This is a genomic window from Pedococcus sp. P2_E5, assembly GCF_056403895.1.
This window is the reverse complement of record NZ_JBFUEP010000006.1, coordinates 1-56,213: the sequence shown is the minus strand read 5'-3', so window position 1 is coordinate 56,213 and position 56,213 is coordinate 1. Positions and strand designations below refer to the sequence as shown.

The following is a 56,213-nucleotide window of genomic DNA, read 5'->3' as shown; positions in this document are numbered from 1 at the left end:
AGGACGTCGACAAGCCGTCCGGGCCGGCAGTGCTGCAGCCGAGCGATCCCAGCGTTACGTACCGGTTCGCCGTCTCGGAGGTGTTCCGCGGTGAGGCCATGGAGACGACCTACGTGAGCTCCAGTGCCCATGGGGCGTCGTGCGGGCTCGAGGGCCTGCTGCCGGGGCGTGAGTACGTCGTCTTCGCCCAGACCCGCGGCGACACGCTCGTGGCCGGATTGTGCGGTGGGACGGCCGTGGCGGACAGCGAGCTGGTCGCGGACGTGCAGGACGTCACCGGCCCGGGCCATGACCCGGTGCGACCGGGTCTGGTGGACGAGGCGGCGCAGCCCCCTGGCGCGGCCTCGGCAGCCCGCGAGGGCGCCTGGCTGGTGCCCCTGGTCGGCGGTGGCGTGCTCGCCCTCCTGCTCGTCAGTGCGCTCGTGGTGGTGCTGCGCCGGGGTCGCCGACGCGCCTGAGAGGGCGGCAGATCGGCCTGGCGGCGTGTTGTCCGCCCTCAGCGGACAAGGGCGACGAACGGCCGACTCGGCGGTTTCAATGGAGCGAAGGCGGTCCTTCGCGCTGTAGCGTCGGAGCGTTGCCCGTCCGAGGTGGACGGTGCACCGTCAGGCAGATTCGTCAGGCAGATTCGTCAGACAGACCGGAGGACTTCGCGTGGCACGCATGGGAGAGAGCGGCGACCTGCTGAAGTGCTCGTTCTGCGGCAAGAGCCAGAAGCAGGTCAAGAAGCTCATCGCCGGTCCGGGTGTCTACATCTGTGACGAGTGCATCGACCTGTGCAACGAGATCATCGAGGAAGAGCTCGCCGAGTCCTCCGAGCTGGGCCTCGACGAGCTGCCCAAGCCCCGCGAGATCTTCGAGTTCCTCGAGAACTACGTCGTCGGCCAGGACGTGGCCAAGCGGTCCCTGGCGGTCGCGGTCTACAACCACTACAAGCGGATCCAGGCAGGCGAGGCGGGCGGCAAGAAGGACGCCGAGTCGGTCGACATCGCCAAGTCCAACATCCTGCTCATCGGGCCGACGGGGTGTGGCAAGACCTACCTCGCGCAGACGCTGGCCAAGATGCTCAACGTCCCGTTCGCCATCGCGGACGCGACGGCCCTGACCGAGGCCGGCTACGTCGGCGAGGACGTCGAGAACATCCTCCTCAAGCTCATCCAGGCCGCGGACTACGACGTCAAGAAGGCCGAGACGGGCATCATCTACATCGACGAGGTCGACAAGATCGCCCGCAAGAGCGAGAACCCGTCGATCACCCGCGACGTCTCCGGCGAGGGCGTCCAGCAGGCGCTGCTCAAGATCCTCGAGGGCACGACCGCGTCGGTCCCGCCCCAGGGTGGTCGCAAGCACCCGCACCAGGAGTTCATCCAGATCGACACGACCAACGTGCTGTTCATCGTGGGTGGTGCGTTCGCCGGTCTCGAGAAGCTCATCGAGTCGCGGAACGGCAAGAAGGGGCTCGGCTTCGGTTCCGAGCTGCACACGCCCAAGGACCTGGCCGACTCGATCCACGAGGTGATGCCCGAGGACCTGATGAAGTTCGGCCTCATCCCCGAGTTCATCGGCCGTCTCCCGGTCATCACCACGGTCAGCCCGCTGGACCAGGAGTCGCTGGTCACGATCCTGTCCAAGCCGCGCAACGCGCTGGTCAAGCAGTACAAGAAGATGTTCGAGATCGACAACGTCGAGCTCGAGTTCACGGACGACGCCCTCGAGGCCATCGCCGACCAGGCCCTCAAGCGCGGCACCGGCGCCCGTGGCCTGCGCGCGATCATGGAGGAGGTGCTGATGCCGGTGATGTTCGACGTCCCGAGCGACGAGGGCATCTCCCGCGTCGTCGTCAGCCGCGAGGTCGTCCTCGACAACGTGCTGCCGACGATCGTGCGCCGCGACGAGGAGCCCAAGCGCACCAGGAAGCGCTCCGCCTGAGAGCAACACCCCGCACTTCTGGCCATGGGTGCCGGGTGTGGGGCCCTGTGAGGCACCCCGGAGCGGCATGGGTGGCCAGAAGTCGGGAAGAGGGAGCCTCAGGGGCGGGGGCTGTCCTCGCGGCTGAGCAGCCAGACACTGAAGGTGAGCAGCGCGACTGCTGCGATCGCGGCATACGTCAGCGAGACCTCGCCCTCCACCGCCTCCTGGCCGGACAGCATCGCCACGGCCCAGAAGGGGACCGTCGCCGCTGCGACGATGGCGCCGCGACGGGCCCACCGCCGCAGGCTGAGCCCGGGGACGGGTACCGCCCCCGGCAGGCTGGCCGCGAGGCTCGCCGTGAGGTGCAGGACCAGGCCGGCCCAGGCCGCGGCGAGCAGGCCCAGCCAGGCCGCCGTGCTGCCCGGCACGGGTACGGCCGCGAGCCAGTGCAGGGCGTGGCCGGCGAGCAGGACCGTCACGAGTCCGGAGTCCGGCTGGACCGCCGCGTAGACGGTGAGCGCGATGAGGACCACGGCGGCCACGATGATCGGGTGCGGGGACGCCGCCAGAGTCAGGACGAGCAGGGCCAGCGAGGCGACGGCGAGCACACCACGGAGCACGAGCTGGGAGCGCGACATCAGCGACTCACCACCCGGGGCGCGCGGGAGCGGCGGCCGAGGTCGCGCAGCACGAGGTCGAGGGTCCCGGGGCCGGCCCACGGAACGATCGGCACACCCGTCTGACGGGCCCGGCTCATCTCGTGGCTGCGTTCGAGGAGCCGAAGCCGCCAGGCAAGCCGGGTCTCGGTGGGGTGGTCGTCGGCGGTTTGCGACAGCTGCCCGAGCCCGGCCTCCGGGATGTCCGGTCGGGCGAGGTCGGCCGGCAACGTGTCGACGGTGACGACCGAGATCCCGCGCCGCGACAGGGAGACGGCGTGGGCCAGGATCGCGGGGGAGATGGCGGGCGTGAGGATGACCGCGAGGGTCCCGGCTGACACGTGGTGGCGCAGCTGGGAGCGCAGCCGCTTCTCGTCGCTGACCGTGCTGTCGGCGACCCGGACCCGGGCCAGGACGTCGAGGAGGCGGCGCAGGTGGTTGCTCCCGGCGGCGGCCTTGACGTGCGGCAGGTCCTTGGCGCCCAGCACGAGCAACCCGACCCGGTCCCCGGTCCGCAGGTAGTGCTCGGCGATGGCTCCGGCTGCCCGTACGGCGTTGTCCAGGCTGCTGCTCGACCCGCCGATCCCCTCGCTGCGGCCGATGTCGTTCATGGCATCGACGAGCAGCAGGATCTCGCTGTCCTGGTCGGCGTGCGTCGCGGTGACGTGCAGCTCTCCGGTGCGCACCGACACCGGCCAGTGCACCCGGCGCAACCGGTCGCCGAAGCGGAACGGGCGGATCTGGTCGAGCTCGCCGCCCTCGCCCGGGTGGTGCGAGCGGTTCTGGCCGACGAGGCCGTCGGGACGCGGGACGGGCACGCGGGCTGTGAACGTGTCAGGCAGCGGCACCGTGGGGATCGCGGGCAGGGAGACGGCCTCAGGCTCCCACCGGAAGGCGCCGAACGCCCCGCTCACGGCCACGGTCGCCGGCCCCAGCGGACGATGACCCCAGCGAGTGCTCTGGCAGACGATCTCGAGGGACGTCGGTGCGGCGGCCTTCGCCGCGAACGCGGTTGCAGCCGCACGGAATCCGGGGGTGAACGTCGTGTGCGGCGTCGGCAGCAGGACCAGGCCCGCCTCCTCGACGCCGGGGCCGGGCGTGATGGTTGCGACCCACCGGGTCGCCTGGCCCTCGCGCAGCAAGGGATGGGCGACGGCCGCGTGCACCGCTGGTGGCCCTGCCGGTCGCACCGCTGTCGCCCACAGCCCCACGAGGAGCAACGGAGTCCCGAGCACCAGGGCATCGGGTCGGCGCAGCACGACGCCCGTACCGACGAGCAGCAGCCCGAGGAACAGCGCCCGGATGTGCGCCGACGTCACCCGCCAGCGCGCCTCCAGGCGTCGTCCGAGAACCGGCGTCACGGACGCTCTAAACCGGTCCGCGGGCCCACTGCGGTGGCCGTCGGCGTGGGCACGGAGGACAGCACGCTGTCGACCACGCTGGCTGCGGAGACGTCGTTCATCCACAGCTCGGGGCGCACGGTGACGCGGTGGTCGAGGCAGGCGTGGGCCACGGCCTTGACGTCCTCGGGGGTGACGTAGTCGCGGCCGCGCAGCACGGCATACGCCCTCGACGTGAGCAGGAGGGCGAGCGAGGCGCGGGGAGAGGCACCCATCAGGAGGTTCTGGTGGGTGCGCGTGGCGGCGACCAGCCGCACGCAGTACTGGCCGACGCCCTCGTCGACGGTGACCGTCTCGACCGCCCGCTGCATCTCGATCAGCCCGGCCCCGTCGGTGACGGCGGCGACTTCCTGTGCCTCCTGCTGGCGCGCCATCCGTCGCTGCAGCACCTCCCACTCGTCGGCCGCGCTGGGATAGCCGAAGCTCACCCGCAGCAGGAACCGGTCGAGCTGGGCCTCGGGCAGGGGATAGGTCCCTTCGTACTCGACCGGGTTCGCCGTGGCGAGCACGTGGAACGGCTTCGGGAGGGCGAACGTCTCGCCCTCGACGGTCACCTGCCCCTCCTGCATGGCCTCGAGCAGGGCGGACTGCGTCTTCGGGGGCGTCCGGTTGATCTCGTCGGCCAGGAGCAGGCCGGTGAACAGCGGTCCCTTGCGGAACGAGAACTCGTGGCTGCGCTGGTCATAGAGGAAGGACCCGGTCAGGTCGCTGGGGAGCAGGTCGGGGGTGAACTGGGCCCGCGCGAAGTCAAGCCCCAGCGCCTGCGCGAAGGACCGCGCCGCCAGCGTCTTGCCCAGCCCGGGGAAGTCCTCCATGAGCACGTGACCACCGGCCAGGATGCCGGACAGGACGATCTCCAGGCTCTGCCGCTTGCCGACGACGGCGCGTTCGACCTCGGCGAGGATGGCGGTCGCGCGGATGGCGACCTGGTCGAGGGTCAGGGTCACTTAGAGCTCCTCCAGAGTGGTGATGAACGCCGCGAGCTGGGCGGCGGTGACGCGAGTGGTCGGGGACCCGGCGAGGTATGCCGTGAGCTGGGGTCCCAGCGCGGCGGAGGCGTCGTCGGCGGTGCCATCGTCAGCGAAGGGGTGGTCAGCGAGGGTGAGGCCCCGGCGGTCGCGAAGTCGCTCCACGGCGAGGCCGCTCAGGGCGGCATGGAGTCGGCTGGCGGAGGCGGAGTCGCCCGACCCGGCCTCACGGATGTCGGCTGCCAGTCGGCCGATCCGCGAGTCGGCGCCACGGGGCGGGGCTGACTCGGTGAAGGTGTTGTCCCAGTCCGTCGACTGCCGTGACTGCCACAGCCACTGCGCGAGGACGGCGAGGGCCGCGAACAGGCCGAGCGCGGCCAGGAGCATCCCCGCGTTCCCGAGCACCGGCACCGACACCGCGAGGGCACCCACTGCCACGCACACAGCGAGGACCACGAGAAACAGCTGGGCAGGCGCCAGGCTGGACAGGCGGCGGATCACCGTGCGGTCGCCCTGGCTCGGTCAGCCCTGGCCCGCGCGAGCTGGGCGACGGTCCGCTGGAGCTCGGCCTGCACCTGGACGAGGGCCTCGCGCGCCGTCGTGCGCTGGTCCTCGGCGATGGGGTGACGGGAGAACCGCGCCTCGCGGTAGAGCGCGGCCAAGGTGTCGAGGGGCGCTCGGTCGACCCGGTAGGAGCGCAGCACCGTGCTGACGAGCTCGGCCGAGGTGCGCGAGTCGTCGTCCCTCACCCCGGCGCTGCGGACGGCGTCCTCGAGCGCCACCCACGCGGCGACCACCGCGTTGGCGGGGGTGCCTCGCGCGAGGAGCTCCACACCCTCGCGGGCACCCTCGAGCAGCACCTCGGGGAGGACGTCGACCGTGCCCTGCGGGGCCGTGGCGTCGGCACGTGTCGCCCAGCGGTCGCGCAGCGCCCGTCCGACGGCCACCAGCACCACGACCACCACCGCGGCCAGCACCAGTTTCATCGCGAAGCCGACCAGGCTGACCAGCCACGGGTCGCTGGTCCGGACGCTGGCGGACTTCAGGCCCTGGTTGGTGGCCGAGAGGATCGGTCCGGGCCCGTACTCCTCGCCCGGAGCCTTCGAGTCGGGGCCCGAGAAGTCCTGTCGCGCGAAGACCCCGACCGGTCCGGCGGCGGACACCCAGGCCGCCAGCAACAGCGTTGCCACCGTCCCCACGCCCAGGCCGAGTCCACGTCGCGTCACGGTCATCGACCTTAGGCATCTGGGCCTGCCGTGGCGAGCGAACCGCCCCAATCCGTGCACAGTTCGTTACGCAGCGATGAGTTTTCGATCCCTTCCCGGTCTTTCCTCATGTGGCACCGCTGGGCCTGGGCTGGACCAGCCGGTCGGACGATGGTTGGTTGGACGAGGGCTGGTCGGACGATGGCTGGTCGGACGACGGAAGGGGACCCGATGACCGAGGTGCGCGAGCGGCCTGCCGTGGAGGACTTTCCCGAGGCGACCGACGGCTTCAGGCGCGAGCTCACGGCCCACTGCTACCGCATGACGGGGTCGATCCACGACGCGGAGGACCTCGTCCAGGAGACCTACCTGAGGGCGTGGCGGGCCTATGCCGCGTTCGAGGGGCGTTCGTCCGTGCGGACCTGGCTCTACCGGATCGCCACCAACGTCTGCCTCACCGCCCTCGAGGGCAAGGATCGTCGGCCCCTGCCTGCGGGGCTGGGCGCGCCGTCGAGCAACGCCGGTGACCAGCTGGTGGAGTCCACCGAGGTGTCCTGGCTGGAGCCGGCTCCGGACCCCTTGGTCGCGGGGGAGACGTCCGACCCGGCCGCCATCGTCGCGCAGCGCGAAAGCATCCGGTTGGCCTTCGTCGCGGCCCTCCAGCACCTCCCGGCCCGTCAGCGTGCGGTGCTCATCCTGCGCGACGTGCTGCGCTGGAAGGCCTCCGAGGTCGCCGAGGCCCTCGAGACCAGTGAGGTAGCCGTCAACAGTGCGCTGCAGCGCGCCCATGCCCAGCTCGCCAAGGCTCGGGTCACCCAGGACGACGTGCAGCCCGAGCTCGACCCGCAGCAGCAAGAGATGTTGGACCGCTATGTGAAGGCGTTCTGGGACAAGGACATCACAGCGATCGTCGGCATGCTCACGCGCGACGCCGTGTGGGAGATGCCGCCGTTCACGGGCTGGTACCTCGGGGCCGAGAACATCGGTCGCCTGATCGACACGCAGTGCCCCGGTGGTGAGCACGACATGCCCATGGTCGCGACGAGCGCCAACGGCCAGCCCGCCTTCGGTCTCTACATGCGTCAGCCCGATGGCTCGTTCACCCCGTTCCACCTCCAGGTGCTCACCCTCGATCGTGGGGTCAAGGTCAGTCACGTCGCGGCGTTCTTCGACGCCGCGCTGTTCGCGAAGTTCGGCCTGCCCGCGTCGCTACCGTCCGGCTACACCGGTCCGTCGTGAGGTCGCAGGTGCCCACCGCGACCGGTCAGAGCCGGCCGCCCAGCGCAGTGGAGCTGCTCGAACGCGCCGTCGCGTACACGCGTGCCAGCCTGGTCCTGGTGACCGCAGCCGACCTCGACCGGACGACGCCCTGTCACGGGTGGCTGCTGCGAGATCTGCTGGGCCACATGGACGACTCGCTCGAGGCGATGGCAGCCGCAGCCCGGGCCACCTCGCTCAGCCTGGTGCCCTCCGAACCACCGACGGAGGGCGCCGACCTCCTCGACAGCATCTGCCTCCGGGCGCGGGGACTGCTCGGCCACTGGCAGTCGGTGCGCGGCGGCGTGGACTGCGACATCGACCTGGCCGAGCTCAGCCTGCCTCGTGAGCTGCTCGGTGCGGTCGGCGCCCTGGAGATCGCCCTCCACGGGTGGGACGTCGCCGAGGCGATCGCACGGCCGAGGGCGATCCCACCGGACCTGGCCATGGACCTGTGGCCGGTGGCGCGCGACCACATCACCGCCGCCGACCGTCCGTTCCGCTTCGGCGCGCCAGTCGAGGTGTCGGACTGGGCGACGCCCGCGACCAGGCTGCTGGCCCACGCCGGCCGGTCGGCGCGGTGGTGAGCACGTCCCCGTGCCGCAGGCCGTGCCGCAGTCGGTGCTGGTGCCCGTGGTGGGGACGGGACCGGTAGAAGTTTGCGGCCCCACCCGCGAGGATGGGGCCATGACCTCGGGGTTCCGGTTGCGCAGCGGTGACATCGGCCCCATCCAGCAGAGTCCGGTGACGTGCGGTTCGGCCTGCCTCACCGTCGCCAGGATGCTCGTCAACCCGGCCTTCGCCCGCTGGATCACCACCGGCGTGGGTCCTCGCGCCGACGCACCGCCCGGGGCGACCGAGAAGGAGCGCTTCGCGGCCTACGAGCGCGTCGTCATGCGGCGCACCAACCGCCTGTATGCCGGTGGCGGACGACTCAACGTGCCGTGGCCCCGCGCTTTGGGCACGCCGCCCTGGGGCGCCCGCAAGGAGCTCGAGTTCGGCGCCTCCCGCCGGGGCACGGACTACGAGCTGCGAGCGGTGCGGCAGCTCACGCGTGGGGGACTGCGCGAGGCCCACGCCCGGCTCGTCGAGGTCGTGGCCGACGGCGAACCAGCCCTGCTCTACATCGGCAACGGGCTGCTGCCGCGACACGTCACCCTCGTCCTGCCGGGTGACGGTGACCGCGTCCTCGACGTCTATGACCCCGCGACCGGAGAGGTGACCCTTCTCGACGAAGAACGCTTCGCCAGCCGGGAGCTGCGGATCGCCGGGTGGGACGTTCCATGGATCTCGGTGCAGCCCAATGGAACTCGTCGAGCTCAGGCCTTCGGCTTCTCCACCGGGATCAGTTCGGCCTCCCGCACCTCGGGCGTCTCCGCCTCGGCGTAGTCGATCGTCCCGGTGATCCGGCCGGCCGCGCGCAGGTCGGCCTCGGCGAGCCGCACCCGCTCTGCCCACTCGCTCGAGCCGGCCAGCACGATCGAGGCGACCTCGGCGCGCATGCCGACCTTTGCCTCCGACTTGGCCTTGCGCACGCCGGCCAGGGCATGGCCCACCGCCGTCAGGAGGCCCGCGTCGCCGCCGGCTCCGGCCGCGGCGTCCGCGGTCGTCGGCCAGGGGGCGCGGTGGACCGAACCCTCGTGCCACCACGACCACACCTCTTCGGTCACGTAGGGCAGCATCGGCGCGAACAGGCGCAGCAGCACGTCGAGGGCGATGCGCAGGGCGGCCCTGGCCGACGCGGCCTCGGACTCGCCCTGACCGCCGTACGCGCGGTCCTTGACGAGCTCGAGGTAGTCGTCGCAGAAGGTCCAGAAGAACGTCTCGCTCACCTCGAGGGAGCGGGTGTGGTCCCAGCCCTCGAACCCTGCCGTGGCCTTGGCGACCACGTCACCGAGCTGCGAAAGCATGGCCCGGTCCAGCGGGTTGGTGACGGCAGTCGCGAGGTCGGCCCCGACCCCTCCACTGTTCTGGATGTCGACTTCGCCGCTGTGTTGGATCCCGACTTCGGCATCGCGCTCGTGTTGGATGTCGACTTCGCCGAACGACAGCGCGAACTTCGTGGCGTTGAGGATCTTGATCGCCAGGCGACGGCCGACCTTCATCTGGCCGGTGTCGTAGGCCGCGTCGGCACCGAGGCGACCGCTGGCCGCCCAGTAGCGCACGGCGTCGGCGCTGTGCTCCTTGACGACGTCCTCGGGGGTGACGACGTTGCCCTTGGACTTGCTCATCTTCTTGCGGTCGGGGTCGAGGATCCACCCGGAGAGGGCGGCGTTGCGCCACGGGACGGAGCCGAACTCGAAGTGCGACCGCACGACGGTGGAGAACAGCCAGGTGCGGATGATGTCGTGCCCCTGGGGGCGGACATCCATGGGGAAGACACCCGCGAACAGCTCGGGGTCGTCGCGCCAGCGACCGGCGATCTGCGGCGTCAGCGACGACGTCGCCCACGTGTCCATGATGTCGGGGTCGCCGACGAAGCCGCCTGCCTGACCACGCTGGGACTCGTCGTAGCCCTCGGGAGCCTGGGCCGCCGGGTCGACCGGCAGCTGGTCCTCGGCGGGCACCAGCTGCTTGTCGAAGACCGGGTCGCCGTTGTCGTCGAGCGGGTACCAGACGGGGATCGGGACGCCGAAGAACCGCTGGCGCGAGATCAGCCAGTCGCCGTTGAGCCCGCTCACCCAGTTCTCGTAGCGGGCCTGCATGAACGCCGGGTGGAACGAGACCTGGCGTCCGCGCTCGATCATCTCGGCGTTCAGCTCGGCGTCGCGCCCGCCGTTGCGGATGTACCACTGGCGGGAGGTGACGATCTCGAGCGGCTTCTCGCCCCGCTCGTAGAAGTTGGCCTTGCGCTGGGTGGGCTTCGGCTCCCCGTCGAGGTCCCCGGACTCGCGGAGGGCGGCCACGATCGCCTCGCGTGCGCTGAAGGTGGTCTTGGTCGCGACCTGCTCCGCGAACAGCTGCTCGCCCGGACCACCCACCAGCCACTCGGGCACCTCGGCCTGGATCCGGCCCGAGCGGGTGATGACCGACCTCGTCGGCAGCTGCAGCTCCCGCCACCACAAGACGTCGGTGAGGTCGCCGAACGTGCAGCACATCGCGATGCCGGCGCCCTTGTCGGGCTCGGCGCCCGGGTGGGCGACCACGGGGATCTCGACCCCGAACAGCGGTGAGCGGACGGTGGAGCCGAACAGGCCGGCATACCGCTCGTCGTCGGGGTGGGCGATCAGCGCCACGGCGGACGGGATCAGCTCGGGCCGGGTCGTCTCGATGTAGATCGGGCCGTCGGCGCCGTGGAAGGCGACGCGGTGGTAGGCGCCGGGGTAGTCGCGCGCCTCCAGCTCGGCCTGGGCGACCGCGGTCTGGAAGGTGACGTCCCACAGTCCCGGTGCCTCGGACTGGTAGGCCTCGCCGCGCGCGAGGTTGCGCAGGAACGCCTGCTGCGCCGTGGCCCGCGAGTGGTCGTCGATGGTGCGGTAGCTGATGTCCCAGTCGAGGCTGAAGCCCATCCGGCGGAACAGCGACTCGAAGGCCTTCTCGTCCTCGACGGTCAGCTCGTCGCACAGCTCGATGAAGTTCTGCCGCGAGATCGGGAGCGTGTCGGCGGCCTTGAGGCTCTTGGCGTCACCGCGGTGCGGCGGCTCGAAACCCTCGACGTAGGGCAGCGATGCGTCGCCGCGCACGCCGTAGTAGTTCTGCACGCGCTTCTCGGTGGGCAGGCCGTTGTCGTCCCAGCCGATCGGGTAGAACACCTCGAGACCCTGCATCCGCTGGTAGCGAGCCATGCAGTCGGTGTGCGTGTAGGAGAAGACGTGCCCCATGTGCAGGCTGCCGCTCGCGGTGGGGGGCGGGGTGTCGATCGAGAAGACCGCCTCACGGCCCTTCGCGAGCGCCGTCTCCCGGTCGAAGGAGTAGGTGCCCTGGTCCCGCCATACCTGCGTCCACTTGTCCTCGAGCCCGTCGATCGAGGGCTTGTCGGGGATCGTGGTGGCGCCGGACGTGGTGGGTGCATCGGTCATGGCGTGAATCTTCCCATCCCCCCGCACCGGGTGACCAACTGGTTGCGGGTATGCCGGGGTGTGCGACGCGTGCGCGGCCCACGCCCTGCTCGCCCCGCCCGCTCCGCGGGCCCGGTGCACACGCCCCACCTCTAGGGTTGCCCCATGGAACCCGTCTACGCCCCTGTCATCGGGTTCGCCCGCCTGTTGTTCGCCGCCCAGGGCCTCAAGATCACCCTCAAGGGCACCGATCACCTGCCGAGGCACGGGGGAGCGGTGTTGGCGATCAACCACACCGGCTACTTCGACTTCACGTATGCCGGGCTGGTGGGGGTGAAGGTCGGGCGCTACGTGCGGTTCATGGCCAAGAAGTCCATCTGGTCCAACCCCGTGGCCGGCCCGCTGATGAAGGGAATGCACCACATCCCCGTCGACCGCGACGCGGGCCTGGGTTCGTTCGACGCCGCACGCGACGCACTGCGCGCCGGCGAGATCATCGGGGTGTTCCCCGAGGCCACGATCTCGCGCTCCTTCGAGCTCAAGGCCTTCAAGTCCGGCACGGTGCGGCTCGCGCAGGAGGCCGGGGTGCCGGTCCTGCCGACCACGATCTGGGGTTCGCAGCGGGTCTGGACCAAGGGGCAGCCCCGTCGGATGGGCCGGCACGGCATCCCGCTGCTCATCACGGTCGGCGCTCCCATCGTGGTCGGCGCCGACGAGAACGCCGTGGCGGCCACGGCCCGGGTGAGGGCCGTCATGGACGCCCAGCTGCGCGCGGACCAGGAGCTCTATCCCGCGTGGCCCGACTCCGAGCGACACCTGCTGCCGGCCCGGTTGGGCGGCACTGCGCCGACGCCCGAGGAGGCCGACGCCATGGATGTCGCCGACCGACGACGTCGACGCGCGACCTGACTGGAGCGACCGCACCTGACCGCACCCGGTCGGAGCTGACCCTCGGGCACTGGCTGCGCAGGGGTCAGGACTTCTGGTGGCCGACAGCCTTGCCGTTGGCCTTGGCCTTGTCGTGGCCGAGGGCCTTGCCGTGGGCCTTGCCCTTGTCGTGGCCGAGCGCCTTGCCCTTGCCGCGATCCTTGTCGGCCTTGCTGTCGGCCCTGGCAGCGGCTTTGGCAGCCTTGTCGGTGGCCCTGGCGGTTGCCCTGGCTTGGCGGATCGCCCTACGCGCCTCGCGCGCCGAGGCGGTGCCGTTGCCGTGGCCCTTGCCTCCCGACACGCCAGGGTCGCTCCCCGGGGGCGGGGCGACCGGCGGGGTCGTCGGTGGCGAGGTGGGCGGGGTGGTCGTCGGCGGGGTCGGGGCAGGCGGGATCTCGGTAGGCGTCGATGGTGTCGGGCCCTGGGGGACAAACGACGCCAGCACGATCTCGATCCCGGTCGACCGTCCCGGCACGGACACGGACTGGGGTGTGCGGCCAGTGCTCGTTCCCGGTGGCTCGTTCGTGCCGGGCTGCCCCGGTGCGACCGGGGGGTTGCCGGTCGTGACGCCGCCGTCCGAGGGCGTCCCCGGCTGGGCCGGACCCTGCGCCGTGACCTGCGGACCCCGGCGCGGATCGCCGAAGATGCCATCGATGGCCACGGTGACGAGACCGCTCATCGCGGCCGCAAGGCCCACGCCGCCGACGGCGAGCCCCCAGACACCCACTCCCACGCCAACGCGCGCCGGCCGGCTGAGGGCCCCCGTCGCGGACCCGAGAGCAGCCAGGGGGATCGCCGGGGAGGACACGGTGGCGGCTGACTCCAGGCCCAGGAGCTGGGCCAGCGGCGGCTGCGAGGGACCACCCACGGCGGGGGCGGCGGCCGCCCCGATCGCCGCGGGCGCGGCCGCAACGAGGGTCGTGGCGGGAGCGGCGTGGGTCGGGACGTCCGCCGTCGGCGCGGGACCCGTGAGGGCTGCGGTCATGAGCGGGGTGACGAGCCGCACGTCGGCCACCTCGCCGTCGCGGCCCGGCGCGCGGAGAACCTCCGTCAGCTCCCCGAGCGACATCGTCAGGCGCTCCTGTCCGTCCTGCACCAGGGCCAGCACGGCAGTGGGCTCATGGTCGGTCAGGCGGGAGGTGGCATCGCGGTCCAGGTTGGCGACGAGCCCCATTGCCAGCACCTCCGCCTGCTCGGGCGGGCACGCCCGTAGCGCCTCGATGGCGTGGTCGACGTCATCGAGGGTCGCGGAGGGGTTCTCTGGCGGGGTGCTCCCGTCGGCAGTCCTGAGGCTGCCCGCGGCGGCTGCCCGGGCCGAGCCGATGATGAGCTCGAGCCAGGCGTCCTCGTCGGGAGGGCAGGCCATCAGCTGGGGCAGTGCCGCGGTCCAGGCGCCGAGTGCCAGGTCTGCGAGGGCAGCGGGGTCCGCGTCCGTGGTGACACGCAGGTAACGCATGAGCACAGGGTTCGTGGCGGCATAGAGTCGTGAGAAATCGTCCTCGACGCCCCCCTGGGCGCCGAGGAGGTATGTGGCGATTTCCCACGGCACGCGCCCATTCTCCTCCGGTTGACGTTCAAACTGCCTCAGCCGTTCGGCCCGGAGTTGGTCATTTCCCTTGTGGAGCCCTAGGTCATCGTGCTTAGGCGCAGGTCACACGCCTGACGGAGCTGGGTCGGGTCAGACGGCGTGCCCGAGATCGCCTCGCGTCAGACGGCGTGTCCCAGGTGGGCCAGGGCCTGACGCAGCAGCGCCCCGTGGCCGCCGTCCATCTCCTCGAGCAGGGACGGGGCGACGGCCTCCTCGGGAGTGAGCCAGGCCAGGTCGAGCGCGTCCTGCTGCGGCTGGCAGTCGCCCGCCACCGGGACGACGAACGCGAGGGACACCGCGTGCTGCCTCGGGTCGTGGAACGGGGTGACGCCGGGCGTGGGGAAGTACTCGGCGACCGTGAACGGCTGCGGGCTGGCCGGGACCTGCGGCAGCGCCATCGGCCCGAGGTCCTTCTCGATGTGCCGGATCAGGGCGTCGCGCACGCGCTCGTGGTACAGCACGCGGCCCGAGACGAGCTCGCGGTTGATCGCTCCGTCTGAGGCACGCAGCAGCAGTCCGACCGCGCTGAGCGCGCCCCGCTCGTCGACGCGCACGGGGACGGCGTCGACATAGAGGATCGGCAGCCGCTCCCGCGCCGCATCGAGTTCCTCGCGGGTCAACCAGGACTCACTGCGGCCGAGTTCGAGGTGGCTCATGTCCCTGTTTCTACCAGTCGTCCCGTGGTCAGTGGGGAGACGGGTCAGGACCAGTAGACCCGGCCGGGGTTGAGGATCCCGCGCGGGTCGAAGAGGGCCTTGACCGCGCGCTGGCGCTCCAGCTCGCGCTCCCCGAGCTCCTGCGCCAGCCAGGGCGCCTTCAGCGTGCCGACTCCGTGCTCTCCCGTGATGGTGCCGCCCATCTGCAAGGCGGCGGTGATGATCTGGGTGAACGCCTGGTGCGCGCGCTCGCGACTGGTGGGATCGGCGGGGTCGAAGAAGATGCTGGGGTGCAGGTTCCCGTCGCCTGCATGGCCGGCCATCACGATCTCCAGCCCGTGCTGGGCGGCGATCGCCTGCCCGGTCCGGATGAGGTCGGTGAGCCGTCCGACCGGCACGCAGACGTCCTCGAGGTAGCGCGCGCCCTTGGCCTCCAGGGCCGGGCTGAGCGCCCGGCGCCCCGCGAGCAGCAGGTCGGCCTCCACGGGGTCGTCGGCGACGGCGACGTCCACGGCCCCCGCGTCGGTGAGCAGCGCGGCATACCGCTGCACGTCCTCGGTGGTGTGGTCGGGGCGGTCGGACTGGACGAGCAGGACGGCCTCGCAGTCCTGGGGGAAGCCGTAGTCGGCCAGCGACTGCACGGCCGCGACCGCCGCCCGGTCGAGCAGCTCGACGAGCGAGGGCACGTGACGTTCGAGGCGCAGGGCCACGATGGCGCGTCCCGCCGCGTCGAGCGAGTCGAACGTCGCGAGCACCGTGAGCGCGGGGTCAGGCGCCGGCACGAGCCGGGTCGTCACCTCGGTGACGACGCCGAGGGTGCCCTCGGACCCGACGAACAGCCCGGTGAGGTCGAGCCCGGCCACGCCCTTGGCGGTGCGGTGGCCGGTTCGGATGACCTCGCCCCCGGGAAGCACCACCTGCAGGGCGCGCACGTAGTCGGCCGTGACGCCGTACTTCACGCAGCACAGGCCACCCGCGTTGGTCGCGACGTTGCCGCCGATGGTGCAGAACGCCGAGCTCGCCGGATCCGGTGGGTAGAACAGGCCCTGCGCCGCGGCGGCGTCCTTGAGGTCCTTGGTGATGACCCCGGGACCGAGCACCGCCAGGCCCTCGAGCGGGTCGATGGTGCTGATCGAGTCGAGCCCCTCGGTGTTGAGGACCACGCCGCCCTCGATCGCCACCGAGCCGCCCGTGAGGCTGCTGCGGGCACCCTGCGGCACGACCGGCGTGCGCGTCTCGTGGGCCCAGCGCATCACCTCGACGACGTCCTCGAGGTCCCGGGCCCGCACCACCTCGAAGTGGTCGGGCGCCGTGGCACCCACCGACTCGTCCACGGCATACGTGGCCTTGACGTCGGGGTCGGTGACCGTGCGGACGGGCAGCGAGGTGTCCGTGCTCATCCCTGCAGCGTATGCCGCGGGGCCGGCTCCTCGTCGACGCCCACTTCCGCGTCGCCGTGCTCGTCCACGAAGGCCACCTCCGCGTCGAAGGCGGCTCGCCGTGAGGCGCGGCGCAGGGTCCCGAGGACCGCCCGGCCGGTGACCGCGATGAGGACGACGTTGGTCAGGGCGCGCCCGAGGTCCCACCAGAGCGAGGTGGCCAGCGAGAAGACCCCGAACCGGCGCAGGTTCTCCCAGGGCGCGGCACCCGCGACGAACGACAGGTCGCTGGCGAGTCCGCTGGCGAACGGCCAGAACGAGAAGTTGAGGGCCACGCCGTAGAGCAGTCCGGACACGGCGCCGTAGGCGGCCAGCAGGAGCAGCTCCCAGCGCGCCGGTACGCGGGGAAGCAGGCCTGCGCCCAGGCCGACCCAGGCGGCTCCCAGCATCTGGTAGGGCAGCCACGGCCCGACACCACCGGTGATCAGCGCCGACGCGAACAACGTGGTCGACCCCAGAACGAACCCGAAGCCGGGACCGAAGACCCGGCCGCCGAGGACGAGCAGGAAGAAGACCGTCTCCAGGCCGGCCGTACCGGCGCCGAGCGGGCGCAGCGCGGCACCCACGGCCGACAGGACGCCGAGCATCGCCACGGCCTTGACGTCGAGTCCGCCCTCGCTGATCTCGAACAGCACCACCGCCATCAGCAGTGGGAGGAGCAGGGCGAAGAGGAGCGGCGCGTCGGCGCTGTGGCCGAGGCGCGAGTCGGCGGTGGCGAACAGCGGCCACCCGAAGGCGAGCAGTCCCGCCAGCGACACGAGGACGAGCGCCGCGGTGGAGCGGGGACGCAGCGCGATCACCCTGATCGGCGAGGCCATCAGCGCACCCCTCCCGTCGTCGCCGCGACGGCGGCCTGCACCTGGTCGAGCCGGAGCAGCCGCGCTGGCGCGAGGACCTTGGCGACCTGCGGCGCGAACGCGGGGGAGTCGCAGAGGATGTCCGCCGCCGGGCCGTCCGCGACGATCCGCCCCTCCGACAGGACGACCACCCGGTCGGCCACTGTCGCGGCGAACTCCACGTCGTGGGTGGCCACCGCGAGAGCCCGGCCGCTTGCCGCGAGCTCGCGCAGCAGCCTCCCGAGGACCGCCTTGGCCGGGTAGTCCAGACCGCGTGTGGGCTCGTCGAGCAGCAGCGCCCCCGGTGCGGCGGCGAGCTGGATGGCGAGGACGAGGGCGAGCTGCTGCCCCTCGGACAGGTCGCGGGGATGGTGGTCGTCGGGTATGCCGGGTGCGAGCCGGTCGAGGGTGCCGCGCGTCGTGCCCGGCTCGGCTCCGGCCTCGTGGTCGGCCTGACGGCACTCCGCCCGCACCGAGTCGAGGTAGAGCAGGTCGGGCGCGCTCTGCGGCACGAGCCCGATGTGGCTGCGCCGGACCCTGGGGGGCTCGGTGGCCGGGTCGACCCGACCACCGGTCGTGGTCAGGACGGTGACCTCGCCGGAGCTGCGGCTGCCCGTGCCGTGCAGGGCCCACAGGAGCGACGACTTGCCGGAGCCGTTGCGACCCATCAGGACCGCGACCTCACCGTCGTGCAGCGACAGGTCGACCGAGCGCACGGCGGCCACGGCCCCGTGGGTGACGTCCAGGCCCACTGCTGCAACCCGGTCGAGTGGAGGTGCGGGGTCGGGGTCTGGGGCGGTGGCCGGGCCGGTGTGGGGGCCGTCGGGGGCAGTGCCGCCGTCGAGGGCCAGGTCTCGTCGCAGTGCGGAGGCTGCTCGCCGCGCGTCGCGGACGGTCAGCGGCAGCGGCTGCCAGCCGGCCCAGCGGCCGAGGTGGACGACGGGTGGGGCGAGCGGCGCGGTGGCCATGACGTCCCGGGGGAGGCCGTCGCTGACCGTGCCGTCGTCCGCCACCAGGATGACGCGGTCCGCCGTGCCGACGATGCGTTCGAGCCGGTGTTCGGACAGCAGCACCGTGAGGCCGAGGTCGTGCACCAGCCTTGACAGCGTCGCGAGGACCTCCTCGGCACCCGTGGGGTCGAGCGCCGAGGTCGGTTCGTCCAGCACCAGCAACCGTGGGCTCGCGGTGAGGACCGAGCCGATGGCGACGCGTTGCTGCTGGCCACCGGACAGGTCGCGCAGCGGGGCATCGCGCAGGTCCGCGATCCCGAGCAGGTCGAGCACCTCCTCGACGCGGCGTCGCATGGCGGGGGGATCGAGGGCCAGCTGCTCGAGCGTGTAGGCCAGCTCCTCCTCGACCGTGTCGGTCACGAAGCCGGCCAGCGGGTCCTGTCTCACGACTCCCACGACGCCCGCGAGGTCACGGGGCCGGTGGGTCCTGGTGTCCAGGCCGCAGACGGTGGCCCGGCCCGACAGGTGGCCGCCGGTGAAGTGCGGGACGGTGCCGCTGACGGCGCCCAGCAAGGTGGTCTTGCCCGAGCCTGTCCGCCCGGTGACGACGACGAGCTCCCCCTCCTCGAGCACGAACGACGCCTCGCGCAGGGCGGGGCGGGGGCTGTCGGCATACCGGATGGTCACGGCGTCGAAGACGACCGGTGGGGTCAGGCTGGTGTTCATCGTGCACCGCTTCTTCGGGCGACCGGAGGGGTGGGAGCGACGAACGCCGGCAGCGCGGCCAGGAGGATCCCGAGCACGGCGAGCAGAGGCAGCGCCGGCGCCGCCAACGGCTGGATCGGCAGGACGAGGGCGTCGGGCGCCCGACCCGCCTGGACCACCATGAGCGCAGCGGCCGCCACGCCGGCCCCGGCGACGAGCCACTCCGGGAGCGCCCACGGGTCGGGCCGGTAGACGCTGCGCTGCACGCTTCGCCCCCCCACGCGCAGGCCGATGGCGGACAGGACCAGCCCCAGGACGAGCATCGGCATCCCGATGAGGGCCGGTGCGGTGCCGTCGAGCAACCCGTACATGCCGATGCCGGCACCCAGCAGACCGGTCAGGGTCAGCGTTCCGGTGAGGCGGCGGGTGGTGGACGACTGCTCGGTGCGTCGGCCATAGCCGCGCGAGTCCATCGCCGAGGCGAGGGACAAGGACCGGTCGAGGGTGTCCTGCAGCACGGGCAGGGCGACCCGGCCGACCGACCTGATCCCGCCACCACCCTCGCCGCGCAGCACCCTCGCGCGACGCACCCGCTGGACGCTGTCGGCCAGCTGCGGCGCCACGGTCACCGAGATGACGACGGCGGTGCCGATCTCGTGCAGGGCGCTCGGGAGCGCGCGGAGCAGCCTCTTGGGGTTGGCCAGGGCGTTGGCAGCGCCGATGCAGGCGATCAGGCTCGCGAGCCGCAATCCCTCGGCGGCGGCGGCGAGGACCCCTTCGAGGTAGAGCGGGCCGAGCAGGGTGATGCCGGGCAGCTCGACGCTGGGGAGCGAGTAGAGCCGGATGGTGCCGAACTTGAAGCCCACGAGGACGTGCAACACGACCCGCAGCACGATGATGAACGCGCCGAGCACGAGGTAGAGCCGAAACGCCCGCGACCACGGCGAGCTGCCGCGTCTGGCCGCGACGACCAGGCTGGCGACGCTCACGGCCAGCAGGAGCAGGAGCGGGTTGCTCGTGCGCGAGCAGGCCACCGCCAGCCCGATCGCCCACACCCACCAGGCGACAGGGTGCAGGTGACGGGACAGGGGTGTGCCTGCTGCGCGCACGGGCGGCTAGGTGCTCGCTCGGCGACGCACCGCGAGGTATGCCGCGCCGGCGCCGACCAGCCCCACCAGGCCGAGGCCTGCTATCAGGGTCAGGGGCGAACCAGAGTCGGGGGTGGCCGACGCAGCGCTGTCCGACTCACCGCGCCCCGTGGAGCCCGAGGTGGTGCCCGGCGATGTCGTCGAGGTGGTGGTGCCGGGCGCCGTGGTGGTCGACGGCTTGGCGCCGGGAGTCGCGCTGCCCGGTGAGCCCGGCCGGGTGCTTGCGCCGGAGCCGGGTGCCGGGGTCGACCCGGAGGTGCCGGAGCTGCTGGGCCGGGCCGGGGTGGTGCCTGCCGGTTTGGGCGTCGGCGCCGGTGGCCTGCTCGACGAGCTGGACGACGGGCTCGGCTTCGGCGACGGCTTCGGCGTGCTGGAGCTCGGGGCTGGAGGTGGGCTGCTGGGAGCGCCGCCGGACCCGAACGCGAACCCGATGACGGTGCCCGGGGCGGGGTTGTAGTCGGCCACCCCCGTGCTGCTGTAGATCCACGACCCGCCGCGCGAGGCATGGAAGAACGCCCAGTAGGCGCTCCCGGGAGGCATCCGTTGGCACGTCTGGGAGGAGGGGACGTTATTGATCTTGCAGACCACCTTGCCCTCCCCATACATCGGGACCCAGGCCACCTCGGCAACGGAGTCCAAGACAGCCCCCGCCTCCGTGGCGTCGGCCGCACAGAGGGTGCTGGAGCTGGAGCCGTAGTCGATGACGACCGTGACCCCGGACGTGCCCGAGCAGGCCGCCGCCTGGGCGGCCCCACCCGGGAGGGCGAGGCCGCCGGCGACGACGAGTCCGGCGACGGCGACGAGGCGCGTGAGCAGCCGCATCAGGCGTGCACGCCCTTGCGCCGCGCCAGCACGATGGCGCCGACCCCTGCGAGCAGCAGCAGCGCCCCGAGGAGGGTCGCCGCGGCCACGTCGGCGCCGGTGAAGGCCAGGTTGCCCGGGGTGGCCGAGCCAGGGTCGCCGAGGTCGGCCGGGACGGGTGCTGCCGCGGTCGTCGTCGAAGCCGCGGGCCTGGTGGTCGTGGTGGTGGTCGACGGGGTGCTGGGACAGCTGAGGGTCGGCGCGGTGGCCGCAGCGCCCTCGGCAGTGACCGTGAGCAGGGAGCCGCCAGCCAACCCGAGGGTGGCCTGAGGGGTCGCGCGCAGCGCTCGGTCGAGCGCCGCCGTGTTGCCGGGCGTTGCCTGCAGCGTCGCGTAGTCCGCCGCGGTGAACGCTATGCCACCACGAAGCGCGGTGGCGAAGGTGCAGTCGAACTGCAGGCTGGCGAGGAAGCCCTGGGCCCGGGCCAGCTCGGTCGTGTACCGACCAGCCGCGAAGGCCTGGGCTGCGACACCGGCGGTGTTGGCGTTGTACTGGCCGTCCTGGTTGAGGAAGCCGCCGTTCGCGGCCTGGTGGGACTTGAGCCACTCCAGCGCGTCGACGGCCGCCGGGTCGCCCTCGCCCAGCAGACCGATGACTGCCTGCGCAGCGAAGGCGGTGGCATCGGCGTCGCTCGTGCACGCGGCGCCGGCCACGTCGAGGTTGCCCCGGAACCCGCCGTCGGTGCACTGCTGGTCGAGCAGGTAGTCGCCGGCCACCTGCGGCACCGAGGTCGTGGCGCGGCCGATGGCGATGACGTCCAGTGCCTGGCCGATGGTGTTCGAGTAGTCGCCGGTCGGGTTGCTCGGATCGCCGTAGTTCGACTTGTCGGAGAACCGGCCGTCGGCCGTCATCAGGCCCTGGAGGCGGGCAATGAGGTCCTGGCCACCGAAGTCGGTGGGATCGCCGCCCTGCGCGACCACGCCGATGACGAGCTTGCCCAACGGTCCGGCGTAGGTCTCGGCGGTGGGTGAGCCGGCGGGATCCGGGTAGCCCACGTAGTCGTCGACGTGGGCCGCGAGGTAGTCGGTGGACGCGTCGGCCTGGTCGAGGCCGACCCCGGCGCCGTCAAGGCCGAGGATCGCATCGATCGTGTTGCCGCCGTCGAAGAAGGTCGAGGCCGGGTAGTTGTAGTGGTCGCCGCGCGTCGCGAGGGTGCGCACGATGAATCCGGCGGCATAGGCGGCCTGGTCCGAGGAGTCACCCGGCAGCACGGCCGCAGCGCGCAGGGTGGACTCGGCGCCGAACGCAAGCCGCTTGAGCGGGTCCGTGAGCTTCGCCTTCGGGGCGGTCCCGGTCGTGGAGGGGATCGTCGCGGGCGTCGACGAGGTGGTCGTCGGGTCGGTGGTCCCCGTGCCCGGGGCGGGCGTGGTCGTCGAGGTGTCGCCAGGGGGCGGGGTCGTGATGGTGGCCGACGTCGCCGAGCCGCTGGGGTCGGTCGTGGCGGTGCCGGTGCCGGTGCTCGTGGTCCCGGTGCTCGTCGTGCTCGTGGTGACGGGGGTGGGCTCGGTCGTGCCGGCGAACGCCGCGCCGGGCAGGACCAGGGCGACCCCCAGGGTCAGGGCGAGGGCAGCGGCCGGGCGGGCGCTGCGGAGGGTGCGGTGCATGGTGCCTCTTCAATGCGAACGGTGTCGCGACGGGTGCACCGGCACCAGAACGTGAAAGACCCCCGGCGTCGCAACAGCGACATCGGGGGGCGGCCTCGGACCTGGTGTCCGGGCTCCGCCCCGCGTACCTCGACGGAAATGGAGCCGCTTCGCGATCCAGGTGTTCCGGCTCGCCGCGGTTCAGTGCGGCCTACGGTTGCGGGTCAGCGCCGGAGTTGGACCGGCTTCCCCTGGGTGTCGCGTCGTGGTGTTGCCCTGGGGCAACGTGGCTCAGACTACACCGCACGGCCGCCCTCTCCGGCGGCGCGCACGTGCCCTTCGTCACGGCCCGCTAGACTCGGGTGCACAGGCAGTGAACCGGCCATCACCGGGGAGCCTCCGGAAGAACGGTCACGGCACCACACGGCATACGCGTGGGGCGGTGTCCCACTAGAACCGGACGGGTGGGTCCGTCACAACCTTGAGCAAGAGCGGCTGTATGCCGTGGGCCCCTTCGGGCGCGCGGGTGCGGCAAGCGAGGTGGTACCGCGGTGCCGTCGGGAATCCCGGCGACGTCGTCCTCGTGTGAGAACACGAGTGATGTGAGGACCGCCGACACCATGACCTATCCGAAGGTCTCCAGCGACACCGTTCCGAGCGACGTCCAGGGCGACGTGCAAGGCGCTGCCTCCGGCGTGCCCGCGTCCCCCCGCTTCCCCGAGATCGAGGAGCGGATCCTCAGGTACTGGGACGAGGACGGCACCTTCGTCGCGTCGGTGGAGAACCGGTCGGCCGGCACGAACGGCGACAACGAGTTCGTCTTCTACGACGGGCCGCCGTTCGCCAACGGGCTGCCGCACTACGGCCACCTGCTGACCGGCTACGTCAAGGACCTCATCCCGCGCTACCAGACGATGCGCGGACGCAGGGTCGAGCGCCGGTTCGGCTGGGACACCCACGGGCTGCCCGCCGAGCTCGAGGCGATGAGCCAGCTCGGGATCAAGACCAAGGACGAGATCCTCGAGCTGGGGCTGGAGAAGTTCAACGCCAAGTGCCGCGAGTCGGTGCTGAAGTACACGGGGGAGTGGCGCGACTACGTCACCCGCCAGGCGCGCTGGGTGGACTTCGACAACGACTACAAGACCCTCAACCCCGACTACATGGAGTCGGTCATCTGGGCCTTCAAGGCGTTGTACGACAAGGGGTACGTCTACGAGGGCTTCCGCGTGCTGCCCTACTGCTGGAACGACCAGACGCCGCTGTCCAACCACGAGCTGCGCATGGACGACGACGTCTACCAGAACCGCCAGGACCCGGCCGTCACCGTGGGCCTGCGCCTGGAGACGGGTGAGCTCGCCCTCGTCTGGACGACGACTCCGTGGACGCTTCCGGCGAACCTCGGCATCATGGTCGGCCCCGACATCGACTACGTCGTCGTCGAGTCCGACGTCACTGGCACCACCGAGCGCTACCTCATCGGCGAGGCGCGCCTCGCGGCCTACGCCAAGGACCTGTTCGGCGCCGACACCTCCGACGGCGTCGACCCCGTCGACCCGCAGTCGCGGATCGTGGAGCGGCTCAAGGGCAGCGACCTCGTGGGCAGGTCCTTCACCCCGCCCTTCTCCTACTACCTCGGCCACGAGCGGGCGCACCGGGTGTTCCCGGCGGAGTTCGTCACCACCGAGGACGGCACCGGGCTGGTCCACACCGCGGGCGCCTTCGGTGAGGAGGACAAGATCGTCACCGATGCCGCAGGCATCGAGCCGGTCATCCCCGTCGGTCCCGACGGCTGCTTCACCTACCCCGTCACCGACTACGAGGGTGTCCAGGTCTTCGACGCCAACGCGATGATCATCGACCACCTGAAGGCCCGGACGCGCGGCGAGGGCGAGACCGGTTCGGTCACCGAGGGCACCGTGCTGCTGCGCCGGGAGACCTACGACCACTCCTACCCGCACTGCTGGCGCTGCCGTCAGCCGCTGATCTACATGGCCGTCTCGAGCTGGTTCGTCGAGGTCACCAAGTTCAAGGACCGGATGCTCGAGCTCAACGAGCAGATCACGTGGGTGCCCGAGCACGTCAAGCACGGCCAGTTCGGCAAGTGGCTCGAGAACGCCCGCGACTGGTCGATCTCCCGGAATCGCTTCTGGGGCAGCCCGATCCCGGTGTGGAAGTCGGACAACCCGGAGTACCCGCGCCTCGATGTCTACGGCTCGTTCGCCGAGCTGGAGGCGGACTTCGGGATCGAGGTCACCGACCTGCACCGGCCGTTCATCGACAACCTCACCCGACCCAACCCCGACGACCCGACGGGGCAGTCCACGATGCGCCGGGTCGAGGACGTCCTCGACGTCTGGTTCGACTCCGGCTCGATGTCCTTCGCGCAGGTGCACTACCCGTTCGAGAACGCCGAGTGGTTCGAGCACCACTTCCCGGGCGACTTCATCGTCGAGTACATCGGCCAGACGCGGGGCTGGTTCTACACCCTGCACGTCCTGGCGACGGCGTTGTTCGACCGACCTGCCTTCTCCTCCTGCGTGAGCCACGGGATCGTGCTCGGCTCGGACGGCCAGAAGATGTCGAAGTCGCTGCGCAACTACCCCGACGTGCGTGAGGTGTTCGACCGCGACGGCGCCGACGCGATGCGCTGGTTCCTCATGTCCAGCCCGATCCTGCGGGGCGGCAACCTCGTCGTCACCGAGCAAGGCATCCGCGACGGCGTGCGCCAGGTGCTCATCCCGCTGTGGAACACCTGGTACTTCTTCTCGCTGTACGCCAACGCTGCTGGTGGCGGACAGGGCTACGAGGCGAAGTGGTCGACGGCCTCCACGGACCCCCTCGACCGCTACCTGCTGGCCAAGCTGGGTGAGTACGTCCGCACCATGCAGGAGCAGCTGGACGGCTACGAGGTGGCCAACGCCTGCGAGACGACCCGTGGCTTCCTCGACGTGGTGACCAACTGGTACGTCCGCCGCTCGCGGGAGCGGTTCTGGGACACCGGCGCGGGCACCATTGCGGGATCCGGGCGGGGCGGCGCCGAGCAGGCGTTCGACACGCTCTACACCGCCCTCGAGGTGGTGTGCCGCGTCGCTGCGCCCCTGCTTCCCCTCACCACCGAGGAGATCTGGCGGGGACTCACAGGCGGTCGTTCGGTGCACCTCACCGACTGGCCGGACCACACCGACCTGCCGGCCGACCACGACCTGGTCTCGGCCATGGACCGCGCTCGCGAGGTCTGCTCCGTGGCGTCTTCTCTGCGCAAGGCCGGAGGACTGCGCGTGCGACTGCCCCTCCAGGACCTCACGGTCGTGACGTCAGATGCGTTGTCGCTCAAGGACTTCGGCGGGATCATCGCCGACGAGGTCAACGTGCGCACGGTCACCCTCCGCGACCTCGGCGACGCCAGCGAGGCCGACTTCGGCATCACGCAGCGGCTCACCGTCAATGCCCGGGCAGCCGGTCCGCGGCTCGGGCGCGACGTCCAGCAGGCCATCAAGGGCAGCAAGTCCGGCGACTGGTCCGTGGCGGCCGACGGCACGGTGACCGCGGGTGGCCTGGACCTCGTCGAGGGGGAGTACACCCTCGAGATGGTCGTCGACTCGGAGCAGCAGGGCGCGGCCAAGGCCACGGCGATGCTGCCCGGTGGCGGCTTCGTGGTGCTCGACACCGAGGTCACGGCCGAGCTGGCGCAGGAAGGCCTCGCGCGCGACGTCGTTCGGGCCGTCCAGCAGGCCCGCCGCGATGCCGGACTCGACGTGTCGGACCGGATCTCGCTGACCGTCACCGGGTCCCCGGCCGTCTGGGAGGCGACCGTGGCCCACCAGGCGCTCATCGTCGAGGAGACCCTGGCCACCCAGTTCGGCAGCGCCCCCCAGCTCGACGCGCTGCCCCAGCGTGATGACGTGGCAGAAGCCACGGTCGGCGACGGTGAGCCGGTGCGCATCAAGGTCATGAAGCTCTGACGGAATGGAAGACGAAACAATGCCTGCTCCCGATGCCGCCCAGCGCGAAGCCGCCCACAACCTCGCGCTCATCAAGGCGATGAGGGAGGCCGAGGAGGCGATCCTCGCCCGCGCCCCCGAGCACGACCTGCAACCGAGCCTGGACCGGATCGCCGCGGTCATGGAGCTCCTCGGCGACCCCCAGCGCACCTACCCGGTCATCCACCTCACGGGGACCAACGGCAAGACGTCCACGACCCGCATCATCGACTCACTGCTGCGCGAGATGGGCCTGAAGACGGGCCGGTTCACCTCGCCGCACCTGCACAGCGTGCGCGAGCGGATCGCCTTCTCCGGCGAGCCGATCAGTGCCGAGAAGTTCCTCGAGGCCTACCACGACGTGCTGCCCGTCATCGAGATCGTCGATGCCCGCTCGGTCGCCGACGGTGGTCCGCGGATGACCTACTTCGAGGTCCTCGTGGCCGTGGCGTACGCCGCGTTCGCCGATGCCCCCGTCGACGTCGCCATCGTCGAGGTGGGGCTCGGCGGCAGCTGGGACGCCACCAACGTGGCTGACGGTTCGGTCGCCGTCGTCACGCCCATCGCGCTGGACCACCAGCACTTCCTCGGCAACGACGTGGTCGACATCGCCACCGAGAAGTCCGGCATCATCAAGGCCGACTCCGTCGCGGTGATCGGGGTCCAGGAGACGGACGTCGCACAGATCCTCGCCGACCGTGCAGCCGAGGTCGGCGCCCGGATCGCGTTCGAGGGCAACGACTTCGGCTTGCTGACGCGGGACGTGGGGGTCGGCGGACAGCAGATCGCCATCCGCGGCCTGGGTGGCGACTACGAGGACCTGTTCCTGCCCCTGCACGGGGCGCACCAGGCCCACAACGCCGCGCAGGCACTGGTCGCGGTGGAGGCGTTCTTCGGTGGGGGAGAGCAGCGGCTGGACCCTGACATCGTCCGGGCCGGCCTGGCCCGGGTCGCCTCGCCGGGTCGCCTGGAGATCGTGCGGCGATCCCCGACCGTCATCGTGGACGCAGCGCACAACCCCGCGGGCGCGATGGCCCTGCGCGACGCCATGGAGGACTCGTTCAACTTCGCGAAGATCGTCGGGGTCATCGCGATCCTCAAGGACAAGGACGCCACCGAGATGCTCGAGATCCTCGAGCCCGTGCTCGACCACGTGGTGGTCTCGCGCACGACCTCGCCGCGCGCCATGCGGCCTGACGACCTGGGTGAGCTGGCCATCGACATCTTCGGCGAGGACAGGGTCACGGTGGTCCAGGACCTGCCTGACGCCCTGGACGTCGCGGCTGGGCTTGCCGACGAGGGCGGAGTCGGGGGCGGGGTGCTGGCGACGGGCTCGGTCACCACCGCCGCCGAGGTGCGCATGCTGCTCGGCGCGACCGACGTCTGACCCGGTCGCGCCGACAGCGTGTGGCTGCGGCTACTTCTTGCCGAGGTTTCCCACGTCGAGGTGGCCCTTGGTTTCGGCCTTGGCGTGCTTCTCGGCGCGCTTCTCCTTGATGGACTTGCCCGCCTTCTTGGCCAGGTGTTGTCGAGGTGACTTGTCGGCCATGGCTGTGCTCCCAGCGCTAGGAAGCCTGAATGACTCCGTACCTCGACACTACGCCTCCTCGGCCGACGGGAACGCCCGAGATCCGCGCCCTGTGGGACCGGTCCGGCTGGAAGCCAGGCACACGGCATACCCTCGGAGCATGTTCGGGAAGCTGATCGTCCTCGTCATCGTGGTCGCCGTGGCCTTCTGGCTGCTCACGAAGTTCCGCGACTCCAACCGGGGCGGTCGATGAAGGGCATCGTCTTCTACGGCGCGCTCGGCAAGTTTACCTGGCGGATGCTCGCGACCGTCCTCGGCAGCCAGGGGGTCGTGGTGTTCCTCGGTGCGCTGGTGGCCCGTGGCCTGGCGAGCGCCGAGGGTGACGACCGCAGCCATGCCTGGTTGTGGACCGGTGTCGGTCTCGCCGTGCTGTGCTGGCTCGCCGCCGGGATGATGCGTCGGCCCTGGGGCGTGACACTGGGGTGGGTCATCCAGGTGCTGACCTTCGCCAGCGCGGTGGTGGTGCCCGCGATGCTCGGCGTCGGGTTCATCTTCCTGGCGCTGTGGGTGGGCTCGCTGGTCCTGTGCCGCCGGGTGGAGGACCAGGTGGCGGCGCGTCAGCAGACCGACGTCGCCCAGCAGCAGTAGGAGCAGCAGCCGTCAGGAGGGCCAGGGGGAGCCACAGCTTGGCCGGCCAGATGGCCGCGCGCTCGGCGAGTCCTGACCAGTGCTCGGCACCGAGCCGTACCGCGAACACGACTACGCCGCCGATGGCCACGGCGGCCAGGGCCAGACCGACGTGCCGGAGCCGGCCGGGGGCGAGCAGCCTGGCGTGCAGCAGGAGGGCGAGCGGCTGGGCCACGAAGACCGGGAGCGCGACGAGGGAGTGCGCGAGCGGGTGGGAGTCGACGGGCAGCAGGCCGACGCCGACCGAACCCAACCCGGCCACGACCCACAGCCAGCCGACCAGAGCGGTCCGTCCACGCACGCTCAGCAGCGGTACTGCCCCCAGCGCCTGGAGGAGGCCGAAGGCGATGAACGCGATGTTCATGACCACTGGGGCGGATGAGCAGCCTCCTCCCCGTCCGTCGCTCGCCGGGTAGGTGCAGACGGTCCCGAGGGCGCTGATCGTGTCGTCGGCCAGCGAGTAGTGCACGCCCGCGAGGAGGGCCAGTGCGACCTCGGCGGCGAGGTAGGCAGGCTGGACCAGCCACGCGGCATACGTGAGGCCGCTCCTCGGGCCGCTGCTCGTCCCCGCCACCTGTCGCACACCGCGACGCTAGTGCCTGGGGTTGGTCGGTAGGCTGGCGCGCGTGACGACGCAGACCGAACGCTCCCTTGTCCTGGTCAAGCCCGACGGGTTCGCCCGTGGCCTCAGCGGTGAGGTCCTTCGCCGGATCGAGGCGAAGGGCTACACCCTCGCCGCGCTCGCGGTGACCACCCCGACCCGCGAGCAGCTGGCCGAGCACTACGCCGAGCACGAGGGCAAGCCGTTCTACGAGCCGCTGGTCGAGTTCATGTCCAGCGGCCAGGTGACGGCGGTCGTCATCGAGGGCAACCGCTGCATCGAGGGTTTTCGCGCGCTCGCCGGTGCCACCGACCCGACGGCCGCACTGCCCGGCACCATCCGGGGTGACCTCGGCCGTGACTGGGGCAAGAAGGTGCAGGAGAACATCGTGCACGGCTCGGACTCCCCGGAGTCGGCCGCCCGCGAGATCGCGATCTGGTTCCCGAACCTCTAGTTCCAGTCGCTGGAAACTGTGACCACTAGGACGTCTCGAGGTCGTCGAGACCGCTGATCACCACTTCGAGGAGCGCGGCCAGCTGGTCGCGCTCCTCGCGTGTCAGGCCGGCGAGGGTGTCGGACTCGACGACGTTGGCCTCGCGCACCGCCGCCTCGAACAGCTCCCAGCCCTGGTCGGTGAGCTCGACGAGGACGCGGGTGCGGTTCTCCGGATCGGGGGAGCGCCGCACCACGCCGCGCTCGGTCATCCGGTCCAGCCGGTGCGTCATCGAGGACGCGGCCACGTTCGTCGCGTCGGCCAGCCGGCTCGGCGTCAGCGGCTTGCCGTCCGCGGTGGCGAGCTGGGCCACCACCGACCACTCGCCGTGGGAGAGGTCGAGGTCCACGAGCTGGCGCGTGTACCACTGCTCGAGCTTGCGGCTCAGGGAGTTCACGGCGGTGATGACGCGCTGCACGGACTCGTCGCCGCCCGCCGCGACGTAGGTCGCGACGGCTTCCCGGTACTGCTCTTGGGCGCTCTGGGCGCGCTCGGCGCTCTTCGACCTCGGGGGCATGCCGTCATCTTCGCATGCTAAATCTTCACATGCTAAGATTTCGATATCGAAATATTCGAACTCGAAGAACTGTTGAAGTGACCATGCGCGCCCGTCTGTTGATCCTCGCCTCCGCCGTTGCCATGCTCGGCTGGGGCACCGTCCTGCCCTACCAGTACGCCTACGCCGCGTCGACGCGCGGCTGGGGCTCGCTCGTTGCGGCGGCGGCATCCAGCCTGTTCTCGGTCGGTGCGCTCCTGGCCGCTCCCGTGGGTGGCCGCCTCGCCGACCGCATGTCGCCCGTCATGGTCGCGGTGGGCGCCAAGGTCGTGGCCGCCGCTGGTGCTGCGTCCCTCATCTGGGCGAACGGGCCGGTGTCGTTCCTCGTCGGCATGTTCGTCTTCGGCCTCGGGATCACGGCCGCAGGTCCGGCCCAGTCCGTCCTCGTGCTGCGCTGGGTCGGCGGCTCCGACCGGCGCCGGGTGTTCGCGTGGCAGTTCACCGGCCAGGCCCTCGGCATGGCCGTCGGGGCGTTCGGCGCCGGCTACGTCGTCGACCTCGACCGCGCCTCCGGCATGTGGCCGGCCTTCGCCGCAGCCGCTGCCGGCTTCCTCGTCTCGGCTCTGCTCCTGCTCGCCGCAGGTGCCCGGCGATGGGGTATGCCGGTCGCCTCGGCGCAGGACGAGTCCCTCACCTCCCAGGGCATCGGGGCCGCCAGCCCTCGCGAGGCGCTGCGCGCCATCTGGGCCATCCCGGCCCTGCGCTGGACGGCGCTCGTCACGGTCACCCTGGCGCTGGGCTTCTACGCCCAGTTCGAGTCGGGGCTGCCTGCCTATGCGCTCACGGTCCTGCACGTGCACGAGACCACCATCGGCCTCGCTGCCGCCGTCAACTGCGTCGTCATCATCGCGCTGCAGATGCTGGTCGTCCGGCTGACGGCCCAGCGCAGCGGCGCGACCCTGCTGATGGGCGTCGGCGCCATCTGGACGCTGTCCTGGCTCGTGCTCTCCGTTGCCTCGCTCGCCCCAGAGCTGTCGGCGGCCCTGTTCGTCACGACGTTCGGGATCTTCGCGGTCGGCGAGACGATGTATGCCCCGGTGCTCAACCCGTTGACCGCGAGCCTGGCTCCGTCCGGGCTGGTCGGCACCACGCTCGGGTTGTTCACCGCCCTGCAGACCGGCTTCTCGGCCGCCGGTCCGCTGGTGGCAGGGGTGGTGCTCGGGGCGGGTTTCGGCGGCCTGTTCATCGGGCTGCACATCGCGATCAGCCTGCTGGCAGTCTTCGGTGCGTGGCGGCTGCGCGCCGCGATGCGACGGCCTCGCGAGGTGGCCAGGCCGGTCCGGGAGGCAGCGCTCGCCGCCTGACCATGCGGCATACCCGAGCCCCCTGGCCGTTCGATGTAAACCCGCCGGTGATCCCCGGCGGGTTTACATCGATCGGGCGGGAGGAGTCGTCACATCTGTCACACGGGCCCCAGTATCGGGACGGCTCGGGCGCGGCTCCCGGATCGCGGTGGCGAGCCGACCTAGCATCGCGGGCGTGAGAGGCGGTGCGGGCGGCTGGATGACGCTGGGTCGAGACCTGGCGATCGACCTCGGCACCGCCAACACCCTGGTCTACGAGCGGGGTCGCGGCGTGGTCCTCGACGAACCGTCCGTCGTGGCGGTCGAGGCCGCCACGGGCCGGCTCATCGCCGCCGGCACGAGGGCCAAGGAGATGCTCGGTCGCACGCCGGGCCACGTCCGGGCCGTACGGCCGCTGGCCGACGGGGTCATCTCCGACGCCGACGTGGCCGAACAGATGCTGCGCTACTTCGTCGACCAGGTGCGTCCCTCGCGCCTGGTCCGTCCGCGGATGATCGTCTGCGTCCCGAGCGAGGTCACCGGAGTCGAGCGACGTGCCCTCGAGGACGCCGCCGTGCGCTCGGGCGCGCGTCGGGTCTACGTCATCGAGGAACCCATGGCTGCGGCCATCGGCGCCGACCTGCCGGTGAACGAGACGTCGGCGTCCATGGTGGTCGACATCGGTGGCGGCACGACCGACGTCGCCGTGATCAGCCTCGGCGGCATCGTGACCGCCCGCTCCGTCAGGGTCGGTGGCGACGAGATCGACGAGGCGGTGATCGCCCACGTCAAGAGCGAGTACTCCTTGCTGCTGGGCGAGCGCAGTGCCGAGGACATCAAGGTGGCTGCCGGATCGGCTTTCCCCCTGAGCGAGGAGACGAGCACCCGCGTCCGAGGCCGCGACCTGGTGAGCGGCCTGCCCAAGACCGTCACCATCTCCAGCCAGGAGGTGCGCCGGGCGATCGAGGGGCCGGTGCTGCAGATCGTCGAGCTGGTGCGCGCAACGCTCGACGTCTGCCCGCCGGAGCTGGCCGGCGACATCCTCGACAACGGGATCACGCTGACCGGTGGGGGAGCGCTGCTCCGCGGCCTCGACGAGCGGCTCCGGCACGAGCTCGGCGTCCCGGTGCGCGTGGCCGACGACCCGTTGCGGGCCGTGGTTCGCGGCTCGGGGAGATGCATCGAGGAGTTCTCCACCCTCGAGCGGGTCCTCATCGACACCCGCCGTTTTTGACAGGCGCTTCTGACCGATGCGTGCCACCTCCAGACGTCGGCTCCTCGTGGTGCTGCTGGTCCTGACCGTCGTCGCCCTCGCCGTCGACGTGTCCGGCGGTCCGGGTGTGGGGTCGCTGCGGTCGGCGGGTGGAGCCGTGCTCGGACCTCTCGAACGCCTCCTGTCGCCCAACGACCCCCTCGACATCGCCGATGCCCAGGGCGCGCGAGACGAGGTCCTGCGCAACCAGGCATCGCAGCAATCCGTTGCAGGGCAACAACTACAGCAGCTCATTGCCTCACCCGACCTGTCCGGGCGCGAGTTCGTCCCCGCGCGGGTCGTCGCCATCGGCCGCGAGGGGGCAGCGGGACCCGAGCGGGTGACGCTCGACGCCGGGTCGCGCGACGGTGTGCGCACCGACCTGTCCGTTGTCGGCGTCGACGGTCTGGTCGGACGGGTCGTGGCGGTCTCTCCCTGGACCTGCGACGTGCTGCTCGTCGGCAGTGCGGACCTGGTCGTGGGCGTCCGGGTCGGTTCCCCCGGCACGCTGGGTGCGGTGGGCAGTGGGGCCCAAGGCGTGCACCGTCGCGCGGCCGGGGAGCTCAACCTCACCGTCGTCGAGCGCGGCGTGGTGCGGACAGGCGACGTGGTGACCACCCTGGGCAGCGTGGGGGAATCGCCCTTTCCCCCGGGACTGAGGGTGGGAACGGTGGAGCGCGTCGACGACGCCCCCGGCGACCTCACCCCCACAGCCTCAGTCCGTCCCGCGACTGACGTCACCACGCTCGGAGTGGTCGGCATCCTGCGCACGGGCCCTCGCTCCACCCCCAGGCCGGCCGTCACGGGCGGTGGCTGACCATGCTCCTGCCCAACCTGGCCCTCACGGTTCGTGGCCTCCTGCTGCTGGCCGCCGCCGTGGCATCGGTGACCCTGGCTGCCCGCTCACAGCTGGTCCTGCCCGACCTGGTGCTCCCCGTCGTGGTGGCCGGCGCCCTGCGCACCGGCGCGTCCCGCGGTGCCCTGCTCGGCCTCGCGGGTGGCTGGCTCGTCGACCTGATGCCGCCCGGTTCGTCCGCGCTCGGCACCGCAGCCCTGGTGTATGCCGGGGCCGGACTCCTCGCCGGGGCCGGCAGGCGCGAGGGGGAGACGCCGTTCGGCTGGGTCGCCGTCGTGGGACTGGGCGGCGCGGTGTTCGTGGCGGCCGGACGACTCGTGGTCGCGGTGCTGTCCGGGGCTGCTGTGGAGTGGCACGTCCTCGGGCTGCGCCTGCTGCTCTCCGCCCTCCTCTGCGCGATGCTCGTACCCGTACTCGTCAGCGTCGAGCAGCGCCTTGCCCGAGGACGACGATGAAGGGCGGGCGTCGACCGTGAAGCGTTCGCGGGTCGTCCGGGACCACTCGCCCCGCGTGTGGGTGCTCGGGCTGGTGGTCCTGTGCTTCATGGGCACGCTCTTCGGTCGGCTGGGGCAGGTCCAGATCGTGGGCCACGAGGACTACCAACGCGCGGCGGACACCCTCAACACCCGCACGGTCACCGAGCCGGCCGTCAGGGGCCGCATCCTCGACCGCACCGGTCTGCCGCTCGTGGACAACACGACGGAGACCGTGGTGACCGTCGACCGGGCGGTGCTCGTCGAGTCGGAGGACGGCGGGCGCGACCTCATCCATCGAGTGGCCCGTGTGGTGGGGGCCGGATTCGACCAGCTGTGGGGGCGCACCCAGCTCTGCGGTGTGCAGGGGGCGCCCCCGGCGCCGGTCTGCTGGGCCGGGTCCGCCTACGTGCCGATCCCGTTGGCCAGCGGCGTCGATCCCCGCAAGGCCCTGAGTCTCCTCGAACGTCCGGACCTCTATCCAGGGGTGGGGGTTTCGGCCCAGCCGGTGCGCGACTACCCAGCCCAGCGAACCGTCAACGCGGCCCACCTGCTCGGCTACCTCGCCCGATCGAACGCCGAGGACGTGGCGGGTTCGAGGGGGGCGATCGGCGACCTCGACCTGGTGGGTCGCTCAGGTCTGGAGGAGCAGTACGACGCCCAGCTCCGCGGCACGCCCGGGACGAGCACGGTGGCAGTCGACCCCCGCGGCATCGTCACCCGGCGGCTCGGGCAGACCGACCCGGTTCCGGGTCGGGACGTCGTCACCAACCTCGATGCCAGGGTGCAGTCGGCGGCGGAGGCTGCCCTGGCGTCGGCCGTCACCTCCGCGCGCACACACGGTCACCGGGCCGACTCCGCCGCGGCGGTCGTCCTGGACGTCACCAACGGTGGCGTCGTCGCGGCAGCGAGCTACCCGTCCTACGACCCGGATGTCTGGACGGGCGGTGTGACCCCGGCCGAGCTCGCCCGCCTCACCGACGCGGCAGCCGGGACGCCGCTGGTCTCCCGGGTGACCTCTGCCGCGTTCTCGCCCGCCTCGACCTTCAAGGTGGTCAGCCTGCCTGCCGCGGTCAGGGCCGGGAACCCGCTCGACGGCACGTACAACTGCACGTCCGGCTACACGATCGGGAACCGCAGGTTCGCCAACTTCGAGTCCCGTGCCTACGGCCCGATCTCGCTACGCAGGGCCGTGGAGGTCTCCTGCGACACGATCTTCTACGACTTCGCCTACCGGTCCTGGCTGGCGCAGGGCGGACTTGCCGCCAGGTCCGATGCCAGGGACCCCTTCGTCGCGATGGCCGAGGCGTTCGGACTGGGCCGGACCACCGGGATCGACCTGCCCGGGGAGCAGGCTGGGCGCATCCCCGACCGGACGTGGAAGCAGCGACAGTGGGACCAGACCCACGCCGAGACCTGCAAGCGCGCCAGGTCCGGCTACCCGGAGCTGGCCGGCGCCGACCCCAGCCGCGCGGCATACCTCAAGGCACTTGCCGTCGAGAACTGTCAGAGCGGCTTCCAGTTCCGTGCCGGCGACGCGGCCAACTTCGCGATCGGCCAGGGCGACATCACGGTGACGCCCCTGCAGATGGCCCAGGTCTACGCGGCCATCGCCAACGGCGGGACGCTCTGGAAGCCGGAGGTCGCGCGCGCCTTCGTGGCCCCCGGCGGGGCCACGGACCCGGTGGCTCCCGTCAGGGCGGGAAGCGTGCGCTTTCCCGCCGGCACGCTGTCCTTCCTGCGGGGGGCGCTCGTGGGGGTCGTGACGTCGGGCACGGCGAAGGGGGCCTTCGCCGGCTTCCCGCTCGACCAGTGGCCGGTGGCGGGCAAGACGGGCACCGCAGAGGCGTTCGGCAAGCAGGACACGGCCTGGTTCGTGTCCTATGCACCGGCCACCAAGCCGCGGTATGCCGTGGCGGTGGTGGTCTCCCAGGGCGGCACCGGAGGCGAGGGTGCCGCACCCGCTGCCCGACGGATCCACGAGGTCCTGCGCACCCTGAGGTAGCGACGGGCGAAGTGGGGCGATGGGGGGACAGTCAGTAGGCTGACCGCCATGGCTGACTTCGATGTCGTAGTTCTCGGTGCTGGTCCTGGCGGGTACGTCGCGGCGATCCGCGCCTCCCAGCTCGGTCTCAAGGCCGCCGTGGTCGAGTCCAAGTACTGGGGTGGGGTCTGCCTCAACGTTGGGTGCATCCCGTCCAAGGCGCTGCTGCGCAACGCCGAGCTGTCCCACATCCTGACGCACGAGAAGGACAAGTTCGGGATCGAGGGCGACGCGACGATGGCGTTCGGCCCGGCCCACGCCCGATCGCGCGCGGTGTCGGCGGGGATCGTCAAGGGCGTCCACTTCCTGATGAAGAAGAACAAGATCACCGAGATCGACGGGTGGGGCACGCTGACCAGCCCGACCTCGATGGATGTCGCGCTCAGCTCCGGCGAGAAGCAGACGGTCACCTTCGACAAGCTGATCATCGCCACCGGCGCCACGACCCGGCTCATCCCGGGGACGTCGCTGTCGGACCGCGTCGTCACCTACGAGGAGCAGATCCTCACCGACCAGCTGCCCGGCTCGATCGTCATCGCGGGGTCCGGTGCGATCGGCGTGGAGTTCGCCTACGTCATGAAGAACTTCGGGGTCGACGTGACCATCGTGGAGTTCCTCGACCGGATGGTGCCGACCGAGGACGCCGAGGTGTCCAAGGAGCTGCTCAGGCACTACAAGAAGCTCGGGGTCACGGTCCTGCTCTCGACCAAGGTCGAGTCGATCGACGACAGCGGCGAGAAGGTGAAGGTGACGGTGTCGCCCGCCGCCGGTGGTGAGTCGACGGTCATCGAGACCGACAAGGTGCTCCAGGCCATCGGCTTCGCCCCGCGGCTCGAGGGCTACGGCCTCGAGTCCCTCGCCGTGGCCACCGAACGCGGCGCCATCGCCATCGACGACCACTGCCGCACGAACGTCGACAACGTCTATGCGATCGGCGACGTGACCGGCAAGCTCATGCTGGCCCACACGGCCGAGGCGCAGGGCGTCGTCGCCGCCGAGACCATGGCCGGTGCCGAGACCATGCCCGTCGAGTACGACTTCATCCCGCGGGCGACCTTCTGCCAGCCGCAGATCGCCTCGTTCGGCTACACCGAGGAGCAGGCCAGGGAGAAGGGCTTCGACGTCAAGGTCGCGAAGTTCCCGTTCTCCGCCAACGGCAAGGCGATGGGCCTCGGCGACGCCGTCGGATTCGTCAAGGTCGTGGCCGACGCGAAGCACAACGAGATCATCGGCGCCCACCTCATCGGCCCCGAGGTGACCGAGCTGCTGCCCGCGCTGACCCTGGCCCAGAAGTGGGACCTCACCGCCGACGAGGTCGCCCGCAACGTCTTCGCCCACCCGACGCTGTCCGAGGCGGTCAAGGAAGCCGTCGAGGGCATCGCCGGCCACATGATCAACCTCTGATCGCCGCCTCACCGATCCCTGTCGTCTCACCGTCCGCTCGCGGACAGTTCGGAGCTCCCGGTATGCCGCGCGTCAGCCTGCCGATCACGACCGAGAGGCTCGTCCTGCGCAGCCTCCGTCCCGGTGACGAGGACGACGTGTTCGCCTACCGGTCGGTGGCGTCCGTCGTGCGGTACATCCCCGGCGAGCCCAAGACCCGCGAGCAGGTGGCGGACCTGGTGGCCGAGCGGGCCACAGCCGGCCGCGTCGACGAGAAGTCGCCGATCCTCACGCTCGCGGTCGAGCTCGGCGGTCGGGTCATCGGAGACGTGCTCATCCACCTCGACGGGCTCGACGGCCACGACGGACGGCAGGCCGAGATCGGCTGGGTCTTCGCCCCCGACGTGGCGGGTCAGGGCTATGCCACCGAGGCGGCGCGGGCCATCGCGGACGCCGCGTTCCGTGAGGTCGGGGTGCACCGCGTGTGGGCCCAGCTCGAACCGGTCAACACCGCGTCGTCGCGCATCTGCGAACGGCTGGGCATGCGCCGCGAGGCACTGTTCGTGAAGGCCTCGTGGTTCAAGGAGCAGTGGACCGACCTGGCGATCTATGCCCTCCGCGCCGACGAGTGGTCGGCCAAGGCATCCGAGGCGTCCGAGGCGTCAGAGGTTTCCGGGGCCAGCTCCTGACTTCCCCCACCGCGACTCCGACGCATACCTCGGAGCGCCGCTCTCCGCTGCCCGCGCTGACCGGGCTGCGCGTCCTGGCGGCCGCCTGGGTGGTGCTGTTCCACTATCGCCCGGACCTCGAGGCGCTCGCCCCGTGGACGATGCCTGCCGACACCCTGATGCGTGCGGGGTACCTCGGCGTGGACCTGTTCTTCCCGTTGAGCGGCTTCATCCTGGCCTACAACTACGCCGACTCCATGCGGACCTTCTCCCGGCAGTCGACGGTCTCGTTCATCCGCAACCGCTTCGCGCGGGTCTGGCCGGTGCACTTCGTGGCGCTCAACATCGACCTCGCCATGGCCGTCGCCATGGGCACCTTGGGCATCGGCGAGGGCGGGCAGCGGCGCACGCCCGCGGCATACGGGCAGAACGTGCTCATGGTGCACAACTGGTTCAACGACCGGCCCAGCTTCAACGGTCCGGCCTGGTCGATCGGCTCGGAATGGTTCGCCTACCTGGTGGCGCCGTTGCTCTTCGTGCTCGCCGCGCGTGTGGTCCGGGCCCGCAGCTCCCTGCTGCTCGCCGCCCTCTCGTATGCCGTGATGCTCACCGTCTTCGCGGTGTTCGCCCTGCCCAACGGCAACCTCGAGCACATGTTCTACGTGCGGATCATGGGCGAGTTCGTCGCCGGGGTGTTCCTCTGCCTCGCCTGGGTGCGCGGCGGTGTGGCCCTCGGACGGCTGGTACCGCTGCTGCCGGTCGTGGTGCTCGTGGTGGCCCTGGTTCCTGCCGTCGCATCGGGTGACTACTGGATGGCCCCGGTGATGGGGCTGGTCGTGGCGGTCGTGGCGGCGGCTGGCGGCGTGGTGTGGCGCTGGCTGTCGACGCCGTTCATGGTGGCCGCGGGGGAGGCGTCGTACTGCCTCTACATGACCCACTACCTGATGCGTCCGGTCGTCACCTGGCTGCGCGAGTGGGGCGACGATGCCTGGTGGTCGGCAGGTCTGGCGGTGGTGGCCCTGGTGCTCGTCCTGGGCGGTGCCGCCTGGCTGATGCACGTCCTGGTCGAGCGCCCGGCGCGAACGTTCCTGCACGGGCGTTCGCGGGCGGCCGCCCGCCCTGCGCCCGAAGCCGAGCCCGAACGTGAGGCCGAACGTGAGCGCGAACGTGAGCCCGAACCTGTGGGAGCCCGCGGCTGACCGGACTACGGCGTGGGCTTGGTGGTCTTCTTGGCGGTTGCCTTCTTGACCTTGGGCGGCAAGGTCGCGATGTGGTCCCGCGCCCGGTCCGTCCAGGCCGACATCTGGTCGTCGGACAGGTCGGGGGGCAATGAGAGCCACCCGTTCATCGGTCGTTCTGCCGGTCCGAAGGGGCCGCTGCCCGGCACCTCCTCGAGCTCGGCCATCCCCGCCGCGTCGAGCTTGACGCCGACGTCCTCACCGAACAACCCGGCATACATGTTGCCGTTGACGAACGCGCCGACACTGCCGAACATCGGCTTGACCTCGACCCCCGGCGCGTCGCTGATCAGGCTCCGGAAGCGGGCCTTGTCCTCGTCACTGTGCTTGGGCATCTGCATGTCCCCATCCAACCACCGAGCGCCCCGACGCCGCGGCCCGCGACCGGATGCGCCCTGGAGTCACATCCGGTCCTGCTAGATCGTCGGCTGACCACCGAATGCGCCCCTGAGCCGCATCCGGGTGGACCTGAGGGCTCGCCAGACCTGTGGACAACCGGCCGGGCGCCTCGACCTGATCGGGGAGGCTGGCCGCATGGCAGACCGTACGCCACCCACGACGAGCAGTGCCGGGCCCGTCACGTTCCTCACCCGGGCGTCGGCGCGCGAACGCGGCATCACGGAGGGTCAGTTGCGCGGCCCGCGGTGGGTCAGGCTCTTCAACGACCTCTACCTGCCTGCCTCCGTCGAGGTCACCGACGAGGTGCGCGCGCGGGCCGCCCTCACGCTCGCCCCCGAGGGCGCGATGGTCTCGCGCCACACCGCGGCAAGCCTCCTCGGTGGTGTCGTGCCGCACACGGCCGACGTCCACCTGACGTTGCCGTCGGGACGGCTACGGGTTGCAGGCATCGACGCGCGCCGCGGGACCGGCCGGGCCGCCCGGATCCGCCGAGTCCCCATCACGTCGGCAGAGGCGACCTTCGTCGGGCTCGCTGATGACCTGACTCTGGTCGACCTGGTGGTCCTGGGGGACTCGTTGGTGAAGGCGGGACGCTGCCTCCCCGCGTCCCTGGGGGACGCCGCCTCCGGAACCAGTCGCTCGGTCGCTCAGAAGAGGCTGCGCCGGGCGGCGAGCCTGGTCCGCGCCGAGGTCGACTCGCCGATGGAGAGCCGTCTGCGGCTGCTGCTCGTGCTCGCCGGACTGCCTGAGCCAGTCGTCAACCATGTCGAGTACGACGACCTCGGCCACTGGAGGCGCCGGTTCGACCTCGCCTATCCGGCCCACCGACTCGCGATCGAGTACGACGGGCGTCAGCACGCGGACTCCACCCGTCAGTGGGAGCGTGACGTCGAGCGCAGGGAGGAGCTCGACAGCGACGGCTGGCGGCTCGTCGTGGTGCTGGCGAAGGGCATCTACCGCGAACCGGCGCGCACCCTCGAGCGGGTGCAGAGTGCCATGGTGTCCCTGGGCCTGCCCGGACGAGTCACCAGCGAGGAGTGGAAGCAGCACTTCCCGGGGCACGCGTGAGGTCACCGGCAGGAGGGGTGCCGGAGGGGTGCCGGGTGTGGCTTCCGAATGTGGCCGCCGGGCGCATCCGGTATGCCGGGCCCTGCGCCGAGGTGCCGGATGTGGCCGCCGGGCGCATCCGGTATGCCGGGCCCTGCGCCGAGGTGCCGGATGTGGCCGCCGGGCGCATCCGGTCGGGTGATGGTGGAGCGGAGCGGCCCCGCAGCCGCCACCCGCTGACCGATTAGGGACGCAACCCGCCCGCTGGTAACCTTGGAGCCGCCGTAGACCGGCCGCGGATCCAGAGAGCCCAGGTGAACCAGCCCTGGCGCACCGCGCAACGATCACACGAAGGAGCAGTGCCGACCCATGCCGTTGAGCCTCGACGTCAAGAAGAAGATCATGTCCGAGTACGCCACGCACGAGGGCGACACCGGTTCCCCCGAGGTCCAGGTGGCGATGCTGACGCAGCGCATCCTCGACCTCACCGAGCACTCGCGCCAGCACAAGCACGACCACCACAGCCGCCGCGGCCTGCTCCTCCTGGTCGGCCAGCGTCGCCGGCTCCTGCGCTACCTCGAGAGCGTCGACGTCGAGCGTTACCGCTCGCTGATCAAGCGCCTCGGTCTGCGCCGCTAAGCATTCGACAGGGACGGTCCTCCATGAGGGCCGTCCCTCTCGCATGGGGTCGGCATCGATGCCGCCCGAGATTGAGCACCACCCATGAAGAACACCCGTGCACAACGACGATGCACCAGGGTCACCAGAAAAAAAGAAGGAGGGCCCAATGGAGGGTCCAGAGATCCACTTCGCCGAAGCGACCATCGACAATGGTTCGTTCGGCACCCGCACGGTCCGGTTCGAGACCGGACGCCTGGCCAAGCAGGCCGGTGGCGCAGTTGCCGCCTACCTGGATGAGGACACGATGCTCCTCTCCACCACCACCGCCGGGAAGCACCCGCGCGAAGGTTTCGACTTCTTCCCCCTGACGGTCGACGTCGAGGAGCGGATGTATGCCGCGGGCAAGATCCCCGGCTCGTTCTTCCGCCGCGAGGGTCGCCCGTCGACCGACGCGATCCTCACCTGCCGCCTGATCGACCGCCCGCTGCGCCCGACCTTCACCAAGGGTCTGCGCAACGAGGTCCAGGTCGTCATCACGGTGCTCGCGCTCAACCCCGACCACCAGTACGACGTGCTCGCCATCAACGCGGCCAGCGCCTCCACCCAGATCTCGGGTCTGCCGTTCTCCGGTCCGATCGGTGGCGTCCGCGTCTCCCTGATCGACGGCCAGTGGGTTGCCTTCCCGAACTTCTCCGACATCGAGCGCTCGACCTTCGACATGGTCGTCGCGGGCCGCATCGCGGGCGATGACGTCGCGATCATGATGGTCGAGGCCGAGTCCACCGAGTCGACCTGGAACCTCGTCAAGAACGAGGGCAAGCAGGCTCCGACCGAAGAGGTCGTCGCCGAGGGCCTCGAGGCCGCCAAGAAGTTCATCAAGGTTCTGTGCGAGGCCCAGGCCGACCTGGCCAGCAAGTCCGCCAAGCCGGTCCAGGAGTTCCCGATCTTCCTGGACTACCAGGACGACACGTATGCCGCCGTCGAGGCCGCGACCTCGGACGACCTGACGCAGGCGCTCGCCATCGCCGGCAAGCAGGAGCGCGAGGACCGCATCGACGAGCTCAAGGACTCCATGAAGGAGAAGCTCGCCGGCGAGTTCGAGGGCCGCGAGAAGGAGCTGTCCGCGGCCTACAAGTCCGTGCAGAAGAAGCTGATCCGTCAGCGCATCCTGCGCGACAAGGTCCGCATCGACGGCCGTGGCCTCGCCGACATCCGCGCCCTGGGCGCTGAGGTCGAGGTGCTGCCCCGCGTGCACGGTTCGGCCATCTTCGAGCGCGGCGAGACCCAGATCATGGGCGTCACCACGCTGAACATGCTCCGCATGGAGCAGCAGCTCGACACGTTGTCGCCGGTGACGCGCAAGCGCTACATGCACAACTACAACTTCCCGCCCTACTCCACCGGTGAGACCGGTCGGGTGGGTTCGCCGAAGCGTCGCGAGATCGGTCACGGAGCGCTCGCCGAGCGTGCCCTGATGCCGGTGCTGCCGACGCGCGAGGAGTTCCCCTACGCGATCCGCCAGGTGTCCGAGGCTCTCGGTTCCAACGGCTCGACGTCGATGGGCTCGGTCTGCGCCTCCACCCTGTCGCTGCTCAACGCCGGTGTGCCGCTGCGCGCCGCGGTCGCGGGCATCGCGATGGGCCTCATCTCCGAGGAGGTCGACGGCGAGACGCAGTACGCCGCGCTGACCGACATCCTCGGTGCCGAGGACGCCTTCGGTGACATGGACTTCAAGGTCGCCGGCACCCGCGAGTTCGTCACGGCCATCCAGCTCGACACCAAGCTCGACGGCATCCCCGCCTCGGTGCTCGGCAGCGCGCTGACCCAGGCTCGCGACGCCCGCCTGCACATCCTCGACGTCATGAACGAGGCCATCGACGCGCCCGACGAGATGAGCCCCTTCGCTCCTCGCGTCATCTCGGTGCAGGTCCCGATCGACAAGATCGGCGAGGTCATCGGGCCGAAGGGCAAGATGATCAACCAGATCCAGGACGAGACCGGCGCGCAGATCTCGATCGAGGACGACGGCACGATCTACATCGGTGCGACCGACGGCCCTTCGGCCGAGGCCGCCCGGGCGCAGATCAACGCCATCGCGAACCCGCAGATGCCGGAGATCGGCGAGCGCTTCCTGGGCACCGTGGTCAAGACCACGACCTTCGGCGCGTTCATCTCCCTCCTGCCGGGCAAGGACGGCCTGCTGCACATCTCCGAGGTGCGCAAGCTCGTCGGTGGCAAGCGGATCGAAGCCGTCGAGGACGTCCTGGCCGTGGGCCAGAAGGTCCAGGTCGAGCTCAAGGAGATCGACCCGCGCGGCAAGCTGTCGCTCGGTGCGGTGCTCGCGGAGGGTGAGGGTGGCGACGCCGAGGCAGGCGACGCGGCCCCGGCCCCGACCGCAGGCACCGACGCCGACGCCGACGCCGACGCCGAGGCGCCCCGCGACGAGCGCGGTGAGCGTGAGGACAGCGGCGAGCGTCGTGACGGTGGCCGCAGCCGCAACCGCCGTCGTGGCGGCCGCGGTGAGCGCGGTGCCGACGACCGTGGGGCCGACGTGTCCGACAGCGCGGCTCCGGCCACGTCGGAGGACGCGGCGGGCTGAGCCCACGCACCACCGCACCTGACAGCGGGCCGGCATACCTCATCGGTATGCCGGCCCGCTGGCTTTGGGGGTGCGGGGCGGGGCCGCAGCGCGTCAGGGCACCTGGCGGGCGCGCACGCAGCACAGGTCGGGGGCGGGTTCCAGGCGGGTCTGCACGTGGGTGCACCCGAGTGCCTCGACGGCGCCGGTGACCAGGGCGAGGTTGATGCCGCAGACCAGGTCGGTGTGCTCGCGCGCGAGTCGGTCGAACGGACAGTTGGCCAGCTCGAGCTCGGCCTCGTCCTCGGTGGGGGAGGGCTCGTAGCCGTGCCTGGCCAGCAGCTCCGACACGCTGCGGAGCTCGGCCCGCGGGCCACGAGGGCGGGCAGCGCCCACGGCCAGCGCTCGCCCCGCGTCGGTCGCGGCAGCGTCGATCGCCTGGTCGAGCGTCAGGTGTCCGCGCCCCACGCGACCGACGGCATCGGCGAGGACGGCGGCGGCCAGGTCGTACTGCCGGGCGGGGAGCGACACCGACACCTCGCCACGGGCGCGGCGGTAGAGCTTGGACGGCCGACCGGCTCCCGGCCCCTGGCGGCCACTCAGGCGGCGGAACTCGACCTCGAGCAGGCCCTCGTCGACGAGCCGGTCGAGGTGGAACTTCACCGAGTGCAGCGGCAGCCCCACGGCCTCGGCCGCCTGCTCACGACTGACCGCCGTGCGCTGCCTGGACACGTGGTCGTACAACGCCCGTCGAGACGGCTCGGCGAGGGCGCCCACGGACTCGATGCCGTCGTGCACGTCGTGCACGTCGTGGGCTTCCGGCGACATCAGGCTCCTCGAACGACTCGTTGACTAATGGGGACACCACTCCTAAAGTCAATTTAACACTCCTTTAGAGAGTGGAGTAGTGAGAACAGAGAGCCGAGCCAGAGGATGACGCATGACTGACGACCGGACCTTCGTCGTGATCGGGGGCGGGCTGGCTGGCGCCAAGACCGCCGAGGCCCTCCGCGAGCGCGGCTTCGAGGGGCGTGTCGTGCTGTTCGCGAGCGAACCGCACCTGCCGTACGAGCGACCGCCGCTGTCCAAGGACTACCTCAAGACCGGTGATAAGCTCGAGGACGTCTTCGTCCACGACGAGAGCTGGTATGCCGGTCACGACGTCGACGTGCGCACCGGTAGGACCGTGGTCAGCATCGACCGCGACGCGCACGAGGTGGTGGCCGACACCGGTGAGCGCACGGCATACGACCGGGTGGTGCTGGCGACCGGAAGCGCACCGAGACGGCTCACCATCCCCGGTGCCGACCTCGACGGGGTGTTCTCCCTGCGCACCATCGAGGACAGCCAGGCGATCCGTGCCGTCCTCGTCCCGGGGCGACGCATCGTCTTCATCGGCGGCGGCTGGATCGGGCTGGAGGTGGCGGCGGCGGCGCGCGAGGCCGGTGCCGAGGTCACGGTGCTGGAAGCCCTCGACCTGCCCCTGGTGCGGGTCCTCGGGCCGACCATCGCCCAGGTGTTCGCCGACCTGCACCGCGAGCACGGTGTCGACCTGCGCACGGGGGTGACGGTCGAGGCCGTGGAGGGCGACTCCGCCGTCACGGGCGTGCGGCTGGCCGGCGGTTCGGTCGTGCCGGCCGACGCCGTCGTGGTGGGGATCGGGGCCACGCCCAACGTCGGGCTCGCGCAGGCTGCGGGGCTGGACGTGGACAACGGCATCACCGCCGACGCCGTCGGGCGCACGAGCGACGCGGACATCTTCGCGGTGGGGGACGTCGCGAACGTCGAGCACCCGTTCCTCGGGCAGCGGATCCGCGTGGAGCACTGGGCCAACGCCCTCAACCAACCCCCGCTGGTGGCCGCGGCGATGCTCGACCAGGAAGGGCCGGAGGCGGAGCTGCCCTACTTCTACACCGACCAGTACGACCTCGGGATGGAGTACCACGGTCTCGGGAGCCCGGACGACGACGTCGTCGTGAGGGGCGACCTCGCGACACGGGAGTTCGTGGCGTTCTGGCTGCGCGACGGGCGGGTCTCCGCGGGGATGAACGTCAACGTGTGGGACGTCGGTGACGCGGTGAAGGGACTGATCCGGTCGAAGGCCGTGGTCGCGCCGGACCGGCTGGCCGACCCCGCAGTCCCGCTCGAAGAGCTCAGCGGGAAACCCTGACCTGACCTTTACCTTCGCGACCGGTCCCAGCCGTTTCGTATTTGCCGTGGGCATGGTGTGATGCCCCATCGGCCCGGACCACCGTCCCGGGGCTGTCAATCCTGAGCTCGCCTTGGAGGACTGCTGTGCGCGTACCCCGCAAGCACGTGATGGGAGCGGTGGGCGCCATAGCCCTCACCGCTGGAGTTGTGAGCATCGCCCCGATGAGTGCCCTCGCGGCGCCCTCGGTCGATGCGCCCGTGGTGATCAACGAGGTCTACGGCGGCGGCGGCAACACCGGCGCCACGTACCGCAACGACTTCATCGAGCTGGTCAACACCAGCGCGTCCACGGTGAACCTCAACGGCTGGTCGGTGCAGTACGCCGGGTCGACCGGTGTCTCCTGGCAGGTCACCGGGCTGGCCGGGTTCCTGCCGGCTGGAGGCACCTACGTGGTCCGTGAGGCCGCGGGCACGGCCGGGACCACCGACGTCCCGTTCGACGCCTCCGGGACCATCGCGATGGCTGGCGGCGCCGGCAAGGTGGCCCTCGTCAACAACGTCACGCCGCTCGGCGGTACGGCCACCCCGTGCACCGCGAAGTCGGGGCTCAACCCGTGCTCCGGGCAGCCCTCCGTGGTCGACTTCGTCGGCTTCGGCACGGCGAACGACTACGCGGGGACCGGCCCCACGCCCGCCCCGAGCAACACCGTGTCGGTCAGCCGCAAGGCGGGACCGCAGAACACCGCCGACAACGCGGCCGACTTCGCCGCCGGGGCCCCGAGTCCGGTGGCGTGCGGCACGACCTGCACCACGCCGCCCGCACCGGCGGAGAAGACGATCCCCGAGATCCAGGGCACGGGTCCGAGCACCCAGCTGTCGGGGCAGACGGTGACCACCAAGGGGGTCGTCACCGCGGCCTATCCCACGGGCGGGTTGCACGGCTTCTACATCCAGACCCAGGGAACCGGTCCCGAGCCGAGCTCGTCGTCCGCCTCGGACGGGCTCTTCGTGTTCCAGACCGGTGGCTCCGGCAGCCCGCTCGACCCCGACGTCCAGGTCGGCAACTACGTCCAGGTGACGGGTGCGGTCAGCGAGTTCCGGAGCTCGTCCACCGACCCGGGGACCCTGACCGAGATCACCGCGTCGGCAGCGAACATCAGTGACGCGGGCAGCGAGTTCAGCCCGGTCCAGCCACTGACCGTGCCGTGGCCGACCACTGACGCCGGACGTGAGTCGATCGAGGGCATGCTCTTCCAGCCCACCGGCGACTACACCGTGACCAACACCTTCGGTACCAACCAGTTCGGCGAGGTCGGCCTGGCCGTGGGTGACCACCCGCTGCTGCAGAACACCGAGGTGGGTGCCCCCGGCAGCCCCGAGGCCGCGGCCGTCGTGGCCGACAACGCCAAGCGAGCGGTGACCCTCGACGACGGTGCCTCCAGCAACTTCACGGCGAGCAGCTTCAGCGCAGCGACCTGCGCCGGCCGACCGATCCCGTGCCTGCTCAACGGCGACCTCACGCCCGCGTACGTCTCCACCACCACGCCGGTCCGGGTCGGGGAGGCGGCCACCTTCACCGCTCCCGTCGTCGTGGACTACCGCTTCAACCTGTGGCGCTTCCAGCCGACGGCCCAGGTCGTCGGCCCCGCCAACGCGACCTCGCCGGTGGCCTTCGAGAACACCCGCACGGCTGCGCCGGACACCGCGGACATCAACCAGCTCGGCACTGCCGACCTCAAGGTCGCGTCCTTCAACGTCCTGAACTACTTCACCGATCTCGGCGACGCCGACCCGACCTGCGTGGCCTTCTACGACCGCAACGACAACGGCGACACGGTCCGCGGCGTCGACGGCAGCCCCTGCACCCGCCGTGGTGCCTGGGATGCCGCTGACCTCGCTCGACAGACCGAAAAGGAGGTGTCGGCGATCAGCGCGCTCGACGCCGACGTCGTCGGGCTGATGGAGATCGAGAACTCCGCACGGTTCGGCCACGACCGTGACGCCGCTCTGGCGGCCCTCGTCGCCGCGTTGAACGCCAAGGCAGGCGCCGGCACCTGGGCGTTCGTCCCGTCCTCGACGGACCTGCCCTCGCCCGAGGAGCAGGACTTCATCACCAGCGCCGTCATCTACAAGCCGGCCACCGTCATGCGCGTCGACCGGTCTCGCGCCCTGGGTGACCAGAGCGAGGATGGCCAGGCCTTCGGCAACGCCCGGGAGCCGATAGCCCAGACCTTCAAGGCGAAGACCGGCAAGGCCGACAAGTTCCTGTTCGTCGTCAACCACTTCAAGTCCAAGGGTTCGGCTGGTCCCTTCCCGGGTGACGCCGACAGCGGTGACGGCCAGGGCGCTTCGGTGACCAGCCGCATCCTGCAGGCGCAGGCCCTGCGCGACTGGGTGCCCGGTGTCGCCGCCGAGTACGGCGCCAAGGGGATCGTCATGGCGGGTGACTACAACTCGTACACGATGGAGGACCCGCTGGACGTCCTCTACAAGGCGGGCTACACCGACGTCGGCAGCCGGTTCGACCCGAACAGCTACTCCTACTCCTTCAGCGGGCTCTCCGGTTCGCTGGACCACATCCTCGTCAACGACCACGCGCTGCGGATGTCGACGGGGGCCGACCACTGGAACATCAACTCCGGTGAGTCGGTGGCCCTGGAGTACAGCCGGTTCAACTACCACTCGACCGACTTCCACGACCCGGGCCCGTACCGGTCGTCCGACCACGACCCGGTGGTTCTCGGCCTCACGGCCTTCGTGAAGTAGTCGAACCACCTCCGCGAGCCACGGGCCCGGTCTCCCGAATGGGGGACCGGGCCCGTCGTCGTGGGCAGGTGGCTACGCTGGCGACCGTGAGTGACACGATCAAGGTGGCCGTGATCGGTGCGGCAGGACGCATGGGCGCCCAGGTATGCCGGGCGGTCACGGACGCGCCGGACCTGGAGCTGGTCGGGCGGTTCGACCAGGGCGACGACCTCGGCGACCTCGGCGGTGCCGCTGTCGTCGTGGAGTTCTCGGTCCCGGCCGCGTCACCGGCCAACGTGGCGCACTGCGTCGACCGTGGCGTGCACGTCGTCGTGGGCACCACCGGGTGGGACGAGGGGCGCCTGGCGACGGTGCGCGACCAGCTCACCCAGCACCCGTCCGTCGGTGTCCTCATCGCCCCGAACTTCGCGATCGGCGCCATCTTGATGATGCGCTTCGCCCAGCAGGCCGCGCGGTTCTACGAGTCGGTCGAGGTCGTCGAGCTGCACCACCCCGACAAGGTGGACGCGCCATCGGGCACGGCAGCACGCACCGCCGGCCTCATCGCCGCCGCCCGCGCCGACGCCGGCCTCGGTGCCGTCCCGGACGCCACCACCCAGGACCCCGACGGGGCGCGCGGCGGACGCGTCGACGGCATACCCGTGCACTCGATCCGGCTGCGTGGGCTGGTCGCCCACCAGGAGGTCCTGCTCGGTGGCGAGGGTGAGATGCTCACCCTGCGCCACGACTCGTTCGACCGGACCTCCTTCATGCCGGGTGTCCTCGAGGGGGTGCGCGGGGTCGCCGCCCACCCCGGGCTGACCGTCGGGCTGGAGCACTACCTCGGCCTGGACGCCTGAGTGCGCGAGAAGGTCACCGCTCTCGTCCTGCTGGCGGTGCTGGGCTTCTACTGCGCCACGATCGGGTGGCGTGGGGTCGAGCTGGTGCGGGACGGTCGGCCCGTGGCCGTGCTGTTCGGCGTCGCCGTCATCCTCATCCCGGTCGTCGCGCTCCTGGCGATGGTGCCACTCGTGAGGCTTGCCCGGGACGGCGCGCGGATGATGGTGCAGGCCCGGGAGTCGGGTGCCCACGGCGCCTGGGCTGACGAGCTCGAACAGGCCGAGACCTGTCGGGTCGCCAAGGACCGCAAGGGCGAGCAGGCGCACTACCGTGCCGCGGTGAGGGCCTGGCGTACCTCGCGCCCCTGACCCTCCCGGCCTACCGTGGTGGCATGCACCGTTCGCGCATCGGCATCGTCCTCATCGACCACCCCGGCGAGGACTACGACGCCGGCCTCGCGTTCTGGGCAGGTGCCCAGGGTGTGCGTCCGGTCCAGGACGGTCCCTATGCGAGCGTCGGCGAGATCGGGTCACTGAACCTCGAGGTCCAGCGACTCGAGGACGGACCGCCGCGCGTGCACCTGGACATCGAGACGGACAACGTCCGTGCCGAGGTCGCACGGCTGACGGCTCTGGGTGCGAGCACCGTGGACGACCGGGAGAGCTACGTCATCATGGCCGACCCGGGCGGGGTGATCTTCTGCGTCGTCGGGATCCAGACCGGCGACCGGTTCCTCGAGGACGCGCAGGAGTGGCCCTGACCAGTGGGGTCAGGGCAGGCCGAGGAGCCGCAGTCCCGCCGCGACCGCGGCAGCCAGCACCACGACGACGATGAACGGCGCCCGCAGCACCAGCGCCACCATGGCCACACCGACGGCGGCAGCGCGCGAGTCGAGCGTGATCGCGCCCGTGCTAGAGGTCAGGGTCTGCACGCCGACGAGGGCGGCCAACAAGGCGATCGGCAACGCCGAGGTGATCCGCGTCGTCCGCTCGCCGTCGAGCCACGACGCCGGCACGACGTAGCCGAGGTACTTGAGAACGAACGCCAGCCCGGACGCGATGAGCACAGCGGTCCACGTGCTCATCGTGCGGTCTCCGGTGTCGCAGGGCCTGGTTTCACCGGCGTCTGGTCGGGCCACTGGTGCGGTGGTGGCGGGTCGTGGTGAGCGCGCTGCCACACGCCCGCCAGCAGCGCGGTGCAGGCGGCGACCAGGACGGGGACGCCGGCAGGAGCATGCGGAGCGACGAGCACCGCGATCAGCGCGGCCAGCACTGCGATGGCGACGGCGTCCCGCGACTTCAGCCGCGGCCACAGCAGGGCGCAGAAGGCGGCCGCCGCGGCGGCGTCGAGTCCGTAGCGGCGGGCGTCGCCCATGGCGTCGCCGACGACGGCGCCGACGAGCGTCATCGCGTTCCACAGGACGAAGACGCCCACGCCGGTCACCCAGAAGCCGAGTCGCGCGGCGACCGTCTCGGGCTGCGCGACACTGACCGCCGTCGACTCGTCAATGGTCAGCTGGGCGGCGAAGACCTTCCGGAGCCCACGCACGTCGAGCATCCGCGCGACCTGCAGTCCGTACAGCCCGTTGCGGACGCCGAGGAGCGTCGAGGTGGCGATGGCGGCGGGTCCGCCGGCCGCCCCGGCTGCCATGACCCCCACGAACGCGAACTGCGACCCTCCTGAGAACAGCAGGAGCGACAGCACCTGGGTCTGCAGGATCGACAGACCCGCGGCCACCGACAGGGCACCGAAGCTGATGCCGTACGTCCCCGTCGCCAGCGCCACCGACAGGCCCTGGCGCACGACCCGGGAACGTCGTTCCGGGGTCAGGGTCAGGGTCGTGGTCACGGGCCCGGAGGTTCCGGCGTGATGTCGGCGACCAGGCGGACCTCGCGCGCGGTCCCCCCGTCGGGGGAGATCACCCGGTCGCGGAACGCGCCGTCAGGGGTGAGCCCCGCGTCGAGCAGGAAGGCCCGGGTGGCTTCGTCGCTGGCCAGCACCCACGTGTGCAACCGGTCGGCACCGGCGCCGCGCAGGGTGTCGACGGCCGCGTTCAGCAGGCGTGACCCGTGTCCGACCCGACGTGCCTGCGGGTGGACCCCGAGGGCTGAGAGCTCACCCGTGCCCGGGGACGCATCGGGGTCCTGGCTCGGGCCGATGGCCGCGAACCCGACCACCTGGTCGCCGGCGCACGCCGCGAGCAGCCGGTAGACCCCCTGCGGAGGTGCGGCCAGGGACTGGCGCCAGACGGCCGCGAAGGCCTGTGGCTCGAAGGTCTCCAGCACCTCCGCGGGCAGCACCGCGGCATACGCCTCGCGCCACACGGTGGCCTGGACGAGCCCCACGGCGGGAGAGTCGGTCTCGCGCGCCACCCGGACGCTGGCGTCGGCGAGCGGTCCGGGGGAGGAGGAGTGACCGGCGTGGTCGTGCTGGTGGGCCATGCCCTGCATCCTGCCATCGGTGCTGCGTCGGGCTCCGGGCACGGTCGCGTCGTCGAGGTCAGGGGCGCTCGTACGTCACCCAGCTGAAGCCGTCGCGCCGCTCGCGCCGGACCTCGTTCCAGTGGGCCGGGTCGATGTCGGGGAAGCGCACATCACCCTCGGGCGACTGGTCGACCTCCGTGATCAGCAACCGCTGCGCCCACGGCATCGCCTCGGTGTAGACCTGCCCACCCCCGCAGACGAACACCTCGGCCGCGGGACCCGCCAGCGACAACGCCTCGCTGAGCGAGTGGGCCGTCTCGACGTCGGGGTGGCTCCAGTCCGGCTGGCGCGTCACGACGATGGTCCGGCGGCCAGGCAGCACCCTCCCGATGGAGTCGAAGGTCTTGCGGCCCATCACCATCGGGTGGCCCATCGTGGTCCGCTTGAAGTACGCGAAGTCCTCGGGCAGGTGCCACGGCATGTCGTTGTCGGCCCCGATGACGCCGTTGCGGCCGACCGCGGCAATGAGCGTCACGTTGGTCATGGGCACAGGTTAGCGACAGCGTGGTCGTGGTGGCTGGGCCCGACGGCCCAGACCGGCACGGCTCTGACCGCGATCGGCACGGCTCAGACCGCGATCGGCGCCTTGATCGACGGGTGGGCCTGGTAGCCGACCAGCTCGAAGTCGCCGAGGTCGAACTGGTCGATGTCCTTGCCGCAGGCGATCTTCATCTGCGGCAGGGGGAGCGGCTCACGGGTCAGCTGGAGGGTGGCCTGCTCGACGTGGTTGGAGTAGAGGTGGGCGTCGCCGAGAGTGTGCACGAAGTCGCCCGGCTCGAGGTCGCAGACCTGCGCGACCATCATCGTCAGCAGCGCGTAGGAGGCGATGTTGAAGGGGACGCCGAGGAAGATGTCGGCCGAGCGCTGGTAGAGCTGGCAGGAGAGCTTGGCCCGGTGCCCGTCCACCGCGGGGGACACGTAGAACTGGAACATCGTGTGGCAGGGCGGCAGCGCCATCGAGTCGACGTCGGCGACGTTCCAGGCCGACACGATGTGCCGGCGGCTGTCGGGGTTGGTGCGGATCGAGTCGATGACCTTGGCGATCTGGTCGACGTGGCCGCCGTCCGGTGTCGGCCAGGACCGCCACTGGTAGCCGTAGACCGGCCCCAGGTCGCCGTTGTCGTCGGCCCACTCGTCCCAGATGGTGATGCCGCGCTCCTGGAGCCACCGCACGTTGGAGGCGCCGCGCAGGAACCACAGCAGCTCGCCGATGATCGACTTGAGGTGGAGCTTCTTGGTCGTCAGGACCGGGAAGCCCTCGGAGAGGTCGAACCGCATCTGGTAGCCGAACACCGAGCGCGTGCCCGTGCCCGTGCGGTCGGACTTGTCCGTGCCGGTCGTCATGACGTGGTCGAGGAGGTCGAGATACTGCTGCACGCACGCAGCGTAACGCCGGCCGGTGACACCTGCCGGGACCCGCCCACCAACCGGGAGGTAAGCCGCGTGGCCGGCCACGCGGCATACCTCCCCGTGCGCACGGCGGAGGGCTCGATGGCGCCAGGGGGCGGCGCCTTCCCGCCAAATTGGCGACCGCAGGGTGTGCGGGACGCGAGCGGTGCACCCGGGGGCGATAACCTGCCGGTATGAGTGCGACGTCTCCGTTCGGCCGGGTGGTCACGGCCATGGTCACCCCGATGCGTCCCGACGGATCCGTGGACCTGGACGCCGCCCAGCGCGTGGCCACCCACCTGGTCGACCACGGCCACGACGGACTGGTCGTCAGCGGCACGACCGGGGAGTCGCCCACCACGACCGACGCCGAGAAGGTCGAGCTGCTCAAGGCCGTCCTCGAGGCGGTCGGCGACCGGGCCGCGATCACGGCGGGGGCCGGCAGCAACGACACCGCCCACTCCGTCGAGCTCGCCACGGCGATGACCCGGGCCGGGGCCCACGCCCTGCTCGTCGTGACGCCCTACTACAACAAGCCTCCGCAGGAGGGGATCGCCCGGCACATCGAGGCGGTCGCCGACGCGAGCGACCTGCCGGTCATGGTCTACGACATCCCCGGACGCACCGGGGTCCCGATCCACACGGAGACCCACCTGCGGCTGGCCCGGCACCCCCGCATCCGGGCGGTCAAGGACGCCAAGGGCGACCTGTTCGCCGCCACCGAGGTGATGCGGCAGACCGACCTGCTGTGGTTCAGCGGTGACGACGCCCTCAACCTCGCCCACCTCACCAACGGCGCCATCGGCGTCGTGTCGGTCGTCGGCCACGTCGCGGGCGACATCTACGCCGAGATGGTCGCTTCCGTCGACAAGGGCGACCTCGCCCGCGCGCAGGAGCTGAACCGGCAGGCGGTCCCGGCCGTCAACGCCGTCATGAACATCACGCAGGGAGCCATCATGGCCAAGGCCGCCCTGGTCGAGCTCGGAGTCATCGACTCCGCGACCGTGCGCCTGCCCCTCGTCGAAGCCACCCCCGACCAGGTCGCGCAGCTGCGCGCCGGTCTCACCGAGTCAGGACTTTTGTGAGTCATCCCCACCCCGAGCTCAACCTCCCGCGGCCGCTCGCTGCCAACGGTGTCCGCATCATCGCCCTCGGCGGCCTCGGCGAGGTCGGCCGCAACATGGCCGTCATCGAGCACGCCGGCCAGCTGCTCATCATCGACTGTGGCGTGCTGTTCCCGGAGGACCACCACCCCGGCGTCGACCTGATCCTCCCCGACTTCGAGTACCTCGAGGACCGGCTCGACGACATCCAGGCGATCGTCCTCACCCACGGCCACGAGGACCACATCGGCGCGGTGCCCTACCTGCTCAAGCTCAAGCGCGACATCCCGGTCGTGGGGTCGATGCTGACCCTGGCGCTGATCGAGGCCAAGCTCAAGGAGCACCGGATCACGCCCTACACCCTCGGGGTCAAGGAGGGGATGCGCGAGAAGCTCGGCGTCTTCGACTGCGAGTTCGTGGCGGTCAACCACTCGATCCCCGACGCGCTCGCGGTGTTCGTGCGGACGCCGGGCGGGACGATCCTGCACACCGGTGACTTCAAGATGGACCAGCTCCCGCTGGACAACCGGCTCACCGACCTGCGCGCCTTCGCCCGACTGGGCGAGGAGGGCGTCGACCTGTTCATGACGGACTCGACCAACGCGGAGGTCCCCGGGTTCACCACGCCGGAGCGCGAGATCGCCCCGGCGATCGACAAGGTGTTCCGCGACGCCCAGCGCCGGATCATCGTGGCCTGCTTCTCCTCGCACGTCCACCGCGTGCAGCAGGTGCTCGACGCCGCCGAGTCGGCCGGGCGCAAGGTCGCCATGGTGGGCCGCTCGATGGTGCGCAACATGGGGATCGCGGCCGAGCTGGGGTACCTCCACGTGCCCGACGGCGTGCTCGTCGACGTCAAGAAGCTCGACAACTTCCCCGACGACCAGGTCGTCCTGATCTGCACCGGGTCGCAGGGCGAGCCGATGGCTGCGCTGTCGAGGATGGCCAACCGCGACCACCGCATCGACGTGGGGGAGGGCGACACGGTCCTCATGGCCTCGTCCCTCATCCCCGGCAACGAGAACGCCGTCTACCGCATCATCAACGGCCTCATGCGGCTCGGGGTCAACGTCGTGCACAAGGGCAACGCCAAGGTCCACGTGTCCGGTCACGCCAGCGCCGGTGAGCTGTTGTACTGCTACAACATCGTCAAGCCCCGCAACGTGATGCCCGTGCACGGCGAGTGGCGCCACCTCGTCGCCAACGCCGAGCTCGCGGTCCAGACCGGGGTGCCGCGCGAGCAGGTCGTGCTGGCCGAGGACGGCGTGGTCGTCGACCTCGTCGACGGTGTCGCGCGCATCGTCGGGGCAGTGCCCTGCGGCTACGTCTACGTCGACGGGTCCTCGGTGGGTGAGTTCGACGAGGCGCTGCTCAAGGACCGCAGGATCCTGCGTGACGAGGGGTTCATCTCGGTGATCGTCGTGATCGACTCCGCCACCGGCAAGATCGCCGCGGGGCCCGAGATCCAGGCCCGGGGATTCGCCGAGGACGACGAGATCTTCAGCCAGGTGCGACCCAAGATCGAGCAGGCGCTCGCCGAGGCCACGGGCAACGGCGTCACCGACTCCCACCAGCTCGAGCAGGTCATGCGCAGGGCGATCGGCGGCTGGGTCGGCGGCAAGATCCGCCGCCGCCCGATGATCATCCCGGTCGTCATCCAGGCCTGCGCTTCCAGCAGGGCATCAGGCTCGTCCCAGCACAAGGTCCTCGTTGACGGACAGGGTGCAACC

The 56,213-nt window shown here is 71.0% G+C and carries 52 protein-coding genes, 1 pseudogene and 1 riboswitch (1 of these 54 running past the window's edge); of the genes and pseudogenes, 29 read left to right on the top strand and 24 right to left on the bottom strand.

The window, feature by feature from the left end:
* Both AC1DVZ_RS03320 and clpX read left to right on the top strand, forming a co-directional pair.
* Positions 1–458 carry the 3' portion of a hypothetical protein gene (locus tag AC1DVZ_RS03320; protein WP_477616763.1) on the top strand. Its footprint begins 160 nt before the window's first position, so the window shows 458 of its 618 coding nt (coding positions 161–618); its start codon lies beyond the left edge, outside the window; its stop codon occupies positions 456–458.
* A 196-nt stretch (positions 459–654) separates the two neighbouring features.
* Positions 655–1,929, top strand: coding sequence for an ATP-dependent Clp protease ATP-binding subunit ClpX (gene clpX / locus AC1DVZ_RS03315; RefSeq protein WP_477616762.1), 1,275 nt, complete (start codon positions 655–657; stop codon positions 1,927–1,929).
* A gap of 98 nt (positions 1,930–2,027) precedes the next feature.
* Here clpX and AC1DVZ_RS03310 read toward each other — a convergent pair whose 3' ends face one another.
* From AC1DVZ_RS03310 to AC1DVZ_RS03290, 5 genes are read right to left on the bottom strand one after another with little or no spacing between them, the layout of a single operon-like run.
* Positions 2,028–2,549, bottom strand: a complete 522-nt coding sequence (locus AC1DVZ_RS03310; RefSeq protein ID WP_477616761.1) for a hypothetical protein — start codon at positions 2,547–2,549, stop codon at positions 2,028–2,030.
* Positions 2,549–3,928 (bottom strand): DUF58 domain-containing protein, encoded by a 1,380-nt coding sequence (locus AC1DVZ_RS03305; protein WP_477616760.1) that lies wholly within the window; start codon positions 3,926–3,928, stop codon positions 2,549–2,551. The genes AC1DVZ_RS03310 and AC1DVZ_RS03305 overlap by 1 nt, the downstream gene beginning before the upstream one ends.
* Positions 3,925–4,914, bottom strand: coding sequence for an AAA family ATPase (locus tag AC1DVZ_RS03300; RefSeq protein ID WP_477616759.1), 990 nt, complete (start codon positions 4,912–4,914; stop codon positions 3,925–3,927). The genes AC1DVZ_RS03305 and AC1DVZ_RS03300 overlap by 4 nt, the downstream gene beginning before the upstream one ends.
* Positions 4,915–5,436 carry a hypothetical protein gene (locus AC1DVZ_RS03295; protein WP_477616758.1) on the bottom strand — a complete coding sequence of 174 codons (522 nt, stop codon included), beginning with the start codon at positions 5,434–5,436 and terminating at the stop codon, positions 4,915–4,917. It lies immediately after the preceding gene.
* On the bottom strand, positions 5,433–6,161 hold the full coding sequence (locus tag AC1DVZ_RS03290) for a DUF4129 domain-containing protein (RefSeq protein WP_477616757.1): 729 nt from the start codon (positions 6,159–6,161) through the stop codon (positions 5,433–5,435). Before AC1DVZ_RS03290 ends, AC1DVZ_RS03295 begins: the two co-directional genes overlap by 4 nt.
* A gap of 210 nt (positions 6,162–6,371) precedes the next feature.
* On the opposite strand from AC1DVZ_RS03290, the gene AC1DVZ_RS03285 reads away from it, so the two are divergent.
* From AC1DVZ_RS03285 to AC1DVZ_RS03275, 3 genes are all read left to right on the top strand, one after another.
* A complete protein-coding gene (locus tag AC1DVZ_RS03285) occupies positions 6,372–7,379 on the top strand; it encodes a sigma-70 family RNA polymerase sigma factor (RefSeq protein WP_477616756.1) in 1,008 nt (335 codons plus the stop codon).
* Positions 7,380–7,387: 8 nt separating this feature from the next.
* The gene (locus AC1DVZ_RS03280; RefSeq protein ID WP_477616755.1) at positions 7,388–7,984 is read left to right on the top strand and encodes a TIGR03086 family metal-binding protein; all 597 of its coding nucleotides are present in this window, start codon (positions 7,388–7,390) and stop codon (positions 7,982–7,984) included.
* Between the two features lie 100 nt (positions 7,985–8,084).
* Entirely contained in the window at positions 8,085–8,786 is a 702-nt protein-coding gene (locus AC1DVZ_RS03275; RefSeq protein WP_477616754.1) for a hypothetical protein, read from the top strand.
* On the opposite strand, the gene valS is transcribed toward AC1DVZ_RS03275, so the two are convergent.
* On the bottom strand, positions 8,717–11,416 hold the full coding sequence (gene valS, locus AC1DVZ_RS03270) for a valine--tRNA ligase (RefSeq protein WP_477616753.1): 2,700 nt from the start codon (positions 11,414–11,416) through the stop codon (positions 8,717–8,719). The two genes, AC1DVZ_RS03275 and valS, sit on opposite strands and share 70 nt — an antisense overlap.
* Before the next feature lie 144 nt (positions 11,417–11,560).
* Between valS and AC1DVZ_RS03265 the strand changes: the two genes are divergently transcribed.
* A complete protein-coding gene (locus AC1DVZ_RS03265) occupies positions 11,561–12,304 on the top strand; it encodes a lysophospholipid acyltransferase family protein (protein ID WP_477616752.1) in 744 nt (247 codons plus the stop codon).
* A 64-nt stretch (positions 12,305–12,368) separates the two neighbouring features.
* Here the strand turns inward: AC1DVZ_RS03265 and AC1DVZ_RS03260 are convergent, their stop codons facing one another.
* From AC1DVZ_RS03260 to AC1DVZ_RS03225, 8 genes are all read right to left on the bottom strand, one after another.
* Complete coding sequence (locus AC1DVZ_RS03260) at positions 12,369–13,871, bottom strand: hypothetical protein (protein WP_477616751.1); 1,503 nt, start codon at positions 13,869–13,871, stop codon at positions 12,369–12,371.
* Between the two features lie 158 nt (positions 13,872–14,029).
* Positions 14,030–14,566: an NUDIX hydrolase family protein gene (locus AC1DVZ_RS03255; protein ID WP_477616750.1), complete on the bottom strand. Its 537-nt coding sequence runs from the start codon at positions 14,564–14,566 to the stop codon at positions 14,030–14,032.
* Positions 14,567–14,610: 44 nt separating this feature from the next.
* Positions 14,611–15,966: an FAD-binding oxidoreductase gene (locus AC1DVZ_RS03250; protein ID WP_477616749.1), complete on the bottom strand. Its 1,356-nt coding sequence runs from the start codon at positions 15,964–15,966 to the stop codon at positions 14,611–14,613.
* Positions 15,963–16,823: an ECF transporter S component gene (locus tag AC1DVZ_RS03245; protein WP_477616748.1), complete on the bottom strand. Its 861-nt coding sequence runs from the start codon at positions 16,821–16,823 to the stop codon at positions 15,963–15,965. The genes AC1DVZ_RS03250 and AC1DVZ_RS03245 overlap by 4 nt, the downstream gene beginning before the upstream one ends.
* The gene (locus AC1DVZ_RS03240) at positions 16,823–18,517 is read right to left on the bottom strand and encodes an ABC transporter ATP-binding protein (RefSeq protein WP_477616747.1); all 1,695 of its coding nucleotides are present in this window, start codon (positions 18,515–18,517) and stop codon (positions 16,823–16,825) included. Before AC1DVZ_RS03240 ends, AC1DVZ_RS03245 begins: the two co-directional genes overlap by 1 nt.
* The gene (locus tag AC1DVZ_RS03235; RefSeq protein WP_477616746.1) at positions 18,514–19,605 is read right to left on the bottom strand and encodes an energy-coupling factor transporter transmembrane component T; all 1,092 of its coding nucleotides are present in this window, start codon (positions 19,603–19,605) and stop codon (positions 18,514–18,516) included. Before AC1DVZ_RS03235 ends, AC1DVZ_RS03240 begins: the two co-directional genes overlap by 4 nt.
* Positions 19,606–19,611: 6 nt before the next feature.
* Positions 19,612–20,466: a hypothetical protein gene (locus tag AC1DVZ_RS03230; protein ID WP_477616745.1), complete on the bottom strand. Its 855-nt coding sequence runs from the start codon at positions 20,464–20,466 to the stop codon at positions 19,612–19,614.
* Entirely contained in the window at positions 20,466–22,109 is a 1,644-nt protein-coding gene (locus tag AC1DVZ_RS03225; protein WP_477616744.1) for a prenyltransferase/squalene oxidase repeat-containing protein, read from the bottom strand. Before AC1DVZ_RS03225 ends, AC1DVZ_RS03230 begins: the two co-directional genes overlap by 1 nt.
* Before the next feature lie 103 nt (positions 22,110–22,212).
* A riboswitch (cobalamin riboswitch) is annotated at positions 22,213–22,339 on the bottom strand.
* Positions 22,340–22,708: 369 nt separating this feature from the next.
* On the opposite strand from AC1DVZ_RS03225, the gene ileS reads away from it, so the two are divergent.
* Together ileS and AC1DVZ_RS03215 are read left to right on the top strand one after the other, a co-directional pair.
* Positions 22,709–26,050, top strand: coding sequence for an isoleucine--tRNA ligase (gene ileS, locus AC1DVZ_RS03220; protein ID WP_477616743.1), 3,342 nt, complete (start codon positions 22,709–22,711; stop codon positions 26,048–26,050).
* Positions 26,051–26,069: 19 nt separating this feature from the next.
* Positions 26,070–27,455 carry a bifunctional folylpolyglutamate synthase/dihydrofolate synthase gene (locus tag AC1DVZ_RS03215; protein ID WP_477616742.1) on the top strand — a complete coding sequence of 462 codons (1,386 nt, stop codon included), beginning with the start codon at positions 26,070–26,072 and terminating at the stop codon, positions 27,453–27,455.
* Between the two features lie 30 nt (positions 27,456–27,485).
* Here AC1DVZ_RS03215 and AC1DVZ_RS03210 read toward each other — a convergent pair whose 3' ends face one another.
* On the bottom strand, positions 27,486–27,617 hold the full coding sequence (locus AC1DVZ_RS03210; protein WP_477616741.1) for a hypothetical protein: 132 nt from the start codon (positions 27,615–27,617) through the stop codon (positions 27,486–27,488).
* A 228-nt stretch (positions 27,618–27,845) separates the two neighbouring features.
* On the opposite strand from AC1DVZ_RS03210, the gene AC1DVZ_RS03205 reads away from it, so the two are divergent.
* The gene (locus tag AC1DVZ_RS03205; protein ID WP_477616740.1) at positions 27,846–28,244 is read left to right on the top strand and encodes a DUF4233 domain-containing protein; all 399 of its coding nucleotides are present in this window, start codon (positions 27,846–27,848) and stop codon (positions 28,242–28,244) included.
* Here the strand turns inward: AC1DVZ_RS03205 and AC1DVZ_RS03200 are convergent.
* A complete protein-coding gene (locus tag AC1DVZ_RS03200) occupies positions 28,144–28,866 on the bottom strand; it encodes a DUF998 domain-containing protein (RefSeq protein WP_477616739.1) in 723 nt (240 codons plus the stop codon). The genes AC1DVZ_RS03205 and AC1DVZ_RS03200 overlap by 101 nt on opposite strands.
* A 43-nt stretch (positions 28,867–28,909) precedes the next feature.
* Here AC1DVZ_RS03200 and ndk point away from each other — a divergent pair, with 43 nt between their 5' ends.
* Positions 28,910–29,338, top strand: coding sequence for a nucleoside-diphosphate kinase (gene ndk / locus AC1DVZ_RS03195; protein WP_477595100.1), 429 nt, complete (start codon positions 28,910–28,912; stop codon positions 29,336–29,338).
* A 25-nt stretch (positions 29,339–29,363) separates the two neighbouring features.
* Here the strand turns inward: ndk and AC1DVZ_RS03190 are convergent, their stop codons facing one another.
* Entirely contained in the window at positions 29,364–29,894 is a 531-nt protein-coding gene (locus AC1DVZ_RS03190; RefSeq protein WP_477616738.1) for a MarR family winged helix-turn-helix transcriptional regulator, read from the bottom strand.
* Positions 29,895–29,977: 83 nt separating this feature from the next.
* Here AC1DVZ_RS03190 and AC1DVZ_RS03185 point away from each other — a divergent pair, with 83 nt between their 5' ends.
* The 8 genes from AC1DVZ_RS03185 to AC1DVZ_RS03150 all read left to right on the top strand — a co-directional run bounded on the left by AC1DVZ_RS03185 (position 29,978) and on the right by AC1DVZ_RS03150 (position 39,091).
* On the top strand, positions 29,978–31,237 hold the full coding sequence (locus tag AC1DVZ_RS03185; RefSeq protein ID WP_477616737.1) for an MFS transporter: 1,260 nt from the start codon (positions 29,978–29,980) through the stop codon (positions 31,235–31,237).
* Positions 31,238–31,436: 199 nt separating this feature from the next.
* A complete protein-coding gene (gene mreB, locus AC1DVZ_RS03180) occupies positions 31,437–32,450 on the top strand; it encodes a rod shape-determining protein MreB (RefSeq protein ID WP_477616796.1) in 1,014 nt (337 codons plus the stop codon).
* 16 nt (positions 32,451–32,466) lie between these two features.
* On the top strand, positions 32,467–33,285 hold the full coding sequence (mreC, locus tag AC1DVZ_RS03175; protein ID WP_477616736.1) for a rod shape-determining protein MreC: 819 nt from the start codon (positions 32,467–32,469) through the stop codon (positions 33,283–33,285).
* Positions 33,286–33,287: 2 nt separating this feature from the next.
* The gene (locus tag AC1DVZ_RS03170) at positions 33,288–33,779 is read left to right on the top strand and encodes a hypothetical protein (protein WP_477616735.1); all 492 of its coding nucleotides are present in this window, start codon (positions 33,288–33,290) and stop codon (positions 33,777–33,779) included.
* A gap of 16 nt (positions 33,780–33,795) precedes the next feature.
* Positions 33,796–35,802 (top strand): penicillin-binding protein 2, encoded by a 2,007-nt coding sequence (mrdA, locus tag AC1DVZ_RS03165; RefSeq protein WP_477616734.1) that lies wholly within the window; start codon positions 33,796–33,798, stop codon positions 35,800–35,802.
* Between the two features lie 48 nt (positions 35,803–35,850).
* Positions 35,851–37,245: a dihydrolipoyl dehydrogenase gene (gene lpdA / locus AC1DVZ_RS03160; RefSeq protein ID WP_477616733.1), complete on the top strand. Its 1,395-nt coding sequence runs from the start codon at positions 35,851–35,853 to the stop codon at positions 37,243–37,245.
* 62 nt (positions 37,246–37,307) lie between these two features.
* Positions 37,308–37,913 carry a GNAT family N-acetyltransferase gene (locus tag AC1DVZ_RS03155; protein ID WP_477616732.1) on the top strand — a complete coding sequence of 202 codons (606 nt, stop codon included), beginning with the start codon at positions 37,308–37,310 and terminating at the stop codon, positions 37,911–37,913.
* Positions 37,799–39,091 (top strand): acyltransferase family protein, encoded by a 1,293-nt coding sequence (locus AC1DVZ_RS03150; RefSeq protein ID WP_477616731.1) that lies wholly within the window; start codon positions 37,799–37,801, stop codon positions 39,089–39,091. Before AC1DVZ_RS03155 ends, AC1DVZ_RS03150 begins: the two co-directional genes overlap by 115 nt.
* 5 nt (positions 39,092–39,096) lie before the next feature.
* Here AC1DVZ_RS03150 and AC1DVZ_RS03145 read toward each other — a convergent pair whose 3' ends face one another.
* On the bottom strand, positions 39,097–39,471 hold the full coding sequence (locus AC1DVZ_RS03145; RefSeq protein WP_477616730.1) for a TfoX/Sxy family protein: 375 nt from the start codon (positions 39,469–39,471) through the stop codon (positions 39,097–39,099).
* A gap of 193 nt (positions 39,472–39,664) precedes the next feature.
* Between AC1DVZ_RS03145 and AC1DVZ_RS03140 the strand changes: the two genes are divergently transcribed.
* The 4 genes from AC1DVZ_RS03140 (at position 39,665) to AC1DVZ_RS03125 (ending at position 43,796) form a co-directional block, all read left to right on the top strand.
* The gene (locus tag AC1DVZ_RS03140) at positions 39,665–40,597 is read left to right on the top strand and encodes a DUF559 domain-containing protein (RefSeq protein ID WP_477616729.1); all 933 of its coding nucleotides are present in this window, start codon (positions 39,665–39,667) and stop codon (positions 40,595–40,597) included.
* A gap of 35 nt (positions 40,598–40,632) precedes the next feature.
* Positions 40,633–40,824 carry a hypothetical protein gene (locus AC1DVZ_RS03135; protein WP_477616728.1) on the top strand — a complete coding sequence of 64 codons (192 nt, stop codon included), beginning with the start codon at positions 40,633–40,635 and terminating at the stop codon, positions 40,822–40,824.
* Between the two features lie 121 nt (positions 40,825–40,945).
* Positions 40,946–41,215, top strand: coding sequence for a 30S ribosomal protein S15 (gene rpsO, locus AC1DVZ_RS03130; protein WP_140737145.1), 270 nt, complete (start codon positions 40,946–40,948; stop codon positions 41,213–41,215).
* Between the two features lie 148 nt (positions 41,216–41,363).
* Positions 41,364–43,796 (top strand): polyribonucleotide nucleotidyltransferase, encoded by a 2,433-nt coding sequence (locus AC1DVZ_RS03125; protein WP_477616727.1) that lies wholly within the window; start codon positions 41,364–41,366, stop codon positions 43,794–43,796.
* A gap of 93 nt (positions 43,797–43,889) precedes the next feature.
* Here AC1DVZ_RS03125 and AC1DVZ_RS03120 read toward each other — a convergent pair whose 3' ends face one another.
* Entirely contained in the window at positions 43,890–44,603 is a 714-nt protein-coding gene (locus tag AC1DVZ_RS03120) for a helix-turn-helix transcriptional regulator (protein WP_477616726.1), read from the bottom strand.
* Between the two features lie 112 nt (positions 44,604–44,715).
* Here AC1DVZ_RS03120 and AC1DVZ_RS03115 point away from each other — a divergent pair, with 112 nt between their 5' ends.
* From AC1DVZ_RS03115 to AC1DVZ_RS03095, 5 genes are all read left to right on the top strand, one after another.
* Complete coding sequence (locus AC1DVZ_RS03115) at positions 44,716–45,945, top strand: NAD(P)/FAD-dependent oxidoreductase (RefSeq protein ID WP_477616725.1); 1,230 nt, start codon at positions 44,716–44,718, stop codon at positions 45,943–45,945.
* 203 nt (positions 45,946–46,148) lie between these two features.
* Positions 46,149–48,692 (top strand): ExeM/NucH family extracellular endonuclease, encoded by a 2,544-nt coding sequence (locus tag AC1DVZ_RS03110; RefSeq protein ID WP_477616724.1) that lies wholly within the window; start codon positions 46,149–46,151, stop codon positions 48,690–48,692.
* 86 nt (positions 48,693–48,778) lie between these two features.
* Positions 48,779–49,531, top strand: a complete 753-nt coding sequence (gene dapB / locus AC1DVZ_RS03105; protein ID WP_477616723.1) for a 4-hydroxy-tetrahydrodipicolinate reductase — start codon at positions 48,779–48,781, stop codon at positions 49,529–49,531.
* Positions 49,532–49,879 carry a hypothetical protein gene (locus AC1DVZ_RS03100; RefSeq protein WP_477616722.1) on the top strand — a complete coding sequence of 116 codons (348 nt, stop codon included), beginning with the start codon at positions 49,532–49,534 and terminating at the stop codon, positions 49,877–49,879.
* Positions 49,880–49,902: 23 nt separating this feature from the next.
* The gene (locus tag AC1DVZ_RS03095) at positions 49,903–50,271 is read left to right on the top strand and encodes a VOC family protein (protein ID WP_477616721.1); all 369 of its coding nucleotides are present in this window, start codon (positions 49,903–49,905) and stop codon (positions 50,269–50,271) included.
* A 9-nt stretch (positions 50,272–50,280) separates the two neighbouring features.
* On the opposite strand, the gene AC1DVZ_RS03090 is transcribed toward AC1DVZ_RS03095, so the two are convergent.
* The 5 genes from AC1DVZ_RS03090 to AC1DVZ_RS03070 form a co-directional block, all read right to left on the bottom strand.
* Positions 50,281–50,595: an AzlD domain-containing protein gene (locus tag AC1DVZ_RS03090; protein WP_477616720.1), complete on the bottom strand. Its 315-nt coding sequence runs from the start codon at positions 50,593–50,595 to the stop codon at positions 50,281–50,283.
* On the bottom strand, positions 50,592–51,359 hold the full coding sequence (locus AC1DVZ_RS03085) for an AzlC family ABC transporter permease (RefSeq protein ID WP_477616719.1): 768 nt from the start codon (positions 51,357–51,359) through the stop codon (positions 50,592–50,594). Before AC1DVZ_RS03085 ends, AC1DVZ_RS03090 begins: the two co-directional genes overlap by 4 nt.
* A complete protein-coding gene (locus tag AC1DVZ_RS03080; RefSeq protein WP_477616718.1) occupies positions 51,356–51,952 on the bottom strand; it encodes an N-acetyltransferase family protein in 597 nt (198 codons plus the stop codon). Before AC1DVZ_RS03080 ends, AC1DVZ_RS03085 begins: the two co-directional genes overlap by 4 nt.
* A 58-nt stretch (positions 51,953–52,010) precedes the next feature.
* Positions 52,011–52,478: a dihydrofolate reductase gene (locus tag AC1DVZ_RS03075; protein WP_477616717.1), complete on the bottom strand. Its 468-nt coding sequence runs from the start codon at positions 52,476–52,478 to the stop codon at positions 52,011–52,013.
* An 83-nt stretch (positions 52,479–52,561) separates the two neighbouring features.
* On the bottom strand, positions 52,562–53,371 hold the full coding sequence (locus AC1DVZ_RS03070; RefSeq protein WP_477616716.1) for a thymidylate synthase: 810 nt from the start codon (positions 53,369–53,371) through the stop codon (positions 52,562–52,564).
* 206 nt (positions 53,372–53,577) lie between these two features.
* Between AC1DVZ_RS03070 and dapA the strand changes: the two genes are divergently transcribed.
* Together dapA and AC1DVZ_RS03060 are read left to right on the top strand one after the other, a co-directional pair.
* Positions 53,578–54,468 carry a 4-hydroxy-tetrahydrodipicolinate synthase gene (dapA, locus tag AC1DVZ_RS03065; protein WP_477616715.1) on the top strand — a complete coding sequence of 297 codons (891 nt, stop codon included), beginning with the start codon at positions 53,578–53,580 and terminating at the stop codon, positions 54,466–54,468.
* A pseudogene (locus AC1DVZ_RS03060) lies at positions 54,465–56,147 on the top strand (ribonuclease J); the annotation flags it as partial. The gene dapA and the pseudogene AC1DVZ_RS03060, both read left to right, overlap by 4 nt.
* Positions 56,148–56,213 lie beyond the last annotated feature (66 nt).

What these genes read in the sequence shown, in the direction of transcription:
- AC1DVZ_RS03310 (WP_477616761.1), bottom strand. Translation starts at nt 2,549, where the DNA reads ATGTCGCGCTCCCAGCTCGTGCTCCGTGGTGTGCTCGCCGTCGCCTCG.
- AC1DVZ_RS03285 (WP_477616756.1), top strand. Translation starts at nt 6,372, where the DNA reads ATGACCGAGGTGCGCGAGCGGCCTGCCGTGGAGGACTTTCCCGAGGCG.
- AC1DVZ_RS03275 (WP_477616754.1), top strand. Translation starts at nt 8,085, where the DNA reads ATGACCTCGGGGTTCCGGTTGCGCAGCGGTGACATCGGCCCCATCCAG.
- valS (WP_477616753.1), bottom strand. Translation starts at nt 11,416, where the DNA reads ATGACCGATGCACCCACCACGTCCGGCGCCACCACGATCCCCGACAAG.
- AC1DVZ_RS03265 (WP_477616752.1), top strand. Translation starts at nt 11,561, where the DNA reads ATGGAACCCGTCTACGCCCCTGTCATCGGGTTCGCCCGCCTGTTGTTC.
- AC1DVZ_RS03255 (WP_477616750.1), bottom strand. Translation starts at nt 14,566, where the DNA reads ATGAGCCACCTCGAACTCGGCCGCAGTGAGTCCTGGTTGACCCGCGAG.
- AC1DVZ_RS03250 (WP_477616749.1), bottom strand. Translation starts at nt 15,966, where the DNA reads ATGAGCACGGACACCTCGCTGCCCGTCCGCACGGTCACCGACCCCGAC.
- AC1DVZ_RS03245 (WP_477616748.1), bottom strand. Translation starts at nt 16,823, where the DNA reads ATGGCCTCGCCGATCAGGGTGATCGCGCTGCGTCCCCGCTCCACCGCG.
- AC1DVZ_RS03240 (WP_477616747.1), bottom strand. Translation starts at nt 18,517, where the DNA reads ATGAACACCAGCCTGACCCCACCGGTCGTCTTCGACGCCGTGACCATC.
- AC1DVZ_RS03230 (WP_477616745.1), bottom strand. Translation starts at nt 20,466, where the DNA reads ATGCGGCTGCTCACGCGCCTCGTCGCCGTCGCCGGACTCGTCGTCGCC.
- AC1DVZ_RS03225 (WP_477616744.1), bottom strand. Translation starts at nt 22,109, where the DNA reads ATGCACCGCACCCTCCGCAGCGCCCGCCCGGCCGCTGCCCTCGCCCTG.
- ileS (WP_477616743.1), top strand. Translation starts at nt 22,709, where the DNA reads ATGACCTATCCGAAGGTCTCCAGCGACACCGTTCCGAGCGACGTCCAG.
- AC1DVZ_RS03215 (WP_477616742.1), top strand. Translation starts at nt 26,070, where the DNA reads ATGCCTGCTCCCGATGCCGCCCAGCGCGAAGCCGCCCACAACCTCGCG.
- AC1DVZ_RS03210 (WP_477616741.1), bottom strand. Translation starts at nt 27,617, where the DNA reads ATGGCCGACAAGTCACCTCGACAACACCTGGCCAAGAAGGCGGGCAAG.
- AC1DVZ_RS03205 (WP_477616740.1), top strand. Translation starts at nt 27,846, where the DNA reads ATGAAGGGCATCGTCTTCTACGGCGCGCTCGGCAAGTTTACCTGGCGG.
- AC1DVZ_RS03190 (WP_477616738.1), bottom strand. Translation starts at nt 29,894, where the DNA reads ATGCCCCCGAGGTCGAAGAGCGCCGAGCGCGCCCAGAGCGCCCAAGAG.
- AC1DVZ_RS03185 (WP_477616737.1), top strand. Translation starts at nt 29,978, where the DNA reads ATGCGCGCCCGTCTGTTGATCCTCGCCTCCGCCGTTGCCATGCTCGGC.
- mreB (WP_477616796.1), top strand. Translation starts at nt 31,437, where the DNA reads ATGACGCTGGGTCGAGACCTGGCGATCGACCTCGGCACCGCCAACACC.
- mreC (WP_477616736.1), top strand. Translation starts at nt 32,467, where the DNA reads ATGCGTGCCACCTCCAGACGTCGGCTCCTCGTGGTGCTGCTGGTCCTG.
- AC1DVZ_RS03170 (WP_477616735.1), top strand. Translation starts at nt 33,288, where the DNA reads ATGCTCCTGCCCAACCTGGCCCTCACGGTTCGTGGCCTCCTGCTGCTG.
- lpdA (WP_477616733.1), top strand. Translation starts at nt 35,851, where the DNA reads ATGGCTGACTTCGATGTCGTAGTTCTCGGTGCTGGTCCTGGCGGGTAC.
- AC1DVZ_RS03155 (WP_477616732.1), top strand. Translation starts at nt 37,308, where the DNA reads ATGCCGCGCGTCAGCCTGCCGATCACGACCGAGAGGCTCGTCCTGCGC.
- AC1DVZ_RS03145 (WP_477616730.1), bottom strand. Translation starts at nt 39,471, where the DNA reads ATGCAGATGCCCAAGCACAGTGACGAGGACAAGGCCCGCTTCCGGAGC.
- AC1DVZ_RS03140 (WP_477616729.1), top strand. Translation starts at nt 39,665, where the DNA reads ATGGCAGACCGTACGCCACCCACGACGAGCAGTGCCGGGCCCGTCACG.
- rpsO (WP_140737145.1), top strand. Translation starts at nt 40,946, where the DNA reads ATGCCGTTGAGCCTCGACGTCAAGAAGAAGATCATGTCCGAGTACGCC.
- AC1DVZ_RS03125 (WP_477616727.1), top strand. Translation starts at nt 41,364, where the DNA reads ATGGAGGGTCCAGAGATCCACTTCGCCGAAGCGACCATCGACAATGGT.
- AC1DVZ_RS03120 (WP_477616726.1), bottom strand. Translation starts at nt 44,603, where the DNA reads ATGTCGCCGGAAGCCCACGACGTGCACGACGTGCACGACGGCATCGAG.
- AC1DVZ_RS03115 (WP_477616725.1), top strand. Translation starts at nt 44,716, where the DNA reads ATGACTGACGACCGGACCTTCGTCGTGATCGGGGGCGGGCTGGCTGGC.
- AC1DVZ_RS03110 (WP_477616724.1), top strand. Translation starts at nt 46,149, where the DNA reads ATGAGTGCCCTCGCGGCGCCCTCGGTCGATGCGCCCGTGGTGATCAAC.
- AC1DVZ_RS03095 (WP_477616721.1), top strand. Translation starts at nt 49,903, where the DNA reads ATGCACCGTTCGCGCATCGGCATCGTCCTCATCGACCACCCCGGCGAG.
- AC1DVZ_RS03090 (WP_477616720.1), bottom strand. Translation starts at nt 50,595, where the DNA reads ATGAGCACGTGGACCGCTGTGCTCATCGCGTCCGGGCTGGCGTTCGTT.
- AC1DVZ_RS03080 (WP_477616718.1), bottom strand. Translation starts at nt 51,952, where the DNA reads ATGGCCCACCAGCACGACCACGCCGGTCACTCCTCCTCCCCCGGACCG.
- AC1DVZ_RS03075 (WP_477616717.1), bottom strand. Translation starts at nt 52,478, where the DNA reads ATGACCAACGTGACGCTCATTGCCGCGGTCGGCCGCAACGGCGTCATC.
- dapA (WP_477616715.1), top strand. Translation starts at nt 53,578, where the DNA reads ATGAGTGCGACGTCTCCGTTCGGCCGGGTGGTCACGGCCATGGTCACC.